Here is a 49,507-nt window from a genome sequence, read left to right on the forward strand (position 1 = left end):
ATGGGCTGCAACGCCTTATCGAGGGATCCGAGGTGTCCGGTAAGCGGGTGCTGGTCGTCGCGGACACCAGCACCACGAACGCGTCGATCGGACGGCCCGGCGCGTGCATGATGGCCGTGGCCACCGGGTCGGCGCCCAGGGTCAGCCCGCCGACCACCGCGTAGTCCCAGTCGCTGGTGAGGTCGCGCATCAGCGTGCCGATCAAGGCCGAGGCCCGGTGATGCAGGGTGGCGCGGCGCAGGTCGACGTAGTAGTCGGCCTCCTTGCCCGACGACAGCGTGACCCGGCCGTGTACCACCGACAGCCGGCGCACCAGCTCGGCCAGCTCCGCGCGCAACGACGACTCAGGTGCGGCCACGGCCACCGCCGATCCGCTTGATCACGGCCCGCATCAGCGCCCGCGGGACCACCCGCTCGGCGGCGATGATCGCCTTGTACTGCATGCCCGGGATGCTGATCACCTTGCCGCGGGCGACGTCGGCCAGGCCCTGGTTTACCACGTCGTCGACCTCGAGCCACATGAACGACGGCGACTTGGCCATGTCGATCCCGGCCCGGGCGTGAAATTCGGTGCGCACGTAGCCCGGACACACGGCGTGCACGCCCACGCCGGTGCCCTGCAGGCCGACGGACAGGCCCTCGCTGAACGAGATCACCCACGCCTTGGACGCCGAGTAGGTCGACCCGCGTCCCGGCACCAGCCCGGCGACGCTGGCGATGTTGATGACCGTGCCGGCGCCGGCGTCGAGCATGGCCGGCAGGGCCGCGCGGGTGAGGTGCATGACAGCGGTGACGTTGACGTCGAGCTGGGCTTGCAGCAGCGCGGGGTCGGTCGCCCAGAAGTCGCCCGAGGTGCCCACCCCGGCGTTGTTCACCAGGACGCGGACGCCCTGGGCCACGCGTTCGCAGACCTTGTCGCGGCCGGCGGGGTCGGCCAGGTCGGCGGGCAGCACCTCGACGCTGCCGGCCCGACCCTCCAACTCGCCCGCCAGTTCGTGCAGCCGGTCGACGTCGCGGGCGACCAGGACCAGGTCGTAGCCGTCGCTCGCATAGCGTCGCGCGAACCCGGCGCCGATCCCGGACGTGGGCCCGGTGATCAGCGCGACGGGACGAGGCATGAGCGACATCCTAATGACGGCGGCACCGCCGCCCACCCGGCGCCCGGCGCGCCGTCAGTGCTGATAGTTGGTGGCCTGGTGGCCGTTGCGGCCGGCCGGCGGCGGGCGCCGAACGGCGTCCGGCCCGCGCTGCTCCCGGCGGATCGGCTCGGCCGGCCGGCGCGGAGGCGCCTCACCCAGCAGCCCGGAGGCGTCCTGCTGCGCGCGCCGGGGCGGCAACTCCGCGCGGCCGGCGGGGGCCAGCGGTCGGCTCGGCGCCGCGTTGCGCGGCCCCGCGGGCGCGCCCGCCTCCTGCTGGGTTTCCTCGGGCAGCGGCGGCAGCACCCGCAACAGGTCGTTGAACTGCCGCACGGTGCGCAGGCCCTCGTCCCACTGGGTGCGGGTGCTGGTGATGGGCATGGCGACCAGCGTCCAGTTCTGCTCGTTCCACATGATCTCGGCGCAGTCCGGCGCGGTGTGCGCGAAGGTGACCATGCGGCGGTCGCAGGCGCGCCGCGCGGCGTCCAGGTTGGTGGAGTACACCATCCGCGGGCCGATCGCACCCAGCAGCCAGATGTCGCTCTCCCGTGGCTCTTTCAGCCCCTTGAGCCGCAGATCCACCACGACGTTGGTGCCCACCTTGCGGTGCAGCGCGATCACGGTGGCGACTTCCTCGAGGTCGAAGATGTACACCGCCTCGCCGCGGATCTGACCCAACACGACGTTCTCGGCGGCGATGTCGCCGACCGTCGAGATCACACCGCGCTTCCAGCGCTTGAGGATGTCGGCCGATTCACGCTCGTAGTCGAACCCGTGCGACCGCGCCCACGACCTGCGGCGCCTGCTGCGTCCGCGGCGTCGATCGAGATCGACGTACAGCAACACGCCCGCGCCGACGAAGCACAGCGCGGACAGCGTGAACCAGAGGGGGACCATCCCACACAGGGTATCTGCATTTCCGCCGGAATAAAGAAGTCCGGCTGGTCACAACCCAATTACAGGACGGAACACCCGCCCCTCGGGACGGTCCCCTTCAGGATCAGCGAGGATCAGCCCAGGATCAGCGAATCGCCGTCCGGGCTGACGTTGACCGGAACGGTGTCGCCGTCGTGCACGTCGCCGGCCAGCAGCTGCTTGGCCAGCTGGTCGCCGATGGCCTGCTGCACCAGCCGGCGCAACGGCCGCGCGCCGTAGACCGGGTCGAAGCCGCGCTGGGCCAGCCACTGCTTGGCCGGCAGCGACACCTCCAAGGTGAGGCGACGCTGCGCCAGCCGCTTCTGCAGCTGGGCCAGCTGGATGTCGACGATCGACACCAGCTCGCCGGGCTCGAGGCCATGGAAGATGATCACGTCGTCGAGCCGGTTGATGAACTCCGGCTTGAACGCCGACCGCACGGCGGCCATCACCTGCTCCTCGCTGCCGCCCGACCCGAGGTTGGACGTCAGGATCAGGATGGTGTTGCGGAAGTCGACCGTGCGGCCCTGCCCGTCGGTGAGCCGGCCCTCGTCGAGCACCTGCAGCAGCACGTCGAACACGTCCGGGTGCGCCTTCTCGATCTCGTCGAACAGGATCACCGTGTAGGGCCGCCGCCGCACCGCCTCGGTCAGCTGACCACCCTGGTCGTAACCGATGTACCCGGGCGGGGCGCCGACGAGCCGGGCGACCGAGTGCTTCTCGCCGTACTCGCTCATGTCGATGCGCACCATCGCGCGTTCGTCGTCGAACAGGAACTCCGCCAGCGCCTTGGCCAGCTCGGTCTTACCGACACCGGTCGGCCCGAGGAACATGAACGAACCCGTCGGCCGGTTGGGGTCGGCGACGCCGGCCCGCGAACGCCGCACCGCGTCGGACACCGCCGTCACCGCCTTCTTCTGGCCGATGACGCGCTTGCCCAGCTCGTCCTCCATGCGCAGCAGCTTGGCGGTCTCGCCCTCGAGCATCCGCCCGGCGGGGATGCCGGTCCACGCCGACACCACGTCGGCGATGTCGTCGGGTCCAACCTCCTCCTTGAGCATCACGTTCTCGCGGGCCTCCGCCTGGGGCAGCGCGGCATCGAGTTTCTTCTCGACCTCGGGGATGCGCCCGTACCGCAGCTCGGCGGCCTTGGCCAGGTCGCCGTCGCGCTCGGCGCGCTCGGACTCCCCGCGCAGCGCCTCCAGCTGTTCCTTGAGCTCGCGGACCACATCGATCGCGCTCTTCTCGTTCTGCCAGCGGGTGGTCAGCTCGGACAGCTTCTCCTTCTGGTCGGCCAGCTCGGAGCGCAGCTTCTCCAGCCGCTCCTTGGACGCCTCGTCCTCCTCCTTGGCCAGTGCCATCTCCTCGATCTCGAGGCGGCGCACCAGGCGCTCGACCTCGTCGATCTCGACGGGCCGGGAGTCGATCTCCATCTTCAGCCGGCTGGCGGCCTCGTCGACCAGGTCGATGGCCTTGTCCGGCAGGAAGCGGGCGGTGATGTAGCGGTCGGACAGCGTCGCCGCGGCGACCAACGCCGAGTCGGTGATGCGCACACCGTGGTGCACCTCGTAGCGGTCCTTCAGGCCGCGCAGGATGCCGACGGTGTCCTCCACCGACGGCTCGCCGACCAGCACCTGCTGGAAGCGCCGCTCCAGCGCGGCGTCCTTCTCGATGTACTTGCGGTATTCGTCGAGCGTGGTCGCGCCGACCAGCCGCAGCTCGCCACGGGCCAGCATCGGCTTGATCATGTTGCCGGCGTCCATGGCGCCCTCGCCGGTCGCGCCGGCGCCGACGATGGTGTGCAGCTCGTCGATGAACGTGATGATCTGCCCGGCGGAGTTCTTGATGTCGTCGAGGACGGCCTTCAGCCGCTCCTCGAACTCGCCGCGGTACTTGGCCCCGGCCACCATCGAGCCGAGGTCCAGGCTGATGACGGTCTTGTCGCGCAGGCTCTCCGGCACGTCGCCGGCCACGATCCGCTGGGCCAGGCCCTCCACGATCGCGGTCTTACCCACGCCGGGCTCACCGATCAGCACCGGGTTGTTCTTGGTGCGGCGCGACAGCACCTGCACGACGCGGCGGATCTCGTTGTCCCGACCGATGACCGGGTCGAGCTTGCCTTCCCGCGCACGGGCGGTCAGGTCGGTGGAGTACTTCTCCAGCGCCTGATAGGTGGCCTCCGGTTCGGGGCTGGTGACGCGGGCGCTGCCGCGGACCTTGACGAAGCCGTCGCGCAGGGCCTGCGGCGACGCGCCGTGGCCGGTCAGCAGCTTGGCGACGTCGGAATCGCCGGTGGCCAGGCCGACCAGCAGGTGCTCGGTCGAGACGTACTCGTCGTCCATCTCGGTGGCCAGTTGCTGGGCGGTGGTGATGGCGGCCAGCGATTCGCGCGACAGCTGCGGTTGCGAGCTGGCGCCGCTGGCCTGCGGCAGCCGTTCGACCAGACGCTCGGCTTCGGTGCGAATGGTCGCGGGCTGGACGCCGACAGCCTCCAGCAGCGGTCCCGCGATCCCGTCGGCCTGCGTGAGCAGGGCCATCAGCAGGTGCGCGGGCCGGATCTCGGGGTTACCGGCGGCCGAGGCCGCCTGGAGCGCCGAGGTCAGCGCCGCTTGCGTCTTGGTTGTCGGGTTGAAAGAGTCCACGACGCCTCCGTTCGCATAAGTAGGGAAAATGCTTGTCGCGTTGTTCAACGTCGTCAAGGTTGAGTGTGTTCCGCTCAACTCTAACGAGTTTTGGGCAATATGACGCACGGGGTACCCCCGGAGCGATGACGCAGACCGAACAGCACCAGGAGCGGGCCGACGGCCGCCGGGTCCCCGGCGCCTCCAGGCTGGCCATCGTGGTCGGCGGGGTGGCGCTGGCGGGACTCGCCGTCGCCGGATTCCGCGCCGACCTCGCCGGGGACGGCTCGTCGGCGACGGTCCCGGAATCGGGCACGTTGCAGGTCAACGGGACCGGCACGGCGAAGACGATAAGCTGTCATGGTGGGTACCTGTCGGTCAGCGGCCAGACGAACACCGTCACCGTCACCGGTCACTGCACCAGCGTGAGCGTCTCGGGCCAGGGCAACCGCGTCGCGGTCGACAGCACCGACGCGGTGAGCACCTCCGGGACCGGCAACACGGTCACCTTCCACTGGGGCTCACCGAACGTCGTCAACGCCGGAACGACCAACACCGTCAAGCAGGGCTGAGTGCCTAGAATCGGGCCCCGTGGGGCTCGAGGACCGAGAAGCGTTGCGGGTGCTGCGCGACGCCTTCGCGCAGGAGGATTCGGGCTCCGACAACGAACTCGTCCACCGGTTCTACACGCACTGGTTCGGCCTCGACGTGTCGGTACGCGACCTGTTCCCGCCCGAAATGGGCGGGCAGCGGACCGCTTTCGCCCATGCCCTGCACTGGGTGTACGGCGAACTCGTCGCCCAGCGCGCTCAGGAACCGGTCGCCTTTCTGGCTCAGCTCGGCCGGGACCACCGCAAATACGGTGTGCTGCCACAGCATTACGACACGTTGCGGCGCGCCTTGTTGTCGACGTTGCGGACGTACCTCGGCGATGCCTGGACCGACGCCGTCGACGAGGCGGCCAACCAGTCGCTCAACCTGATCGTCGGGGTGATGCGCGGCGCCGCGGACGCCGAGGAGGGGCCCGCCTGGTGGGACGGCACCGTCATCGAGCACATGCGGGTCTCCCGCGACATTGCGGTGGTCCGGCTGCAGCTCGACCGCCCGATGGACTATCACGCCGGCCAGTACGTCAATGTCCACGTCCCGCAATGCCCGCGCCGCTGGCGGTACCTGTCGCCCGCGATCCCCGCCGATCCCGGCGGGGGCATCGAGTTCCACGTCCGCGTCGTGCCCGGCGGCCTGGTCAGCACCGCCATCGTCAACGAGACCCGGCCCGGCGACCGGTGGCGGCTGTCCAGCCCGCACGGCGGCCTGCGGGTCGACCGGGACGGCGGCGACGTGCTGATGGTCGCCGGTAGCACCGGCCTGGCCCCGCTGCGGGCGCTGATCATGGACCTGAGCCGGTACGCGGTGAACCCACGGGTGCACCTGTTCTTCGGCGCCCGCTACCGCTGCGAGCTCTACGACCTGCCCACCCTGTGGCAGGTGGCGTCCCACAATCCGTGGCTGTCGGTCTCGCCGGTCTCGGAGTACAGCGCCAACCCGGCGTGGGCCGCCGACTATCCCGACGTCACGCCGCCGCGCGGCCTGCACGTGCGGCAGACCGGCAGGCTCCCCGAGGTGGTGACCAAATACGGCGGGTGGGGCGACCGGCAGATCCTGATCTGTGGCGGCCCGGCGATGGTGCGGGCCACCAAGGCCGCCCTGATCGCCAAAAGCGCTCCGCCGGAACATATTCAGCACGACCCACTGTGGAGGTAAGCATGCGCGTCGTCACCCTGCGCGACCCGGCATCGCCGGTATCCGCGGAGTTCGTGCCCGAGGCCGGCATGATCGGCACCTCGCTGAGCGATGCCGGCGTCGAGTTGCTCGGGCAACGGCGCGGGCTGGACGCCTATGTGACGGCGGGCAAGACGATGGGCATCCCGATCCTGTATCCCTGGGCGAATCGGTTGGGCGAGAACATCTATACCGCCGAAGGCGTGACGACGACGCTGACGCCGGGCGAAAACCGGGTCCGTGCCGATCCCAACGGGCTGCCGATTCACGGCGTGCTGGCGGGCTACCCCGGCTGGCGGGTGACCGCCGAGTCGGCCGACGAGTTGACCGCCGAGCTGGATTTCGCCGCCGACCCGCAGTTGCTGGCCGCGTTCCCGTATCCGCACGTGCTGACGGTGGCGGTGCGGCTGGCCGAGCGGACGCTGACGGTGCGCACCACGGTGACCGCCACCGGCGCTCGCGCCGTCCCGCTGTGCTTCGGCTTCCACCCCTACCTGCGCCTGCCGGACGCGCCCCGCGCCGACTGGGTCATCCACACACCGCCGCTGCGGCATCTGTTGCTCGACGACCGGGGGCTACCGACCGGCGCGTCCGAAGCGGCCCCGGCGCGCGAGGAGGCGTTGGGCGACAAGGCTTTCGACGACGCCTACGACCAGGTGCCCGAGGGGGCGGTGTTCGCGGTCTCGGGTGGCGGGCGCCGGCTCGAGGTGCACTTCGACCGGGGGTATCCCGTGACGCAGATCTTCGCCCCGACCGCCGAGGAAATCGTGTGCTTCGAGCCGATGACCGCGCCGACCGACGCCCTGCGCCGCGGCGGCTACCGGTTGGCGCGGCCGGGTGAGCCTGCGGTCGCGGAGTTTTCGATCCGGGTCTGATCTAGCTGCGCGTCCTGCGCGGCTGCCACACCACCACGGCGGTGCTCTTGGGCACCACCGCCAGATCGCGGCGCTGGCCGGCGCGCACCTGCGCGAGCTCCTCGGTGAGCTCCTGCACGCGCGCCTGCAACGCCTCGACGTGGTTGGTCAGCTCGATGATGCGCTTGATGCCGGCGAGGTTGACGCCCTCGTCCTGGGACAGCCGCTGCACCTCGCGCAGGAGGTCGACATCGCGCTCCGAATAACGCCGTCCCCCACCGGAAGTGCGGCGCGGGCTGACCAGGCCAAGGCGGTCGTAGGTGCGCAGCGTCTGGGCGTGCATGCCGGCCAGCTCGGCGGCTACCGAGATCAGGAACGTCCGGGATTCTTCCCGTGGAGTCTTCGCCATCAGCGATTACCTGCCCATCCTGCGCGTGGGTCGAACCCACTGGCCCGCTCGGCGGCCGCGTAGGCCTCGAGCGCCTCGGCCGCGGCGCCTTCCACGTTCGGCGGCACGGCAACCTTCACGGTGACCAGCAGGTCCCCGTTGCCGCCGCTGCGCTTGGGAACGCCCCGCCCGCGCACCCGCAGGATGCGGCCGTCGGAGGTCCCCTTGGGCACCCGGACGCCGACCTTGCCGTCCAGCGTGGGCACCGAAATCGTTGAGCCCAAGGCTAATTCGGTGAAGCTGACCGGTACGGTCACGGTGAGGTCGTCACCGTCGCGGCCGAACACCTTGTCCGGGCGCACATGCACGGTCACGTACAGGTCGCCCGACGGCGCCCCGCGCAGCCCGGCCTCGCCCTGCCCGGGCAGCCGGATGCGCTGCCCGTCCTCGACGCCGGGCGGGATGCGCACGTTGATGGTGCGGGTGCGGGTGGTGACCCCGGTGCCCTTGCACTCGTCGCAGGGGTGCTCGATGATCGAGCCGCTGCCCCGGCAATCGGTGCAGGGTTCGGAGAAGCCGAACGCGCCCTGGTTGCGGTTGATCACGCCGGAACCGTTGCAGGTGGGGCACACCTTCGGGCTGGTGCCCGGGCGTGCGCCGCTGCCATGGCAATTCGTGCACGGTGCCGGGCTGGTCAGCCTCAACGGCATCGCCACGCCCTTGGCGGCCTCGACGAAATCCAGCTGCGTCTCGGTCTCCAGGTCGTTGCCGCGGCGCGGCCGGCTGGGGCGGGCGCCGGCGCCGCGCCCGAACAAGCCGCCGAACAGGTCACCGATGTTGGCGCCGCCGCTTCGGCCGGCGGCGTCGAACAAGTCGTTGAGGTTGAACTCCGCGCCGTCACCGCCGGCACCGAAGCCGCCGAAACCACCGGTGTCGAAACGGCGCCCGCCGAACCCGCCGCCCGCGAACAGGCGGCGGGTTTCGTCGTACTCCTTGCGCTTCGCCGGATCCGACAACACGTTGTGCGCCTCTGACACCGCCTTGAATCGCTCACCGGCGGCGGGGTTGTCGGGATTGGCGTCCGGATGCAGGTCGCGCGCCAGCTTCCGGTAAGCGCGTTTGATCTCTTCGGGACTGGCGTCAGAGGAGACGCCCAGCTCCTTGTAGAAGTCCTTTTCGACCCATTCTCGCTGGGCCATGTCGCGTCACCCCCTCCCACCTTTCTGTTCTGTTGTTGCGCTGATTGTGTGGTCTATTCACCGGACGCGCCGGGGTTATCGTCCGATTCGGCCGGGTCCGCCGCGGCGGCGGCCTCGTCCGGGACGGTGTCGACGACACCGACCAAGGCGTGCCGCAGGACCTGCTCGCCCAGCTTGTAACCCTGCCGCATGACCGTGCCGATCACCGGCTTGGCGCCGTCACCATCGCCGCCCTCGTGCTGCACGGCTTCGTGCAGCACCGGGTCGAAGTCCTCGCCTTCCTCGCCGAACGCGACCAGACCGAGTCCGGTCAGGGCGCTGTCCAGCTTGTCGGCCACCGACTTCAGCGGGCCGGACTCCAGATCGCCGTGCTTGCGCGCCCGCTCGAGATCGTCGAGCACGCCCAGCAATTGGCTCACGACGGCGGCCTTGGCGCGGTCCGCCGCGGCCTGCTGGTCGCGCAACGCACGCTTGCGGTAGTTGGCGAAGTCGGCCTGGACGCGTTGCAGGTCGCCCAGCAATTCGGCGGCCTTGCCGGCCTCCTCGGGAGTTTCGCCCGCAAACTCTCCGGAGGACGTGCCCCCTCCCGGCGCCCCTTCTGGTTGGGGGCCGGGAGGGGCCTGCCGCACTTCACCCGTGTCGGGGTCGATCCGCCGTTTGTCGGTGACGGTCACCGGTTCCTGATTGCCGTCCGTCACTTGGACTCCCGGTCGTCGTCGACCACCTCCGCGTCCACGACGTCGTCAGCCGAGCCCGACGGTCCGCCGGCTGCACCGGCCTCCGCGCCACCTGCGGCCTGAGTGGCCTCGTAGATCGCCTGTCCGAGCGCCTGGGACTCCTGGCCCAGCTTCTCCATCGCCGACTTGATCGCGGTGATGTCGGTGCCGCCCAGGGCCGTCTTGGCCTCGGCGATGGCGCCGTCGACCTTGGACAGCGTCTCCTCGGGAACCTTCGATCCGCCCTCGGCTTCGCGCTGGTCCTTGACGAACTTCTCCGTCTGGTAGACCAGCGATTCGGCCTGGTTGCGAACGTCGGCCTCCTCGCGACGCTGGCGGTCCTCCTCGGCGTGCGCCTCGGCGTCCTTGATCATCCGGTCGATCTCCTCCTTGGACAGGCCGGAGCCCTCCTGGATCTTGATCGTGTTCTCCTTGCCGGTGCCCTTGTCCTTGGCCGTGACGTGCACGATGCCGTTGGCGTCGATGTCGAAGGTGACCTCGATCTGCGGGACACCGCGCGGAGCCGGCGGGATGCCGGTCAGCTCGAAGGAGCCGAGCAGCTTGTTGTGCGAAGCGATCTCGCGCTCACCCTGGTAGACCTGGATCTGCACCGACGGCTGGTTGTCGTCGGCCGTGGTGAAGGTCTCCGACCGCTTGGTGGGGATGGTGGTGTTGCGCTCGATGAGCTTGGTCATCACGCCACCCTTGGTCTCAATACCCAGGCTCAGCGGCGTAACGTCAAGCAGCAGAACATCTTTCACCTCACCTTTGAGGACACCCGCCTGCAGCGCGGCACCAACGGCCACTACCTCGTCGGGGTTGACGCCCTTGTTGGGCTCCTTGCCGCCGGTGAGCTCCTTGACCAGTTCGGTCACCGCGGGCATCCGGGTGGAACCACCCACGAGCACGACGTGGTCGATGTCGGAGACCGAGATGCCGGCGTCGGAGATCACCGACTTGAACGGCTGGCGGGTCCGGTCCAGCAGATCCTGTGTGATGCGCTGGAATTCGGCACGGGTCAGCTGCTCATCGAGGAACAGCGGGTTCTTGTCCGCGTCGACGGTGATGTAGGGCAGGTTGATCGAAGTGCTCTGCGAACTCGAGAGCTCGATCTTGGCCTTCTCGGCGGCCTCACGCAGCCGCTGCATCGCCATCTTGTCCTTGGTCAGGTCGATTCCGCTGGTGCCCTTGAACTTGTCGACGAGCCAATCGACGACCCGGTCGTCCCAGTCGTCGCCACCGAGGTGGTTGTCACCGCTGGTGGCACGGACCTCGACCACACCCTCGCCGATCTCGAGCAGCGAGACGTCGAACGTTCCGCCACCGAGGTCGAAGACCAGGATGGTCTGTTCCTTCTCGCCCTTGTCCAGGCCGTAGGCCAGCGCGGCCGCGGTCGGCTCGTTGACGATGCGCAGCACGTTCAGGCCGGCGATCTGGCCGGCCTCCTTGGTCGCCTGACGCTGGGCGTCGTTGAAGTACGCCGGCACGGTGATGACGGCGTCGGTGATGTCCTCACCCAGGTACGCCTCCGCGTCGCGCTTCAGCTTCATCAGCACCCGGGCGCTGATCTCCTGCGCGGTGTATTTCTTGTCATCGATCTCGATGGACCAGTCGGTGCCCATGTGCCGCTTTACCGAACGGATGGTGCGGTCGACGTTCGTCACCGCCTGGTTCTTGGCGGGCTGGCCGACGAGCACCTCGCCGTTGCGCGCGAACGCGACGATGGACGGGGTCGTCCGTGAGCCCTCGGAGTTTGCGACGACGACGGGGTCACCGCCCTCGAGAACTGCGACGACGGAGTTGGTGGTCCCGAGGTCGATACCGACCGCACGAGCCATAGTGATTCCTCCTGATTGAGTAGAGCCTTCTTTGGTGCCACTATGCTGAGTGAACCCCGCTCAAGACTGCTCTCGGCGGCACCGTGGTGTCAACCCAGGATTGAGTCTGGTTCGCTCAACTTGTCGATCATGCTAACGGCGCGCACCGCCGTCTTGTTCCCGGGGGGGCCGAACGAGTGCGGCATGACCGCACAGTGCAGCGGCTCGGCCCGTGGATGGGTTAGCCTGAGCTTTCCCTGGAGCCACCCCCGGCAGGAGCTTGATGGCACCGCTAGACAGCGCCGCCGCGCGGCTCGCCCGCGAAGACGCGGGCTATCACAAGGGGCTCACGAACCGCCAGGTACAGATGATCGGCCTGGGCGGGGCCATCGGAACGGGTCTCTTCCTCGGCGCCGGGGGAAGGCTCGCGTCGGCGGGACCGGGGCTCTTCCTGGTGTACGGGATCTGCGGCATCTTCGTGTTCTTGATCCTGCGCGCGCTCGGCGAACTCGTGCTGTACCGCCCGTCCTCGGGGTCCTTCGTGTCCTATGCCCGGGAATTCTTCGGCGAGAAGGCCGCTTTCGCCGCGGGCTGGCTGTACTTCGTCAACTGGGCGATGACGGGGATCGTGGACACCACCGCGATCGCGCACTACTGCCACTACTGGACGACGTTTCAGGCCGTCCCGCAGTGGACGCTGGCGCTGATCGCGTTGGTCATGGTGCTGGCGATGAACCTGATCTCCGTCAAGCTGTTCGGCGAGCTGGAATTCTGGGCCTCGCTGATCAAGGTGCTCGCGCTGGTGACGTTCCTCGTCGTGGGCACCGTCTTCCTGGTCGGCCGCTTCAAGGTCGACGGTCATGACCCCGGTGTGGCGCTCTGGGACAGCCATGGCGGACTCCTGCCCGCCGGCCTGCTGCCCCTGGTGCTCGTCACCTCCGGGGTCGTCTTCGCCTACGCCGCGGTCGAACTCGTCGGCATCGCGGCCGGCGAGACCGCGAATCCGCACAAGATCATGCCGCGGGCGATCAACTCCGTGGTGTTTCGCATCGCCATCTTCTATATCGGGTCGACGGTGCTGCTGGCGCTGCTGCTGCCGCACACCGCCTACCGGGACCACGTGAGCCCGTTCGTCACGTTCTTCTCCAAGGTCGGGTTCGGCGGGGCCGGCAGCGTGATGAACCTCGTCGTGCTCACCGCCGCGCTCTCCAGCCTGAATGCCGGCCTGTACTCCACCGGCCGCATCCTGCGGTCGATGGCGATGAACGGCAGCGGCCCGAAGTTCACCGCACCCATGACGAAGAACGGCGTGCCCTACGGCGGGATCCTGCTCACCGCCGTTGTCGGCCTCTTGGGCATCGTGCTCAACGCGGTCAAACCGAGCCAGGCGTTCGAAATCGTGCTCCACATCGCCGCCGTGGGCGTCGTGGTGGCCTGGGGCACGATCGTGGCGAGCCAGTTGCGGTTCTACCGGCTGGCCCGCGCCGGGACGTTGCAACGGCCGCACTTCCGGATGCCGCTGGCGCCCTACAGCGGCTACCTGACGCTGGCCTTCCTGGCCGGCGTCCTGGTCCTGATGTTGCTGGACAAGGTCCAGGGCCCGTGGTTGCTCGGCGCAATGGCCGTCGGCATCCCCGGTCTGATCGGCGGCTGGTATCTCGTCCGCCACCGGGTGCGGGCAGCCGCCGAAGACGCCGCGCTGCCGGCCGCGGACCCACCCGCTGCGGCCTAGGGCTCGTCGATGTCCTGACCGCCGGCGAGATCCGCGCAGTCGACGAGCTCGACGTCGTGCCGGGTGCGCAGGTACGCCCCGGCGCCGCGATCACCGGAGATGCTCGAGAGGACCTCGGGCCAGTGCCGGCGCGCGATCACCACCGGGTGGCCCGGGCGGCCGCCGAAGACAGCGCGCGAAAGGCCGCTGGACGACGCGACCGCGCGGCCGAGCACCCGCGCCACTACGGCCGGACCGACGTCGGGGGTGTCAATGACGTGCACCGCGGCGTAATCCGCGCCCATGCGGTCGGCCTGCTCGAGACCGGTGCGCACCGAGGCGCTCAGCCCGTCTTGCCACCGCGCCGCGGTGACCGCGACGGTCCCGGGCGGAGCGGGCACTTGGGCGGCGCCCAACACGACGACGACGTCGGCGCAGCCCCCGGTGCGCAGGGCGTCGACCGCGATGTCGAGCCAGCCCTCGACCAGCACCTTCGGCTTGCCGTAGCGCCTGCCTGCGCCCGCGGCCAGCAGGACTCCGACGCTGTGCGGTGGAGAGGTCGACTCCGGTAACCCCACTCTCCTATGATGACATTGCACTTCTCCCATAGCGATAACTTCGCTATGCACCGCCATCGGATGGAGCGAAATGAGTCAGGACGTACAAGGGCACGCCGTCACCCCGGCGCCCCGGTACGCCGGGACCCGCGTCCAGCGGGTGGAAGACGGCCGGCTGCTGACCGGCCGCGGCAGCTTCGTCGACGACATCTCGCGACCGGGCATGCTGCACGCCTGCTTCGTGCGCAGCCCGTTCGCGCGGGCACGCATCAACGGCATCGACGCCTCGGCCGCGCTGGCGCTGCCCGGCGTGCGTGCGGTGTTCACCGCCGCCGACCTCAACCCGGACGTCAAAGAGGCGTGGCACGCCGTCGCCGGCAAGGACATGCCGGACACCCCGCGACCGCCACTGGCCGAGGGCGAGGCCAAGTTCGTCGGCGACCCGGTCGCGCTCATCGTCGCCGAGAGCCGCTACATCGCCGAGGACGCGCTCGAACTCGTCGACGTCGACTACGAGCCGCTGCCGGCAGTGAGCGACTTCACCGGCGCCCAGGACTCCGATGTGCTGGTGCACGACGACTACCCGAACAACGTCGCCGGCGGGATGGGCGGGGCCCCGCCGGACGAAAGGCTGTTCGCCAACGCGCCGTGCGTCGTCAAGGAACACATCTATCAGCAGATCTACGCGCCGGTGCCGATCGAGACCCGCGGCCTGGTCGTCGAATGGACGGCAGCCACCGGAGAACTCACCATGTGGGCGTCCACCCAGACGCCGCACGAACTGCGGGCGTTCTGCGCGCGGCTGTTAGGCATTGCGGCCCAACGTGTTCGGGTCATCATGCGAGACACCGGCGGCGGTTTCGGCCAGAAGGTCGTCCCGATGCGCGAGGACATGTGCATCATGCTGGCCGCGCGAAAGGTGCCGGTGGCGCTGAAGTGGATCGAGGACCGGCGCGAGAACCTGATGTCGGCCGGGCAGGCCCGGCATGTGGACGGCAACGCGCGCATGGCGTTCGACGCCGAGGGCAACATCGCGGCGGCCGACATCGACTTCGTCCAGGACATCGGCGCCTACCCGACGCCCTACCCCGTGCTGACCACCGCGGCCATCGGGATGTTCTTCCCGGGGCCCTACCGGGTGCCCAAGGCCAGCTTCAACTACAAGACGGTGTTCTCCAACACCAGCGGCCTGGCCGCCTATCGCGGACCGTGGCAGTACGAGACGCTGGCGCGCGAGATCCTGCTCGACATCGCCGCCCGCAAGATGAACATCGACCCGGTGGAGCTGCGCCGCCGAAACCTGCTGCGCCGCGACGAGATGCCGTACGTCAACCCCAACGGCATGCCGTACGACCACGTCGCCCCGATCGACACGTTCGAGCAGGCGGTGAAAATCCTTGATCACGAAGGGTTTCGCAAAGAACAGGCGGAGGCGCTGGCGCGGGGCCGCTACCTGGGCCTCGGGTTCTCGGCCTACATCGAGCCGACCGGCGCGGCGACCGGGCACCTCGCGACCGAAGGCGCCACCATCCGCATGGAGCCGACCGGCAAGATCAACGTGTACGTCAACGGCGGCTCCAGCGGAAACAGCATCGAGACCACCGTCGTCCAGTTGACCGCCGACGCGCTAGGCGCCGACATCGACGACGTCGCCACCATCCAGGGCGACACCGCGGTCACCCCCTATGGGGCCGGGACCCAGGGCAGCCGCAGTGCACCGATGACCGCGGGGGCCGTCAACGAGGCGGGGGCCATCCTGCGCGAGAAGATCGTGGCGCTGGCCGCGCACCACCTCAAGGTCGCCGAATCCGAAGTGGAGCTGGCGTTTTCCGTGGCCAGCGTGCGCGGCGCCCCGGACAAGTCGGTGTCGTTCGGCGAGCTGGCCTACGTGGCGTACTACTCGCCGCAGCAGCTGCCGCCGGGACTGTCGGCCAACCTGGAGGCGACCGCCCGGTTCAACTCGACCAATCCCATCCATTGGTCAAACGCGACCCACGCCTGCACCTGTGAGGTGGATGTGGCGACCGGCAAGGTGACGCTGCTGCGCTACATCGTCAGCGAGGACGTCGGGCCGATGATCAACCCGTCGGTGGTGGAGGGCCAGATCGCCGGCGGAACGGTGCAGGGCATCGGCGGCGCACTGATGGAGGACATGGTCTACGACGACGACGGCAACCCGCTGGCAACAACTTTCGTCGACTACCTGCTGCCCACGGCCACCGAGGTGCCGCTGATCGAATTCGGCCACGTCGAGATACCCGGGCCGGGGCCCGGTGGCTACAAGGGCGCCGGCGAGGGCGGGGCCATCGGCTCGGTGCCGGCGGTGATCAACGCGATCAACGATGCCCTCGCACCGCTGGGCGTGACGATCACGCGGCTGCCGGCCAGCCCGGCGTCGATCGCCGCCCAGCTGGAACGGGGCGAACGGTGAAACCGGCCGCATTCGAATACCACCGCCCCGACACCATCGACGACGCCGTGGGCCTGCTGGCTGAGTTGGGCGACTTGGGAGACGGGGCGAAAATCCTTGCCGGCGGCCAGAGCCTGGTGCCGATGCTGGCGATGCGGCTGGCCTACTTCGCCCACCTGATCGACATCTCCCGGCTGCCCGAGCTGCGGGGCATCGAGCGCAGGGGCTCGGAATTGTGGATCGGCGCGGGGACCACCGAGGCCACCGTCGGCGCCGACGAGCAAGTGCGCCAAGCGGTTCCGCTGTTGACCCGGGCGACGCCGTTCGTCGGGCATTTCCAGATCCGCAACCGGGGCACCCTCGGCGGCTCGATCGCCCATGCCGACGCCGCCGGCGAATACCCGGCGGTCGCCCTGACCCTGGATGCGGTGATGGAGGTGGTCTCGCCACGCGGGCGCCGCGAGATCGCGGCCGCCGACTTCTTCGCCGGGGTGTGGGAGACGACGATGGATTCCGACGAGGTGCTGACCGGGGTGCGGTTCCCCGTGTGGGACGGCAGATCCGGGTTCGCCGTCGAGGAATTCTCGCGCCGGCACGGCGATTTCGCGATCGCCGGCGCGCTGGTCGCCGTCCAGCTCGACGAGCAGGATCGGGTGTCGCGCTGCGCGGTCGGGCTGCTGGGCATGGGGTCCACGGTTCGGCGCGCGACGGCGGCCGAGGTCGCGGCCGTGGGCAGGCCGGTCGGCGAGCTGGTGCCCGAGGAGATCGGCGAGGCCGCGATGAGCGGGCTCGATGACATTCCCAGCGACCTGCAAGGGTCGGCGTCCTACCGGTTGAAGGTCGGCGCCACCATGGCCACGCGCGCGTGGACACAAGCGATAGCCGAAGCCATGGGGGCAAGCAATGCGTGAACATTCAATCGAGCTGTCCGTCAACGGAACTCCGATCACGGCCGGGGTCGAACCGCGGATGACGCTGGCGGACTTCCTCCGGGACAAGTGTGGGCTGACCGGCACGCATCTGGGTTGTGAGCACGGGGCGTGCGGGGCGTGCACGGTGCTGCTGGACGGCGAGGCCGTGCGCTCGTGCCTGATGTTCGCGGTGCAGGCCGACGGGTCCGAGGTGACGACGGTTGAAGGCATCGCGGCGCCGGACGGCACCCTGTCGCCCGTGCAGTCGGCGCTGCGAGAGTGCCACGGGCTGCAATGCGGCTTCTGCACGCCGGGTTTCGTCATGTCGCTCACCGCGCTGCTGCGCGACAATCCCGACCCCAGCGACCACGAGATCCGGGAGGGCCTGTCGGGCAACTTCTGCCGGTGCACCGGCTACCAGGGCATCGTCGCGGCCGCCCGCCGCGCCGCCGAGACGCAATCGGTCACACAGCGGTAAAGCTTCACCATCGGGGCCGCATCGACAGGTGCGCGGTTACCGGGATTTTCGTTACTTCGCGCGTAATCTGATGTCCCGATATTGCTGATAATCGGGAGTTGCGCGTGCGGTTTTCCCAAAGGGCACGGTGGAGCCTTGCCGGTGGATCCCTGCTGATCGCGCCGGTGCTGATCAGTCCCGCGCTGATCGACGCCTGTTCGTCCACCATCGCGGGCCGGCCCGTCGCCGCGCCGGGCGCGGGTCCGGTCGAGCCCACGTTTCCCACGCCCCGGCCCAGCGTGTCGTCGCCGGCGCCCACCGCCAGCCCGGCCCCCGGCCTGCCGACGACACCGGCCAATCCGACCGCGCCGGCCGGCGCGATCCCGCTCCCGCCCGACCAGAACGGTTACGTGTTCATCGAAACCAAGTCGGGCACCACCCGCTGCCAGATCAACAAGACGACCGTCGGCTGCGAGGCACCATTCACCAACTCCCCCATGCAAGACGGCGAGCACGCCAACGGGGTCAGCGTCGACTCCGGCGGCAAGGTCCAGTGGGTGCTCGGAAACCTGGGTGCCATCCCGACCGTCCAGATCGACTACAAGACCTACAACGCCAATGGCTGGACCATCAACGCCACCGCAGACGGCACCCGCTTCACCAACGACCGCACCGGCCACGGCATGTTCGTCAGCGTCGACAAGGTCAACACGTTCTAAAGGCCAAAGCCCGGACCTCTGAGAGTCTCGTATGTCGTTTAATTCGAGACCGCGTTCAGCGCCTCGACCTGGTCTATTTGGTCGAATACGCATACAGCCGACGCAATCGCCAGGCGCCACCAGCTATTGCTGCCGCTCAATAAGGCAGCGTAGATTCATGGCCCGGGCGCCGGACCCTGAACCGTGCGACGCAGGAACGCAACTTGGTCTGCCTTCACCTGTGGATCGTGATAGACATCGAAATGACCGTAAGGGTAGCGGCGCAGTTCAGCGCGGTGAGCACGCTTGGCGGCGCTTAGGGCGGGCGCAATAGGGGTCGTCTGATCGGAGTCGCACACGCAGATCAGGACTGGCATCTTTAGCTTCCCAGCCTTGCGCCCCGGCCGGTAGAACGGGAAAGTCAGCATCATGCGGGCGGCAAATTCGTTTCGCCACTTCGAGTCGGAGGGGACAAGGGCCTCGAATCCCGGCTTGGCTTCTGGCGCGGTCATCGCTCCAAAGGCGCCGGGCTCGCCAACGGCGGGCACTAGAACCGGTGGGCGTCCCAGCCATGCGCCTGCTTGATCGAGCACTGCCGCGGCCACGAACCGGACCGTATTGCGGAGCGGCACCAGCATCAAAGTGGGAATAGCGTCGGTGAACGGTGCCTGCGAGATGACCGCCGCGATGCGGGCATCTGTGGCCGCGACAGCCAGCACATGGCCACCGCTGAACGACGTGCCGAACAGAACCACGCGATCGGGGTCCACCCCGCCAAGTCTGCGAGCCCATGCGACGACGGCGCGATAGTCGTCATGCTGACCGCGGATGTCCAGGAGTTGGCGCGGCTCGCCGGTCGAGGCGCCGAAGTGACGGTAGTCGAACAGGATCACGACGAAGCCGGCATCGCGAAATGCTTCCGCGTAGCCGGGAAGCGCATCATCGCGCGTGGCCGACCAACCGTGGGCCATCACGACACACGGAACGTTGCCCGTGTCTGAATCGGGCCGGTACACATACGCGGCGAGTTGCTCACCGTGCGAAGGTATCCGAACGTCTTCCCGCACAGTCATAGCCATGATTGTGGTCTTACCCCACGGTCGTATTGCGTGCTTTCGGGATAATCGCGGCGGCGCCATACTGGCGATATCGATCACGTCGCACGCAGCAGCACCGGGCCGGGCACGTTCTTGGGTGCGCGGAGGCGTGGCGTGGCCAGGGAACCAAGACGGGATTCAAGCATGACAAACTCAAACAACTCGGGTGACCAGAAACCACCGGAGTGGGCTCGCTCACTCTCGGCCACGGTGGCCCAGCGCTATTCGCAGTCCGCGCCGCCGCCACAACCGACGGTTGCGCCACGGCCGGCAGCCGTTTTGGTCCTGCTGACCGACGGACCCGACGGCGTGCAGGTGCTGCTGACCGAGCGTGCATCCGGCCTCCGCAACTATCCCGGGCGGCTGAGCTTTCCCGGCGGCGCGCAGGATGCCGCCGACGCTGATCCGGCGGGGACGGCCCTGCGGGAAGCGCACGAGGAGATCGGGCTGAATCCGGCCAGCGTGCGCATCCTCGGCTTACTGCCCACATTTGCCGACCCAAAAGGAAAGTTCATCGTGACCCCGGTCCTGGCCTGGTCTGCCTGCCCCGATTTCACCGGGCCGGTGAGCTCGGGTGAAGTCGCCGCGGTCCATCAGGTCGCTATTCGCGACCTCTCCACGACGAATGACACCGGCAAGCGTCCCGGTCAAGCACCGTCGTCCGGTAAACCGGCGGCGCCCGTGAGCCAACTCGGTCCAATGACCGCCGCGATCATCGACGTTGTGTCGGCACTACTAAGCGGTCAACGCCCGACGACGTGAAACGCGACCTAGCCATCGAACGGATGCGCCACTACCACTTCTGAATTCGTGGGGACGAGGCTGGCGCTGCGCGTCTCGCGATGTGTCGCCAGCGCCGCGGCGATAACGCATAAATCAGAGCCGCCGCGCGCTAATCTGTCGTTACAACCCGAGGGGGACCAAGTGGCTGACGTAGATCCTGCTGAGGCCGCATTTGATGCCTTGCTCGATGAGTTGACCTCATTAGAGGTGTCAAAGCTGACGTGGCTCGAGATTGCCGCTCGCCTGCTTACCTTCTGTCATAAATTCAGGCCCCTCGCGACCGCTTGGAGCGGACTTAGCATCGATCCCTGGCACACAGTTCTGGGCGTGGAACTGAGTGCGGGAGACGCCTTGGTCAATGTCGACCGCACTTTCTTTGTGCAGCGACCCGGCCTTGCCTCGAAGCTCGTCGCCTCATCATCCTTCGCCTCGCGCGAACACGTCCGGGCCTTGGTCGCGACGGCGAAGAGTGCGCTGAGTCCACGGCCCTTCGCGGACACACGCTTCTCACTGTCGGTAGTGGCGAGGGGCCTGGCGGGTGCGATCGACAACCTGGCCGGTTCTACGTACATGACCTGGTTCAAAAACCAAGGGGAGGTGACGATCGCGGAGGGCGAGCCGTATCCGGTTTGTAGCCATGACCCGCGGCCCTGGCTGGGCACACACGCGGCGAACACCAATCCCGCGAGCCGCCCGAATCGTGATCTCAGTTTCACCCCATCGCTCCGCATCGCGACGGGTCCACTCGGATTCACCTACACGCTCGACTTCACGTTCTGGGACCGGTTAAGTCCGCTCGGCTCCAGCCCCAATGGTCTGGTGATGGCAGCGGCGCAACCGAACCTTGGGCTGGCGGAATTCACCATGGACACGGATAACCCCCCAAACGATCCGGCGACCTGGTATGCGAATCATGGACCGGGAAACGCCGTCGAGCAGGTCGACAGGATCACGAGACTGATCGAGGCGGCGATGCGGCAGGGCGCCGAGCTGGTGCTCATGCCCGAATACGCCGCCTCTGAGATCACGCACACAGCGCTCGAAACAGCGCTGTCGGGTAAACCCGCTCCGATCGTTTTCTGCATCGGTATATCGCGCCCGGACAAAAACAAGTATGTACACAACGAGGCCTGGCTCCGAGTGAGCACACCCGGAGTGTCACAAAGCTATTCGGCGCACTTCCACGCAAAGACAAGTGGCGCCAAACTTTTTGGCGCTGCTGAGCGCATCCACACCGCCTCCGAGATCAGGGTTTTCGTCAGCCCGAACTGGTCGCTCAGCGTGCTGATCTGCGTTGAAGTGTTGGCCACCGAGATACCGGATCAGCTCGCAAAAATAGGCGCCAATCTGCTCCTCGTGCCGGCGATGAGCGAAAAAACGGGCTCCATGGCCCGCGACGCGGGCGGTCTGCGCGAAGGAAGCCAGGCCTTTGTCGTGATGGCCAACGGTCCCGCCTTCTGGTGGCCCATGCAGGACCCACCATGCGAAGCTTTCTTTGCCGGCCCCTACGCAAGCTCGCCTTCGAGCTGGGAGGCGCCCCTGCCTGGACAGGCGCGAAAGCTGAACAAGATCGCGGCGTGGATATTCCGGGCCTCGAGGAAGACCGTCTCCATACGGCAACTTCCCGCCTGACAATAGTTGACAATAGTTGTAAATCGCGCCTAGCCGGTCTACAATCGCTCTATGGCTGCCGCGGCGACACAACTCACTGCATTGCTCGACGACCTCGCCAAGCGCGCATCGGTCCGAGACGTGCGGGATTTCAGCGTCGTAGTCGGGCTGGTAAGCGACCTCGGCCGACTAGTCACCCGTGGTAGCGAATCGGATATCCGCCAGGCGCAGGCGGCCGTGTCGGCGGTGCGCGAACAGCTTCGTGACGACGAGCGCGCGCTCGGCAGCCCCACCCAGACGTTGGCGGGCCCGGAAAGCCGACCCTTCCTTGCGGGTGCCCTGTGGGCTATAAGCGAGATGATGACAACCCGGCTCGATGCAATGCCCTTCCCCACTACTCGTGGTCGTGTGACGCGCAGGGTTCGCATCCGGGAAATGGTGCTGGAGGCGCTGGCCTCTGGAGACGAACCCCAGTCGCCGACGGCGATTCTTGAGTCAATAGTCAAGCATGACGGTGCGACTCGGTTTGACGAAGTGTCGCGGGCCCTGACCGAAATGTTGGCCGCTGGGCTGGTTCATTCGCTACCGTCCGACACCGACCGAAGGATGAAGTACCTCGAGCTCACGCCCCAAGGTCGTTCGATTGCGGACAAGTACGAGCAGAAGGGCGTGATCAGGACGAAAATCCACGCTTGATCTCCGATTGCGCCACCTGCCGGCCAAACGTCGCCCGCGCGAATGTGATCCCGTACCGCTCGGCGATGCGCATGAATACATGTCATCCGCCTGGCCGCTGAACGCCCCCGTTCATTTCATCGCCTCGGCCCACGCGATATGCCCTTGGAAGCCAAGCGATTTCGCCATGTCGCGGTAGCGGTCCCGCAATTGCGCGTAAGCCGCGACGTCGCCGTGAGCATGCGCGAGCAGAGCCCGAGACCGCGCCAGCCAGACGTCGCGAAAAGCTAAGCCGGCTTCGGTCGGCGCCTGCGCCAGTCGGTCGATCGCCGCCTCGGCTTCGGTCAGGTCAGCGTCGGCCCCGCGACCAAGCAGTGTCTCCACCAGGACACCCGTCGCTGGGACGCCCCACGCCAGCAGCTGTCCCTCGCGGATCAGATCGTCTACGGCCGCGCGCATGGCCGGTATAGCGCCATCGATGTCTCCCCGCTTAGCCCTCTCACGCGCCAAGTACACATGGACGATCGGTAACTCGCCGAGGTTGTGTCCCCCGCGTGTGAACACGTCGATGGCCTCGGTCAGCAGCTTCTGTCCGTGATCACGCTCCGCGGCCGTTTCACGGTGCATCAGCGCAACGCCCAGCGAGACCCGAGCGAAGGCCAACGCCAGGTCATCGGCGGATCGTTCGGCAATCGCTACGGCAGCCTCGATCTCGCTCACCGTGGAATCATTAGACGCCAGAACGCCACCCATGACTCCCGGGAAGTACACGTAGCCCACCACGAGGGTGTAGGACAGGGGGTCGGCATCGCGGGCCATGGCCAGGCCGTGGCGTACATCGTCGCGCCATCCAGGAAGACCCAGGGCATAGCGAGCCATCGCCCGCAGTGTCAGGGCGACGGCCAACGGAGAGATCCCGAACATGAAATTGCCTTTGGCGGGGTCACCATCGGCCAACTCGATGACCCTCTGCGACCAGCGCAGCGCTTCGCACCACTCGCCGCTCTCGATCTTGGCGTAGATCAGTGGCACCGACAGCCCCACCGTCGAGGTCGGATCGTCCAGTGAGTCGATGAGGGCCATGGCTTCCGATGCCAGCGGCGAGGCCTTGCGCATTTCGGCCTGATAGGCGTAATCGAGCACCAGCCCCACCATGGCGATGGCCAGTGAAGCTTTGTCGCCGGCGGTGGTGCACAACTGGCGCAGATCGTCGAAGGGCGCTCCCGCCACATTGAGATGGACTCGCCAGGCGCTGCCGCACAACATGGTTCGAGGAGCAATGCGCATGGTTACCCGGTTCGGATCATCAGCGGGTACGGCGTCGGCGAGGTTTTCGGCACGCTGCCAGCTGAGCCGCGCCGCCGCGATGTCGCGGTTCATTGCCCACCCTGCGGCGCGCATTTGCCAGCCGTACGCGGCGTGGAGGTCACCGGCGGCCTCCAGATGTTCGGCGATCAAGGCAGCGTTTTCATCAGCTGCTGCCAGGTCACGTGATTCGATTGCGGCTGCGACGCGCCGGTGGCGCTCGGCGCGATCCGACTTGAGCTGTGATTCGTAGGCCACCGTGCGGATCAGCGGATGGCGGAAGACATACTCCGGTTCTCGGGTGAATCGGATCTGATCGATCAACTCGCCGCGCAGCAGGTCGTCCATGAAAGGATCGATGCCCAGCGTTTCCAGCAGGTCCCAGCTGAACTTCGAGCCGATGACCGCTGCTGCAGTTAAGGTTCGCTTGGCCGCCGGGGCAAGGCGGTCGATGCGGGCGGCAATAGTCGCTTGCACGGTGGCGGGGACGCTGACTTCGGCAGCGCCGGCTGTCGAAAAGTAGGCGGTACGGCTTCCGCCAAGAACACCACGGTCTGCCAATTCCCGCACTATCTCCTCCGCGAAAAATGGATTACCGGCAGCCCTCTCGGCGATCATGCTGGCCAACCCGCCAACCGAAGGATGCGGCCCGAGAAGCTGTGCGACCAATGCTGCGGTCTCCGGATCACTCAGCGGCGCAAGGGCGATGGTCTGAGCGCCGGGCACCCGGGCCAACGCGCCGCGGTATTCGGGGCGATAGGTGACAAGTACCAGCGCGGGCGTCTGCGGGATCACCGTGAGGAACGCGGCCAGCATCGACTCGCTGACCTCATCAATCCAGTGCGCGTCCTCGATGACATAGACTGCCGGGGTTTCGCGGGCGAGTGATGCGGCATTGACCAGCGCGGTCAACCGCCGCCGACGCGCATCCGGATCGATCTTCGGCAGCTCCACGTCGGGATCGGCGACGCCAAGCAGGTCATCGAAGAGCAGCAAGTCGTCCGGCTCCGCGTCGGGAGCCTGAGCCCGGATCTGGGCCCGGGCGGCCTCCGGGTCAAGACCCTTGACGCCGGTGGTTACTCGAAGCAGACCTGCGACGGCATGAAAGGGCACTTTGCTCGTGTGCGACTCGCAGAAGACTGTGAACACATCGATTTGACGAGCATCTGCCATCGCACAGACTTCACGCACCAGACGGCTTTTACCGATGCCCGGTGCCCCGAAGAAACCGACGACCACGCCGTATCCGTCGATGGCACGGTTCAACAAACCCTCGACGGCGGACATCTCCCATTGCCGACCAACCAGATTCGACTGAGCGCGCCCAGCAGACCGATGCCTGTCGCAAATATCCAGCAGCCGACGGGCGGGCACCGGCTCATCGGCACCCTTGATCTGGACCAGCTCAGCATCACCGAGGACCGCCGCACCCTCGACCAGCCGTGCCGTGGATTCGCTGAGCATCACCGCGCCCGGCGGTGCCACCGATTCCATCCGCTGAGCCATACCGACCTGCTCACCGACGGCGGTGTATCCGAAAGACGCCGAACCGATTTCACCGGCGATCACCTGACCGGAGTTCAACCCGACCCGCAGCAGCAGCTCTACACCATCGCGGTCTCGGACATCGGCACCGAGTTGGTTTGCTTCCTGTTGGATCGCCAAACCCGCGAGGCAGGCGCGAACAGCGTGGTCCTCTAGGGCGACCGGCGCTCCGAACACGGCCATGATGCCGTCGCCGGTGAACTTGTCCACCGTGCCGCCATAGCGCTTCACCATCGCCGCGCAGCGGTTAGCCAGGTTGGCCATGATTTCGCGCAGCCGCTCGGTCCCGACAGCCGCGGCCATCTCCATCGAATGGACAACATCGGCGAACAAGACGGTGACTTGCTTAAACTCGGCCGCTCGAGTCGCCTCGTTGAGAGCTGTACCGCATTCACTACAGAACTTGGCCACCGGACTGGATTGCGCGCCGCAGGAACCACATACCAACCCGGTCTGAGTCAGTTCACGGCCGTCATCCCGGTTGGGGTCCACGCCAACATCGTGTCACTGCTGGTCAACGCTGTCCGGCATATCGCCATGCCGGCTGTGAGCGACTGAGACGAAGTTTCGGGACTCTCGTATGCCGTCTATTTCGAGACCGGTTTCCGTACAGCCTGCAAGCAGCACAGGATGGGTCAAGCAGCTGGGCGAGCAGGCCCAGAACGTATGAAGCCGGCTTACCGGCGGACACCTCGGCGAAAGTCTGGGACACCTGCCGGAGTTGCCCGGCTACCTCACGCCTGTGCGACAAGTCCAAGGCCGCCAAAGTGGCGAGCAGGTCTCAATGGACACCTCCGGGTCCGACATGGATCTCTGCACTTTTCATGTGCGCGCCGGACGGTTTCTCTGTCAGCATGACGCACGCAGGGTAATGCCGACCTCATCTGGGCGACAGCCCACTGACGAGAATCTGGACGGGGAGTTGAAGGAGCTGTACTTCGCCCAACGACAGTTCACCATGTACGGCCCGTCGCACTGGGCGGTCATCGCTGTATTCGCGATTGGTAGCGTGCTTCTGGTCTGGACCGGGCGCAGGCAGAGTCCATCGCAAGCCCGGATCCTCGGCCGGATCCTCGGAACCCTGACGGCGGCGATATTCGGCATGGTGCTGGTGGATTCGCTTTTCCCACCCACCATCGGCAGGTCAGTACCGCTGAACCTGACCGACCTCGCCACCGCCGCTGCGGCCTATGCGTTGTGGTCACAGCGACACTGGGCGTTCGCCCTCACCTACTATTGGGGCCTCGTGCTGAGCACACAGGCGTTGATCTCCCCAGTGCTGACCGGCCCGGATTTCCCCGACTACCGGTTCCTCGGCTTCTGGTCGATTCATCTGCTCGTGGTCTGGGCGGCGATCTACCTGACCTGGGGCCGCAGAATCCGGCCCAGTTGGCGCAGCTATCGCATCGCGGTGACGGTCACCCTGATCTGGGCAGCCGCCACCTTCACGTTCAACTGCGTCGCTGGGGCTAACTACGGCTTCCTCAACGGAAAACCCCGCACCCCAAGCCTCTTAGATGTGTTAGGCCCGTGGCCGGTGTACCTGCTGACTGCGGCCACTCTCATCCTGACCGTGTGGGCCCTGATGACCCGGCCGTGGGTCCGTTCCACGGTATCCCGGCCGTCGACCATCCGATGACGGTCGACAGGCGCTGGACCGAACACCTGCTGAATCAAACTGCAGCATCGGTCAGGAGCCCTCATCGTCCTGTCTCCGCGGACCAGCCAGGAATGCCGATCATTCAGCAACGAGGTCGTCGGTGTTGACGAACACCAGATCGCCGGTGTCCAACTGCACCGCCCAACGGCGCGCCGGGTCGATGTGGCGACCACCGATGTCCACGGCTTGGCCTGCCAGGTCACCGAAATCCTCCACGATCACCCCGCCTGTCTCGGCTTCAGTGCCCGGGTAGACGCGCACCCGCATGTTCACCGCCAGCTGCGCGCGGGGGCCGTCACTGTTTCCCCTGCCACGTTTGACCACTGTCCACTCCTGCCAACCTCTACTAACTGCTGGTGCCAGTACATCACCGCTGCTGGACGATGAAAGGGAGCTTGCGCCAATTCCTTGCACCGTGTCCATGACCGGCAGCTTCGGCAAGGCCACTCTGCTACATCACCCCGTGCATGAGTGGTGTACCGACCGCCGCGCACCTCGGCCAAGGGTCTCGGCCACCTCGCCCAGCCCCTCGGCCACCCCGATCTAAGGCGACCAGCTCCTCGAGCGGCTTCGCAGGGGTCATCGGCGTTCACGGTAGTTCAGAGACAGATTTTTGACTGCCTCTCGGGCCTGGTCAATTCTGGTCATCGGTGTAGGCAGCCATCTCGGCGGTGGTCAAAACCTATTCCGCCAGATCAGTCCTTTGGCCGGGAGCCGGCTGCTACCTCATCGGGGTAGTCGTTGTAGAAGGGCACAAAGCCTTCTTCTCGGCCTTTCAGCACGTAGAGCGGATCCTTGACGTCGGGTCCGTAACCCTGCTTGCGAAGATCGCTCTTTTTGCTTTTGAACGTCGAGGTCTGATCCAGCGAATCGACCACCCGCACAAACAACGGCACCGCGTAGCGGGGCAGCCTTTCATAAACCGTGTTGGCCAACGCCTTACCGTCAAGCTGATGACCCTCCTTCAGGACAACGGCGGCCATGCCGGCGCGCCCGTCGGCACCGGTCACCTGCACCCCGAAGACCGTGGCCGCTTCGATGGCCAGGTCGGCCGATACGGCCGCCTCGACATCGGTCGTCGCGACGTTTTCGCCCTTCCACCGGAACGTGTCTCCGAGCCGGTCGACGAACGCCGCGTGCCGGAAGCCCTGTGGGCGCATCAGGTCGCCGGTGTTGATCCAGGCGTCGCCGTCGCGGAATGCGTTGCGCACCAGCTTCTTCTCACTCGCCTCCGCATCGGTGTAGCCCTCGAACGGCTGCTTGCTACTGACCTTGCTCAGTAACAGCCCCGGCTTGCCACCGCGCACCCGGCGCACCCGTCCCTTGTCGTCGCGAACGGGTTCGCCAGTTTCAGATTCGTACTCAACGAAAGCGACAGCGGTCGGGCAGATGCCGGCGCTCCGGGAGATGTTGAAGAGGTTGAGGAACCCGGTGTTGCCTTCGCTGGCCCCGTAGAACTCGGAGACCCGCGGGATGTTGAAGCGGTCGGTGAACGCGTCCCAGATGTCGGGCCGTAGCCCGTTGCCGGCGATCACGCGCACCCTATGTTGGCGGTCGGTATCCTTCTCAGGCTGATTGAGCAGGTAACGACAGATCTCACCGATGTAGAGAAAGGCAGTGGCGTCGTAGCGGATTACCTCGTCCCAAAAACGGGACGCCGAGAACGACCGGCCCAGCGCGAGGGTGGCGCCGGCGCCGAGCACCGCCGACACCCCCACGGTGAGAGCGCTGTTGTGGTAGAGCGGCAAGCAGCAGTACAGCGTGTCATGGCTTTTCAGCCGCATCCCGATTGCGCCGGACCCTCCAAGGGCTCGCAGCCACCGGTAATGCGTCATCACACTGGCCTTCGGAGCACCAGTGGTCCCGGAGGTGAAAATGTAGAAGGCGTTGTCGTCGGCAAGCACCGACGAAGTCGCCGCCGGATTCTCCGTGGGCGCGTCGGCCGCCAGCCGGTCCAGTTCGTCGATAGTGATCGGATGCGCGACCTGGGCGCCCGATTCGTTGACGGCCGCGAGCAGGTCGCCCTCGCCGACCAGAATCTTGGCCTTCAACAGCTCGACGCTGTGCGCAAGCACCTTGCCCCGGTGGTGGTGGTTGAGCAGGCCTGCGATTGCGCCCAGTTTGACCACCCCCAACATCAGCAGCAACATGCGCGTCGAGTTCGTCATCATGATGGCGACCACGTCGCCGCGCCCGACGCCCCGTGCGGCCAGCATCGCGGCATACCGGTTGGCAGTCTCGTTGGCCTGGCGATAGGTCACGGTTTCATCTTCAAACCTGACAAATACGCGGTCGCCATGGCGAGCCGCGCGGTTCTGTAGGACTCGACCGACCGAGGTCTTGGCCGACCGACGGGTCAGGCCCGCAATCACCGCGCCGCGTGCGATGACGGGCGCGTCCTTCAGCAGACCGGGCAACGCCGCGGCAATATCCTTGAGCCTGACGGAGTCATCAGCCGTCCGGGCAGCGGTCGCCATAGCTAGCCATCCCGCACAGGTTCAGCATCGGCGGAGCGCCGGTACATGAGCCGCGCCCCGCTCTCCAATACGGGGGCCAGTAGGACCGATGCGAGTTCACCCGGCAGCGTCCAGCGCGGCTGCACTTTGCGCGGCCGTTGAATTATCGCCTTCGCGACGACATCGGCAGCCTCGTCCGGCTGCATGCCGGGCATCCGACTCAGGCTCGCCGTGGGCTCGCTCATCCGGGTGTGGACCAACCCCATGTAAACCGACGTGATATCGATGCCGTCGGCGTGGAGTTCCGGTGCGACGCTGCGCAACCACATGTCGAATGCGCCTTTGGAAGCTAGGTACGTCCCCCACCGCGGAGTCGGAAACATCCGGACACCGATGGTCGAAACATTCACGATTAGTCCGGCCCCACGATCCCGCATTGCCGGAAGTAGGCCGAGCAGCAGCCGAATCGGACCGAGATAGTTGGTGTCGATCGTGCGCTGAAAGTCGTGTGGCCTGTCGTACTGAAGTCGCAGCGATCGCCGAATCGACTTGGCAGCATTACTGACGACGATGTCCGGGGGGCCGTGATTTTCACTCACTTGCTTTGTCAGCGACGCGATTCGCGCCTCGTCGGTCAGGTCGGCCGGATACGGGACCGCCCGCCCGCCGCCGGCACCGATCGACGCGGCAACCTCGTCGAGCCTATCCGCCGAGCGAGCAACGAGCAGGACGGTCGCCCCAGCGGCGGCCAGTTTGCCGGCAGTAGCCTCACCTATGCCGTAGGAGGCGCCGGTCAGCAGCACGGTCTTGCCGGACACCGCACTCCTCAGCCTCAGCGGATCCGCCAGTCGCGGCGGGTTCACGAGTATGTCGACCACCTTGGCCGTCGCGCTCATGGGCGCTGTCCGACGGCCCTCGGAGCCGGATGTGTGGGCGCTGGATGCACACGCTCTCCTAAACGTCGCAGCCCAACCGGTGCATTTCGTTTGAAGTAGGCAATTCAGTAGTACCCGTTTTGCTGATGACCAAGCCCATTCTCGAATTTGCCCGGTTACACCCGCGCCCTGCCGGCGCGGCCAATCCCTGCGACCGCGTACGCCACTGCGTGGCTATCGTCATGGCCTCCGTTCACGCGTAGTCAATTCCCTTCAGTACCGCGGGGGCTGAGGCGCTTGAGCAGCGACCGCTGCGGGTCCTTCTCGCGTTCTTCAAACAGGAAGTCCAGCCCACCCTCGATTGATGCGGCAGTGCGTGCCCTCAAGTCCCGTGCGTTGTCCTCGTCGGCGACGCCGCCATATTCGAGTGTGGAGATCGCTTCGCCGAACCAGAAGTACAGGCGCTCGGGTCGCGGTATGGGTGTCAGCCCGATGCCTCGCACGATCGGCAGTGCCTCAACATTGAACAACTTCTCGAAAAGTTTGCGCGTCGGAGCCATCAGCGGATTGTCGGTGTCTATGACAATATCCAGCGCGTCTTCGATACCCAGTGAGGCAAACGGGACGATGGGATAGCGGCCTTCGATCGCCATGAGCGCAAAGCCAAGGCGGTTCTTCCAAATCAGCTGGTAGCGTTCACCTTTGCGTTTGGCGACCTCGCGAGCACCACCGGGGAAGACCAGAATCAACTCGCCGCGTCGCATAAGTTCACGCATGTTGGCCCGGGTTCCCGGCACAATGCCGCAGGCTTTCAACAATTCGCGCGCAACAGGTGCTTTGAAGAGGACGTGCTCTCCGAGTCCACGCACCATGATGCCTCGCTCAATTAGCTCCGCAGTCCACAAAATCATGTCGAACACCGCGTACAAGGTGTGGTTGCCCACCAGCAACGCACCACTTTCAGGTACGTGTTCGATGCCGTAGACCTTGGGCTTGGCAATACGGCGCACCGGCGCCAGCGCCTTCACGACTGGCGCCAATGACTTGGCAGAAGGTGCCGGGGGCACGGCCTCACGAGGATTGGCGGCTTTCGCCACGCGTCGAGCTTACCGCTGAAATATGTCGACTACAGCGGGCAGCATCACGATTGCGCTGCCGCTCAGAGACATCGACTTCAACTGTGGTGCAGTCGTTTGCTTCGATACACGCCGAACTCATTGTCTTCTCGCTTGGCACCGGCGTTGCGGCCGCCCGGGAGCGAGCTGCACAATTGATTACCGCCGCATACCGGGTGTGCGGCCTGGCAAACGACCTCGGACCTACAGCTCGCCGCTCTGCAGGCGCATTGCTGACTTCGGCGGATTATCGCGACGGCTGTCCCCCGCGCTCCCAAGCGGCATGACTGACCTTATGTCGGGTGGTGTAATGATGGCATCGACTATCGCCGCCCGTTTGGCCTACCGCTTGTACCGCCCTGGCTATCCAGGATGTCAGGGCTGGCTCCGGTCGGGCATCTGCCGCCGGGCCGGGTCGTCGAGTTACCGGGCCGCGGCAGCACCTATGTGGTCGATTCCGGGCCGGTCGCTGACGCGCCGACGTTCCTGCTGCTGCACGGCGCCGCAACCACCGGGCTGATGATGTGGTATCCGGCTCTGGAGATGATGCGTGAGTTTGGGCGCGTGGTGGTATTTGACCAGCGCTGGCATGGGCAGGGCATCTCGTCGCCGCGGTTTTTGCTCGAGGACTGTGCCGACGACGTGGCCGCGTTGGCCGATGCACTGGGGGTGGATACGTTCGTCCCCGTGGGCTATTCGATGGGATCACTTGTGGCACAGCTGGTGTGGTACCGACACCGTGAGCGGCTCGACGGGCTGGTGCTGGGCGCGGCGGCGACCGGGTGGTGGAACGGGGTGGCCTGGGAGCGTCTGGGTGCGGGCGTGTTGGCGGCGCTGATTGAGGCGTTTAGCCCACGACCCGGTGTGTCGGCGGCAGCGGCGCCCAGCGCCGAAAGTTCTGTGGGGAACGACCTTCAGTGGATGCTGGGCCAGGTGCGAAGCACAAGCCTGGGCGGGATCGCCCGCGCGGTCGCTGAGATCACCCGCTTTGACTCGACATCTTGGGTCGGCACGATCGACGTGCCGACCGTTGTGCTGATTCCACTGCGCGACAGGACGATCCCGCCACGACAACAGTTCTGGCTGGCCAATCAGATACCCGAGGCGCAGGTCGTGACCGTCGATGGCGGTCACACGTGCTGCGCGTTGCAATACGACAAGTTCGTCGCGGCGCTGCACGAGGCAGTTGATTCGGTCCGGCGGCGAATCGCCCCAGAAGCCGGGAAGATAGCGACCCTATCACTGGGGGTTTCGCGCTGAGGGCGGCGAAGCCGGCGATGGTGGAGACCGGCTTTACCTTCCGAAGCATCGACCAACTCAGCCGTCCCATACCAGGTGGCCGTCGGGGCGGCGGCGGGCACCGTCGGCGGGGCGGTGTGGGCTGAGGCGGCCGTCCGGCATGAGGTGTTGCACCGGCACCGCGCGGCCGAGCAGTGCCACGTCGGCGATCAGGCGCCGGTGGCAGCGCCACCAGACGCTCTCGCTGCACATCACCGCCGTGGTGCGCCGGGCGGCGTCGGCCAGGACCTCGTCCAGCGCCGTGTCGAACTCCGGCGTGCGGGTGTATGCGGCGTACGCCCGGAATGCGGCCACCGTCCACCAGCTGTCCGGCTCCTGTTCTCCGGCCGCGACATGACGCCGCCCGCCCAGGCGCGGCTCCCACCGGTAGTCGATGCCGCGTTCGGGCAGCCAGCATTCCAGGGCCTCCCGCCGCACGTCCGGATTCGTCCGACTGGCCGGATAGCGCCGCACATCCACCACCAGCGCAACTCCGGCGCCGGCAAGCAACTCCGTTAGCCGCTCACGGCCGGCTGTCCCGTGCCCCACGGTCAGCAACGCCCGCTCCACCAGACCAGTCTGCCCGGCAGTCGACACATAGCCCGAGCCGATCAAGGATGGGTGCGGTGATCCTCGCCGTCGACTTGGGTAAGACGTCGTGCCGGGCTTCGGCATGCGGCCGCAGGGCTGAGGGGCCCGGCGCGCCGGGGCTCGCGGCGCCCGGCGGCGTGCGGGCCGCGGAGGCGGCGATCCTGACCGTGGCCAATCCATTGGCGCGCGAGCTCGGCGCGGTCGACGAGGTGATCGTGGGCGCCGCCGGAGCGCTGGCGGCGCCGGACGCGGCGCGGGCGCTGGGCGATGCGCTGCTGGCCTCGCTGCGGGCGGAGCGCATCGCGGTCACCAGCGACGCCGTGATCGCGCACGCCGGCGCGCTGGACGGGGAGCCGGGCGTCGTGCTGATAGCCGGCACCGGCGTCGTCGCGCTCGGGATCGACGCAAACGGCGCGCTGCGCACCGCCGATGGCTGGGGCCCGTGGCTGGGCGACGAGGGCGGCGGCGCGTGGATCGGCGCCGCCGGGCTGCGCGCGGCGCTGCGCGCGCACGACGGCCGCGGCCCGGCCACCACGCTGCTCGACGCCGCCCGCGCCCGCTTCGGCGCGCCGGAGCCCAGGCCCGCGCAGCTCACCGGTGCCGCCGCGCTCGCGTCCTTCGCACCCGACGTCCTCGCTGCGCAGGGCGACGCAGCCGCGCTGGCGATCGTCGGCGCGGCGGCTGAGGCGCTCGGCGCGACCGCCCGCGCGGCCGGGGATGGCCCGGTCGCGATGGCCGGCGGCCTGGCCGGGTTCGACGCGCTGCGTGAGCAGCTCGACCTCGTCCCCGCCGCCGGCGACGCGCTCGACGGGGCGATGCGGCTGGGGGCGATCCACGAGCCGCACGTGATCCGCGTGCGGGCGGCACCGAAAACCATTGCCGCTCAAGGGCTCGACGCGCTCGCCACCGAAGCCGTGCGCCCAGGTCTGCACGACCTCGACGCGCGGCCCATCGGGAAAGTCGTCGCGCTGCTCGTCGCCGCCGAAGGCGATGCACACGCCGCGGTGGCGGCGGCGGTCCCGCGGATCGCGGCGGCGGCCGAGGCGATCGCTGCGCGGCTCGAGCACGGCGGCCGCCTGATCTACGCCGGTGCCGGCACACCCGGGCGGCTCGGCGTGCTCGACGCGGCCGAGTGTGCGCCCACGTTCGGCACCGACCTCGTGCGCGGTGTGATCGCCGGCGGGCCGGCGGCGCTGACCGAGGCGATCGAGGGCGCCGAAGACGCGTTCGACCCCGCCGATCTCGCCGACCTGACCGCCGCCGACGCGCTCGTCGGGATCACCGCGTCGGGCCGCACGCCTTACGTGCTCGGGGCGCTCGAGCATGCGCGCGCGGCGGGTGCGCTGACGGTCGCGATCGTCAACAATTCCGGCAGCGAGGCATCGGCAGACGTGGTGATCGAGCTGTTGACCGGGCCCGAGGTGTTGGCCGGTTCGACACGGCTGACCGCGGGAACCGCCCAGAAGATAGTGCTCAACACGCTCTCGACGAGCGTGATGATCGCGCTCGGCAAGGCCTACGGACCGCGGATGGTTGACGTGCGGCCGACCAGCGCGAAGCTGCGCCGCCGTGCGGTGCGGATCGTCCGCGACGCGGCCGGCGTCGACGAGGAAACCGCGGCCGCCGCGCTCGCCGCCGCGGGTGGGCACGCCAAGACGGCGATCGTCGCGCTGCTCGCAGGCGTCGACGCCGCCGAGGCCGCCGTCAGGCTCGACCGGGCGCGGGGACGCGTGCGGGCCGCGCTCGGAGGGGAATGAGGCGCCCACCTTCCGCAGGCGCGCTCAGCAGGTTCGCAGGCGGGGTCAGTACCATCAGTGCCGTGGCACGCAACGGCCCATCGGACGACTTCCACGAACAGGCGACGCAGCACGCCGACTACGGCGTGCCCGAGCAGCCCACGTCGGGCGAACCCGTGCTGAACCCGCCCGACGGGTCCGAGCAGCCCGAGGCCTTCGACGGGCAGGAGAGCGAACCCACTCCGTGGTATCGCAAGCCCCCGCTGCTCATCGCCTGGCTGGTGTTCGTCGCGATCCTGATCGCGCTGATCGTTTACGGCGTCACCCAGCTGCTGCAGGGCGGCCAAGGCACCAGCCCGAGCCCGAGCACCAGCAGCACGACGGCTACGACGACCACCACCACGACCGCGCCGACTACCACCACCACGACGCCGACCACCAGCAGCGCCGTCGAGGCGCCGGCGCAGCAGCCGACGCAACAGCCCACGCGCCCGCCGAGTCAGCAGGAGCCAACGCATAAGCATCACCTGCCGCAGGTGCCGTCGGTGATTACGATTCCGGGGGTGCCTACGCCGATCACGGTCCCGCCGGGCCTGCGCTGACCCGGTCGGCCGCTATGGTGAGGACCACCGGGCGATCGGAAGTGGGGTGCGGGGGATGAGCGAGTCGCTCGGGCTGTCGATTGGGGCGGCCAACCTGGTAGCTGCCCGCGCGGGCAGGCCAGCGGTGGTCCGCAGCGCCGTGTTGACCCTCTTCGAAGGCAGGCCGACCGAAGTCGGCCTGCCTGAGGAAAACCCGAACCTGACCGAAAACGGGATGGTGCTGCGCGGATTCGTCGAGCGCGTCGGAGACCGGTCCCCCGTGGTGGCGGCCGACGGGACGAAGTACCTCGGGGAGGTGCTGACGGTCGAGGCGATCGAGGCCATGGCGCGCACCGTCGGGTACGGCTCCCCGATCACGATTGCCGTCCCCGCGTACTGGTCCGACGCCCAGTTCACCGCGCTGCGTGAGGAATTCTTCGCCCAGCCGGATCTCGCCCGCGGCGGTGTGGCGCCGGTGCTGGTGTCCGACGCCACCGCCGCGCTCGCGGCGCTGCGCGGCAGACCGGGGTTCCCGACCGCCGGCGTCGTCGCGCTGTGCGATTTCGGCGCCACCGGCACCAGCGTCACCCTGATGGACGCCGGGTCCAACTTCACCCGCGTCGGCCCGACGGTGCGATCCGCCGATTTCTCCGGCGATGCGATCGATCAGCTCGTGCTCGGCCGCATGCGGGCCTTTGACGACACCATGGCCGACCTGGGCAGCACCGTGCGGATCGGCTCACAGAGCCGCCTACTCGGCGAATGCCGGCGCGCCAAGGAGCAACTGTCGACCGCCGCGACGGCCTCCGTCGCGATGGCCCCGGGTGCGAACGCGCAGCTGTCGCGCGCCGACCTGGAGCAACTGATCTCCGAACCGCTGGACCGGTTCCTGGGCACCCTCGAGGAAGCTTTGCGCCGCAACGGGATTCCGAAGGGCAGGCTTGCCGCCGTGGCTGCGGTCGGCGGCGGTGCCGGCATCCCCCTACTCGCCGCGCGACTGTCGGAACGTTTTCAGGTGCCGGTCCACATCCCACCGCAGCCCGCGGTCAGCGCCGCCACCGGGGCGGCCGTGCTCGGTGAGCAGCAGACGTCGGGCGGCGCCCCCACCGCCGCGGGCGCTGTCGTGGAAACGCCGACCGAGATGGTCGGCACCGCCGGCATCGACATGACCCAAGCCGCGGCGGCCGCCCAGGCCACCGATGTCGACGGCGCCCTGGCCTGGTCCCAGGACGCCGACGGCGACGAGCCGGTGCCCTACACCGGGCGCGACGCCACGGGCGAGTACTCCCGGGAGGCAACGGATTCCGGCTACGGAGACGGCGATCGCTATGCCGCTGAAGAGGGCCCGCTGCCCTGGTACAAACGCACCGCGCTGGTCCTGTTGGTGGCGGGGGCGGCCGCGGCGGTGCTGCTAGCCATCGCCTTGGCCCTGACCCTCGGCCGCCCCAAGTCCCATCCGACCAACACCACACCGCCGAACACGCCGGCTCCGCCGCAAACATCGCAAACCGTGACCATCACCGAGCCGAACGGCAGCACCACCGAGACGGTCGTCCCGGCGCCCCCACCGCCGCCGTCGTCGTCGACACAACCGCCCGACACGACCACCAGCCAGGCCCCCACCACGACGCCGGCGCCGACCACCACCAGCGCCCCGCCCACCACCACGAGCGCCCCGCCCACCACCACGAGCGCCCCGCCGACCACATCTCAGGCGGCCACGACCGCGGCGCCGACGACAACGCGACAAAGACTGCTGCCGCTGCCGCTACCGCAACCGCCGTTCGGGGGTTGACGACGGGACTTTAAGACAGTCGTCCGGTTTCTCCGCCGGGCCGTGGGTACCCCGCTGACGTGAATGACGGGGGCTACGCCGAGTGAGTGGTTCGCTCGGCCTGTCGATCGGCGTTGCCAACCTGGTCGCGGCATGTGCGGGTGGCACGCCGTTGACCCGCAGCTCCGTACTGACAGTTTTTCCGCACCGGGCAGCCGAGGTCGGTGACCCGCAATCGGGCTCGACGGATTCCGGCCTAGTGCTCAGCGGATTTGTCGAGCGCGTGGGACACTCCTCTCCTCTGGTGGCGGCCGATGGGACAACCCACAGCGCCGAGACGCTGACGGCCGAAGCGCTCGATGCGATGGCACGCGCGGTCGGCTACGGCGCGCCCGTCACCGTTGCGGTCCCCGCGTACTGGTCGGCGGACCAAGTCAGTTTGCTGCGCGACGGGTTGTTCGCACAGCCGGGCCTCACACCGCCCGGCGGCGCGCCTCCGGTGACGATCCCGGATGCCACGGCCGCGCTCGCGGCTCTGCACTCGAAGCCGGGATTCCCGACCGACGGCATCGTCACGCTGTGTGACTTCGGTGCCGGCGGGACCAGCGTCACCTTGACCGATGCGGCGTCGAACTTTCAGCAGATCGGCCCCACGGTTCGATACGGCGAGTTCTCCGGCAACGGGATCGACCAGTTGATCCTGCGCAACCTGCATACGGGCGACAACGTTGCCGAAGACACCGACCGCGCGGGCACCAAACCGATGGGATCGTTGAGCCGTCGGTTCGACGAATGCCGGCGCGCCAAGGAGCAGTTGTCGGCGGCGACGGTGACCGTCGTTCCGGCCGAGATGCCCGGTTTCGGTCAAGACGTCCGGTTGTCCCGCAGCGAGTTCGAGGACATGATCTCCGAGCCGCTGGAGCAATTCGTCTCAGCTGTCGAGGACATATTGGACCGCAACGGAATTCCCAGGGGCCGCCTGGCCGCTGCCGCGACCGTGGGCGGCGGAGCCTGCATCCCACTGATCACCTCACGGCTGTCGGCGCGCCTGGATGTCCCGATCTTCACCACGCCGCAACCCGCGTTCACCGCGGCGATCGGCGCCGCAGAGCTGGGCCGGCAGCGATCCTCGCCGGGTGTCCCGACGGCCCAGGGTCCCGTGCCGGAGACACCGACCGACCTGGCGCCGGCCGGATGGGCGATTCAGGCCGCGAGTGAGGCCGCCGGAGAATCGGCCGCCGACGAGGACCCGGCGGCGACCTACCGCGCCCTGGCGTGGTCGCAAGCCGCCGACGCGGACGCCGACCCGATCCCCTATGTGGGCGACGACGCAGGCTATGAAGACGCTGCACCGGTTCCCTATGTCGCCGCGCGCAGGCGTTGGTATACCCGCCCGGGGTTCGTCGTGGGCGTGACCGCGGTCACCGCCGTCGCCTTGGTGGGGATGGTCGTGGCCGCGGTGTTCGGATTGACCTCTGTGAAAAGTCCGACCGGGACCCCCACGGGTGTCACCTCGCCGGTGGAATCGTCGGCAGTCCCGCAGGAGTCGGAGCTACCGTCCTCGACCATCCCGAGCCCCTCGGCGGCCCCACCGCCGCCGACCACCGTGACCACGGTGACCACGGTGACCAACGCGCCGACCACGACGGTCTGGGAAACCACCCGGCCGCCGTCGAGCACCACCACCCGGTCGACCCCGACCTCGCCGACGACGACCACCCCAAGTACCACGGCGCAGACCACTACTGGCTACCCGACGACGACTGCCTACCCGACGACGACGCCGCCCTGGCCGCTGACGACGTCGCCGCCATGGGGCTACTGACGCCGGTGCAGGCGCCGACTGTCAAGCCCGGCTCAACCGACGGCCAGCGCAAGCCCGAACCTCTAAGTTAGGGCAGCCTTTCTCGCGGCGAAAGCTGCGGAGATGCAACTATGAGCAGGGCTAAGCAGGCAAACAATTCGCAGGCTGAATCAAAGATGCATTGGGGAGACCTTCTGTGACCACGCAGATGCTGATCAGACTCATCGTGGGCATGGGCATGACGCTGGTTGTGGCCGCGCTCGCCGGACGTCGGGTGCTGTGGCTGTTCAAGCTGATCACGTCGGGAAAGCCCGCCCCCGGTCACACCAACGATCCCGGCCGGCGAATCTGGACTGAAGTCGCCGAGGTTTTCGGGCAGCGCCGCCTGCTCAAGTGGTCGATCCCCGGCCTGGCCCACTTCTTCACCATGTGGGGCTTCTTCATCCTGCTCACGGTCTACATCGAGGCCTACGGCCTGCTGTTCCAGGACAACTTCCACATCCCGATCATCGGGCGCTGGGACGCGCTGGGCTTCCTGCAGGACTTCTTCGCGACCGCCGTCTTCCTCGGCATCACTACCTTCGCCATCATTCGGCTGATGCGCAGCCCGCGCGAGATCGGCCGCTCGTCGCGGTTCTACGGCTCGCACACCGGCGGCGCGTGGCTGGTGCTGCTGATGATCTTCAACGTCATCTGGACCTACGTGCTGGTCCGCGGGTCGGCGGTCAACAACGGCACACTGCCCTACGGCAACGGCGCCTTCCTGTCCCAGCTCTTCGGCGCGATCCTGCGCCCGCTCGGCCAGCCCGCCAACCAGATCATCGAGACGACGGCCCTGCTGCTGCACATCGCCGTCATGCTGGCCTTCCTCATCATCGTGCTGCACTCCAAGCACCTGCATATCTTCACCGCGCCGATCAACGTCATCTTCAAGCGGCTGCCCGACGGGCTGGGCCCGCTGCTGCCGATCGAGGCCGACGGCAAGCCGATCGACTTCGAAAACCCGCCAGACGACGCCGAGTTCGGCCGCGGCAAGGTCGAGGACTTCAGCTGGAAGGCCATGCTGGACTTCGCCACCTGCACCGAATGCGGTCGCTGCCAGTCGCAGTGCCCGGCCTGGAACACCGGCAAGCCGCTGTCTCCCAAGCTCGTCATCATGGATCTGCGCGACCACTGGATGGCCAAGGCGCCCTACATCCTCGGCGATAAGGAATCGCCCGCCGAGAACACCCCGGAGGGCGGGATCGGCGAGGAACTGGCCGGCGAGAAGCACGCCGAGGCGCACCACGTCCCGGAGTCGGGCTTCGGCCGCGTCATGGGTTCGGGCCCGGAGCAGGCCAGCCGCCCGCTGGTCGGCACCGTCGAGCAGGGCGGCGTCATCGATCCCGACGTGCTGTGGTCCTGTGTCACCTGCGGCGCGTGCGTCGAGCAGTGCCCGGTGGACATCGAGCACGTCGACCACATCGTCGACATGCGCCGCTACCAGGTGATGATGGAATCCGAGTTCCCCTCGGAACTTTCGGTGCTGTTCAAGAACCTGGAGACCAAGGCCAACCCGTGGGGCCAGAACGCGTCCGACCGGACCAACTGGATCGACGAGGTGGACTTCGACGTTCCCGTCTACGGCGAGGACGTGGACAGCTTCGACGGCTTCGAGTACCTGTTCTGGGTCGGCTGCGCCGGCGCCTACGACGACAAGGCCAAGAAGACCACCAAGGCCGTCGCGGAATTGCTTGCCATCGCCGGGGTGAAGTACCTGGTGCTGGGCACCGGCGAAACCTGCAACGGCGACTCCGCGCGCCGCTCGGGCAACGAGTTCCTCTTCCAGCAGCTGGCGCAGCAGGCCGTCGAGACCCTGGACGGGGTGTTCGAGGGCGTGGAGACCGTCGACCGCAAGATCGTCGTCACCTGCCCGCACTGCTTCAACACGCTGGGCCGCGAATACCGCCAGCTGGGCTCGAACTACTCGGTGTTGCACCACACCCAGCTGCTCAACCGGCTGATCCGGGACAACAAGCTGGTGCCGGTGACGCCGGTCTCGCAAGACATCACCTACCACGACCCCTGCTACCTGGGCCGGCACAACAAGGTGTATGAGGCGCCGCGGGAGCTGATCGGGGCGGCGGGGGCCAATCTCACCGAGATGCCGCGCCACGCCGAGCGCAGCTTCTGCTGCGGTGCGGGCGGCGCGCGGATGTGGATGGAAGAGCACATCGGCAAGCGGATCAACCATGAACGCGTCGACGAGGCGCTGGCCACCAACGCCGCCACGATCGCCACCGGGTGCCCGTTCTGCCGGGTGATGATCACCGACGGCGTGAACGACCGGCAGGAGGAGGCCGGCCGCACCGGCGTGGAGGTGCTCGACGTCGCCCAGATACTGCTCGGGTCGCTCGAGTACGACAAGGCGACGCTGCCGGAGAAGGGCACGGCCGCTAAGGAGGCCGAGAAGCGGGCGGCTCAGGCGCCCAAGGCCACCGCGACGGTCGAGGCACCGGCCAAGGAGACCAAGGAGGCGCCCGCCGAGGCGGCCCCGAAGTCCGAGGCCGCGCCCGCCGCACCCGCCGCGCCGGCCGCGCCCGCCAAGGGGCTGGGCATCGCCGGAGGCGCCAAGAAGCCCGGCGCCAAGAAGGCGGCGCCCGCCCAGGCCGGGGCCAAGACGGAGGCACCGGCTCAGTCCACCGCGGCGCCCGCCGCCCCGGCCAAGGGATTGGGCCTGGCGGCGGGGGCGAAGCGACCCGGCGCCAAGAAGGCCGCGCCGGCCGCCGAAGCACCCAAGGCCGAGGCCGCGCCGAAGGCCGAACCGGCCGCCGACGAGGGCAAGGCCGAGGAGAAGCCCGCCGAGAAGGCGCCCGCCGCCCCGGTCAAGGGCCTGGGCATCGCCACGGGCGCGAAGCGACCCGGCGCGAAGAAGGCCGCACCGGCCGCCGAAGCACCCAAGGCCGAGGCCGCGCCGAAGTCCGAACCGGCGGCGGCCGAGCCCGAGCCGGCGCCCAAGGCCGAGCCGGCACAGGAGACCGACGGCGCCGACGCCCCGTCCGGCCCGCCGGCGAAGGGGCTGGGCATCGCGCGCGGAGCCCGTCCGCCGGGCAAGCGCTGACCTGTGATTTTGCCGCTTGACAGCAAATTTCGGTGGACACAGGTGGCACCATTGGTGACGTGACCACTCACCAGCTGCCACTGAACGCCTCCGCGCACCACCGGCAGCGCATCTTCGCGCAGTCGTCCAAGCTTCAGGGCGTCCTGTACGAGATCCGCGGCCCGGTGCACCAGCACGCCGCGCGGCTCGAGGCCGAAGGGCACCGCATCCTCAAGCTCAACATCGGCAACCCGGCGCCGTTCGGCTTCGAGGCGCCCGACGTGATCATGCGCGACATGATCCAGGCGCTGCCGTACGCGCAGGGTTACTCCGATTCGCAGGGCATCCTGCCCGCGCGCCGGGCGGTGGTCACCCGCTACGAGCTGGTCGAGGGCTTTCCGCGGTTCGACGTCGACGACGTCTACCTCGGCAACGGGTGCTCCGAGCTGATCACGATGACGCTGCAGGCCCTGCTCGACAACGGCGACGAGGTGTTGATCCCGTCGCCGGACTACCCGCTGTGGACGGCGTCGACATCCCTGGCCGGCGGCACGCCCGTGCACTACCTGTGCGACGAGACGCAGGCGTGGCAGCCCGACATCGCCGACCTCGAGTCCAAGATCACCGAGCGCACCAAGGCGCTGGTCGTCATCAACCCCAACAACCCGACCGGCGCCGTCTACAGCCGCGAGGTCCTCACCCAGATGGTGGAGCTGGCGCGCAAGCACGAACTGCTGCTGCTCGCCGACGAGATCTACGACAAGATCCTCTACGACGACGCCAAGCACATCAACGTGGCCACGTTGGCGCCGGACATGTTGTGCCTCACGTTCAACGGGCTGTCCAAGGCCTACCGGGTTGCCGGCTACCGCGCGGGCTGGCTGGCGATCACCGGCCCCAAGGACCACGCCGAGAGCTTCATCGAGGGCATCAACCTGCTGGCCAACATGCGGCTATGCCCCAACGTTCCGGCCCAGCACGGCATCCAGGTGGCCCTCGGTGGCCACCAGAGCATCGAGGACCTGGTGCTGCCCGGCGGGCGGCTGCTCGAGCAGCGCGACGTCGCCTGGGAGAAACTCAACGAGATTCCCGGGGTGTCCTGCGTCAAACCCGAGGGCGCGCTGTACGCCTTCCCACGGCTGGACCCCGAGGTCTACGACATCACCGACGACGAACAGCTCGTCCTCGACCTCCTGCTGCAGGAGAAGATCCTGGTCACCCAGGGCACCGGATTCAATTGGCCGGCACCGGATCACCTGCGCATCGTGACGCTGCCGTGGGCCCGCGACCTGGCCGCGGCGATCGAGCGGCTGGGCAACTTCCTGGTCAGCTATCGCCAGTAAGCACCTTCGCACCCGGCGCCTCTACGGTGGACCGGGTGACGCACTCGCACTCGCATTCACACAGCCTGTCCGGCCCGGCGCCGGTTGAGTCGCTGCCCGCCAGGATCGTCGTCGGGCTGCTGGTCGCGATCGGGGTGGCGGTCGTGGGTGGCGCCATCGCGCTGTGGCCCAGCCGGCAGCACGTCGCCATCCCGATGCCCTTCCAGAACGCGGCCGGCGGCGCCGTGAGCACGCAGGCAGGGCACGTGCTGTCCAGCGGCATGGGCGACTGCGGCAGCCCGTCGGTCAGTCAGGTGCTCACCACCGCGCCCCAGCCGGCACCGCCGGGCGCGGGGCGGTGCGTGCTGACCCAGGTGGCCATCGATTCCGGGCCCAACGCGGGTGCCAACACGTTGTTGGAGTCCTCCCCCGGCCCCGGTCAGCCGAAATTCGCTGTGGGAGACCATATTCGGCTTGTCCGGCAGGTCGACGAGCAAGGCGCCACCAGCTACGCGTTCTACGACTTCGAACGCGGCTGGTCGTTGGTCGCCCTGGCCATCGCGTTCGCGGTGGTGGTCGTCGCCGTGGCGCGCTGGCGGGGACTCCTCGCGCTGGTGGGCATCGGGGTCGCGTTCGTGGTCCTGGTGGCGTTCTTGTTGCCGGCGCTCCGCGACGGCGCACCCGCGGTTCCGGTGGCCCTGGTGGCCGCGGCGGCCATCCTCTACGCGGTCATCTATCTGGCGCACGGTGTGAGTCTGCGGACCAGCGCCGCGCTGCTGGGCACCTTGACCTCGCTGCTGCTAGCCGCGGGTTTGTCCTGGGCGGCAATACAATTGGCACATCTGACCGGGTTGTCGGATGACCAGAACGCCGCCGTCAGCGCGTACCTGGGCAACGTCTCGATCAGCGGCCTGCTGCTCGCCGGTTTCATCATCGGGTCGCTGGGTGTGCTCAACGATGTGACGGTGACGCAGGCGTCGACGGTGTTCGAGCTCGCCCACCTCGGTGGCTCGCGACGCGCGATCTTCTTGGGCGCCATCCGAGTTGGGCGTGATCACATCGCCAGCACGGTGTACACGCTGGTGCTGGCCTACGCCGGCAGCTCGCTGCCGCTACTGCTGCTGTTCAGCGTGGCCAACCGCTCGTTGACCGACGTGCTGACCAGCGAGAGCGTGGCCATCGAGATCGCGCGGTCGGCGGTGGGCGGCATCGCGCTGGCGCTCTCGGTGCCGCTGACGACGGCGATCGCCGCGGCGCTGGCAAAGCCTAGTGAAATCGGCTCCGCTCCAATAGATCCAGCAGATAGCCGCCGTACCCGGACTTGAGCAGGGTATGGGCCCGCTCGGCCAACTGCTCGTCGGTGATCCAGCCCCGCTGCCATGCCACTTCCTCGGGAACGCTGACCTTCAGGCCCTGCCGGCGTTCCAGCGTGCGCACGAAGTCGCTGGCGTCCAGCAGGGAGTCGAACGTGCCGGTGTCGAGCCACGCCGTTCCGCGGGCCATCACCTCGACCGAGAGCTGGCCTCGATTGAGATAGATCTGGTTGACCTCGGTGATCTCGTATTCGCCGCGCGCCGATTTCTTCAGGCCCCTGGCGATCTCGATCACGTCGTTGTCGTAGAAATACAGGCCGGGCACCGCGTAATTGGACTTGGGCGTCTTGGGTTTCTCCTCGAGCGACAGCGCCGTGCCGTCGTCACTGAACTCGACGACGCCGTACTCCGACGGGTTGGCCACCCAGTAGGCGAAAACCGCTCCGCCGCTGATGCTTTGGAAGCGGCTCAGGCTGGTGCCCAACCCTGGGCCGTAGAAGATGTTGTCGCCCAGCACCAATGCCACCGAGTCGTTGCCGATGTGGTCGGCGCCCAGAACGAAGGCCTGGGCCAGGCCGTCGGGGCTTTCCTGCGTCACGTAGCTGATGTTGATCCCGAACTGCGAGCCGTCGCCCAAAAGCCGCTGAAAGCCCGCCGCGTCGTGTGGGGTGGTGATCACCAGAATGTCTTGGATCCCGGCCATCATCAGGGTGGACAGCGGGTAGTAGATCATCGGTTTGTCGTAAACCGGCAGCAGCTGCTTGCTGATGCCCACGGTGATCGGATGCAGGCGAGTGCCCGAGCCGCCGGCCAAGATGATCCCGCGCATGACTGGCTCCCCCTATTCCACGCTTAGTTGACGAGGTCGGATTCGGTGAGTTCGGTGGCCGCCAGCGCCGACGCCAGGTCGTCGTGCCGGAAGACGGACGTGACGTGGTCGTGCACCACGCGGAATGCCGACGCGGCGGTTGTCACCGCCCCGGGACTGTCCGGGGCGGTGACCTTCTGTTCGACGACCACAACCCCGTCGTGCACGTACATCCGGCCGAGTTCGGCCGTCGCGTGGCGGGAGGCGGCCCACCCGCGCAGCGCCTCGTGGCCCTGCGCGGCCCCGTGCGCGTCGCCGATCTCGATGTCGTCGCTGGACAACGCGACCAGGGTCTCCAGGTCGGCAGCGTTCAGCGCGTCGTGCCATGCCAGGACGGTGGCGATCTCCGAAGTGGTCATGGGTTGCAAGTTACCGTGTGTGCCCCGCCGCCGTGGCTAGAGCGGGGTGCGGTCCAGCCAGTTCTGCCACACCGCCTCGTCGCCGAACAGTTGGATGCCCGTGTCGGCGAGCGGTACCCGGCGCAGCATGGCCAGCAGCAGCTCGGTCGCGCCGCCCCGCAACGCCGCGGTGCCCTTGCCGTGCTCGTGTGACCAGGCGATGCGGCCCTGATCGACACGGATGGTCCACTCGCCGGCTTCGCCGAGGCCGGGGTCGGTGGCATGCAGGTGCAGGGTGTCGCGGCCCTCGAGCGGAAGCGCCGCCCCCTGGTTGCCGGCCTGGATCGCGACCCGCTCGAGCCATTCGGTGATCGCGTCGGCGGCCACGTCGGCATCCAGCGTGAACTCGGCGCCCAGCGCGATGGCGGCGTCGGCCCGATGCACGGCCACCTCGTGCAGGCGGCGGCGGACCCACCAGTTCGCCGGGCGGGGGCCGAGAAAGGTCCACACGGGCGTCTCCACACCCGTCAGCTCGACGGCGTCGATGAGCCGCTGCGCACCGCCGTGCAACCAGGAGACGGCGTCGGCCGGATCGGGTGGCGGCTTGCCCCCCTCGACGGATCGGGGGTCGAGGAACTCCTGGAGCTGGTCGCGCACGATCTGCGCGGCCCACCGGTCGCCGCGGCCCACGTGGCGAAGGAGCTGGCCCAGACTCCAGCCCGGGCAGGTCGGCACCGGCCGGGAGTGGTCGGCATCGCGGAAAAGCTCCGAAAATGCGCGGTTTTCTGCAAGGAATGCGCCGGCATAGTCCACGCGGGTCACGCTACTCGCCGGCGTGTGCGACCAAGGACTCACCGGGCAGGGGACTTCGTCCCTATTCCGGCCTGCGTCGACGTGCTGCGATCAGACCATCACTGGTGGACACTGGAGACGACCATGGGCATGCCTGCCATCCGCACCGCGCACGAGCGCGAGAACCTCGCGATTGAGCGCGAACGGATCGCCGAGGAGCGGGAAGGCATCGCCCAAGAGCGCGAACACCTGGCGCACGAGCGTGAACTCATGGCCTCCCGGCGCGAGCGGCTGACCGAGGGTGTGGAGCGCTGGGCCCGCTACCTCGAGTCACGCACCATCCTCGCCAATCGCCGCGAAGCGCTGGCCGACGAGCGCGAACGGATCGCAGACGAGCGAGAAGCGCTGGCCGACGAGCGCGAACGGATAGCCGACCAACGCGAACTCACCGCCACCAGAGGCGAAACGCTGCCGGGGCTTCCCGCGGGTAACCACGCGAAGGGCGAACGACAACACGAGGCGGTGCTGCGCGAGCAGGCCAAGGTCGAACGGGAGCAGGCCGCCAGCGAACGCCAGCTCGTATGGCAGCAGTCTGAACACGAATATGAGCAGGCGGCACAGCGAGTTGGGGGAAAGCATCGTGCCGACTGAGCCCCGTACCGAAGAACGGTAGGACATGTCTGGCGCCGACGACCTCGCCGAAGCCGAGCGGGACCCGCAAGATCTCGCCGAGGCAGCAGTCCGCGCCCGTCAGAAGGCCCAGGAAGCGCGTGAGGCAGCGCAGGCAGCCCAGCGATCCGCGGCCGAAAGTGTGGCCGAATCCGCGGCCAGTCACGACCGAACGGCGACCTCATACGAAGAAGCGGCCGAACACAACGAGCGTCGCCGGGATGAATATCGGGAACACGCGGCGGCACACCGCCAGTTCGCGGAAGAGGATCGCGCCATGGCTCAGCAGCTGCGACGGATGGCGGAAGATGACTCGACAGGCCCATTCGCCCCCGCCGTCGGACGGTAGCCAGCGGCCCACTACGGCCGCGGCGCGCCCAGCCTGAACACCCGCCAGCCCGCCTGCTTCCAGCGGGCGGCATCGAGGCAGTTGCGGCCGTCGACGATGACCCGGGCCCGCACGCGGTCGGCCAGGTCGCCGGGGTCGAGGTCGATGAATTGGCGCCACTCGGTGAGGACGAGCACCGCGTCGGCGCGCTCGCAGGCCTCCTCGACCGAGACCGCGTAATTCAACGTCGGGAACAGCCGCTGCGCGTTGTCGAGCGCCTTAGGGTCGTACACGTTGACCGCGGCGCCGTTGAGCTGCAGCTGGCCCGCAACGTTGAGCGCGGGCGAGTCGCGCACGTCGTCGGATTCGGGCTTGAACGCCGCGCCGAGCACGGCGATGTTCGCGCCGAGCAGCGACCCCCCACAGGCCGCGCTCGCGAGCTCCACCATCCGGGTGCGCCGGCGCATGTTGATGCTGTCGACCTCGCGCAGGAAGGTCAGCGCCTGGTCGGCTCCCAGTTCGCCGGCGCGGGCCATGAAGGCGCGGATGTCTTTGGGCAGGCAGCCGCCGCCGAAACCCAAACCGGCGTTGAGGAATTGACGGCCGATCCGTGGGTCGTAGCCGAGCGCGTCGGCCAGCAGGCTGACGTCGGCGCCCGCGGCCTCGCATACCTCGGAGATGGCGTTGATGAACGAGATCTTGGTCGCCAGAAAGGCATTGGCGGAAACCTTGACCAGCTCCGCGGTCTGCACGTCGGTCACCAGGAACGGCACACCCTCGGCGAGCAGGGGGCCGTAGAGTTCGCGGACCGCCGCCTCGGCCCGCGTCGAATCCTGTTGAACGCCAAGGACGATGCGGTCCGGATGCAGGGTGTCTTGCACCGCGTAGCCCTCGCGCAGGAACTCGGGGTTCCAGGCGATCTCGACGTCGATCGCGCGTGGCGCCAGCGCGGCCGCCCGCCGGTTCAGCTCGGCCGCGGTTCCCACCGGAACGGTTGACTTGCCCACCAACACCGACGATCTCGTCAGCCGCGGCACCAGCGCGTCGATGACGGCGTACACGTGGCGCAGGTCTGCGCCATACTCGCCCTTCTTCTGTGGCGTGCCGACCCCGAGGAAATGCACGTCGGCGAACTCGGCCGCCATGTCGTAGTCGGTGGTGAACCGCAGCCGCCCCGTTGCCAGGTTCTTCGTCAGCAGTTTGCGCAGGCCGGGTTCGTAGAAGGGAATGTCACCGCCGGCGAGCTTGGCGACCTTACCCGGGTCGATATCGACCCCGACGACCTCGTGTCCCAGTTCCGCCATTCCGACCGCGTGAGTGGCACCCAGGTAGCCGGTGCCGAAGACGGTGCATCGCATATAACCGGTGTAGGTCGCCGCGATGAGCTAACCGCATCGCCCCGCTAAGCGGGAGGCAAACGTCAGGTGACAGCTGGCCCGGGAGCGATTAAAAGTGGCCGAAGCCGCCGTGACCACCGCCGAAACCGCCGTGGCCGCCGCCGAAGCCCGGAATGCCCGGGAACCCGCCGCCACCGCCGCCGTGCCCTTCGTCACCGCCGCCATGACCGCCGCCGGGCGGCCCACCGATGATCGGTCCACCGATGCCCGGGATCGGCAGCGGGATCGGTACCGGAACGGGCGCCACCGGGGGTGGCGGTGCGGGAGCCGGCGCGGCCGGTGCCGGGGCAGGCGCGGGCGCCTCGGGAACCGGAGCGGGAGCGGGCGCCGCCGGGGCCGGGGC

General features: G+C 67.9%; 42 protein-coding genes and 1 pseudogene. 22 read left to right on the plus strand and 21 right to left on the minus strand.

The genetic code is table 11. The features are described 5' to 3' along the window. The 4 genes and pseudogenes from A5678_RS21375 to clpB all read right to left on the minus strand — a co-directional run. Positions 1-358 (minus strand): annotated as a pseudogene (locus tag A5678_RS21375) (orotate phosphoribosyltransferase); the annotation flags it as partial. Further along, entirely contained in the window at positions 345-1,118 is a 774-nt protein-coding gene (locus A5678_RS21380) for an SDR family oxidoreductase (RefSeq protein WP_068046512.1), read from the minus strand. The pseudogene A5678_RS21375 and the gene A5678_RS21380, both read right to left, overlap by 14 nt. Positions 1,119-1,172: 54 nt before the next feature. Next, on the minus strand, positions 1,173-2,033 hold the full coding sequence (gene ttfA, locus A5678_RS21385) for a trehalose monomycolate transport factor TtfA (protein ID WP_068046404.1): 861 nt from the start codon (positions 2,031-2,033) through the stop codon (positions 1,173-1,175). A 113-nt stretch (positions 2,034-2,146) separates the two neighbouring features. Beyond that, positions 2,147-4,693, minus strand: coding sequence for an ATP-dependent chaperone ClpB (gene clpB, locus A5678_RS21390; RefSeq protein ID WP_068046407.1), 2,547 nt, complete (start codon positions 4,691-4,693; stop codon positions 2,147-2,149). A 125-nt stretch (positions 4,694-4,818) separates the two neighbouring features. Between clpB and A5678_RS21395 the strand changes: the two genes are divergently transcribed. Genes A5678_RS21395 through A5678_RS21405 form a run of 3 tightly spaced genes read left to right on the plus strand, consistent with a single transcriptional unit; the run spans position 4,819 to position 7,329 of the window. Then, positions 4,819-5,244 (plus strand): DUF3060 domain-containing protein, encoded by a 426-nt coding sequence (locus tag A5678_RS21395; protein WP_082945664.1) that lies wholly within the window; start codon positions 4,819-4,821, stop codon positions 5,242-5,244. Positions 5,245-5,263: 19 nt separating this feature from the next. Further along, entirely contained in the window at positions 5,264-6,436 is a 1,173-nt protein-coding gene (locus tag A5678_RS21400; RefSeq protein ID WP_068046415.1) for an FAD-binding oxidoreductase, read from the plus strand. A 2-nt stretch (positions 6,437-6,438) separates the two neighbouring features. Then, positions 6,439-7,329 carry an aldose 1-epimerase gene (locus A5678_RS21405; RefSeq protein WP_068046418.1) on the plus strand — a complete coding sequence of 297 codons (891 nt, stop codon included), beginning with the start codon at positions 6,439-6,441 and terminating at the stop codon, positions 7,327-7,329. A gap of 1 nt (position 7,330) precedes the next feature. Here the strand turns inward: A5678_RS21405 and A5678_RS21410 are convergent, their stop codons facing one another. Genes A5678_RS21410 through dnaK form a run of 4 tightly spaced genes read right to left on the minus strand, consistent with a single transcriptional unit; the run spans position 7,331 to position 11,449 of the window. Further along, positions 7,331-7,717, minus strand: a complete 387-nt coding sequence (locus tag A5678_RS21410; RefSeq protein WP_068046421.1) for a heat shock protein transcriptional repressor HspR — start codon at positions 7,715-7,717, stop codon at positions 7,331-7,333. After that, the gene (dnaJ, locus tag A5678_RS21415; RefSeq protein WP_068046424.1) at positions 7,717-8,895 is read right to left on the minus strand and encodes a molecular chaperone DnaJ; all 1,179 of its coding nucleotides are present in this window, start codon (positions 8,893-8,895) and stop codon (positions 7,717-7,719) included. Before dnaJ ends, A5678_RS21410 begins: the two co-directional genes overlap by 1 nt. A 53-nt stretch (positions 8,896-8,948) precedes the next feature. Beyond that, complete coding sequence (gene grpE, locus A5678_RS21420; protein ID WP_068046426.1) at positions 8,949-9,593, minus strand: nucleotide exchange factor GrpE; 645 nt, start codon at positions 9,591-9,593, stop codon at positions 8,949-8,951. Further along, on the minus strand, positions 9,590-11,449 hold the full coding sequence (gene dnaK / locus A5678_RS21425) for a molecular chaperone DnaK (RefSeq protein ID WP_068046429.1): 1,860 nt from the start codon (positions 11,447-11,449) through the stop codon (positions 9,590-9,592). The genes grpE and dnaK overlap by 4 nt, the downstream gene beginning before the upstream one ends. A 262-nt stretch (positions 11,450-11,711) precedes the next feature. Here dnaK and A5678_RS21430 point away from each other — a divergent pair, with 262 nt between their 5' ends. Continuing rightward, complete coding sequence (locus tag A5678_RS21430) at positions 11,712-13,160, plus strand: amino acid permease (RefSeq protein WP_068046433.1); 1,449 nt, start codon at positions 11,712-11,714, stop codon at positions 13,158-13,160. Here the strand turns inward: A5678_RS21430 and A5678_RS21435 are convergent. After that, the gene (locus A5678_RS21435; protein WP_068046436.1) at positions 13,157-13,717 is read right to left on the minus strand and encodes an NTP transferase domain-containing protein; all 561 of its coding nucleotides are present in this window, start codon (positions 13,715-13,717) and stop codon (positions 13,157-13,159) included. The two genes, A5678_RS21430 and A5678_RS21435, sit on opposite strands and share 4 nt — an antisense overlap. Positions 13,718-13,787: 70 nt before the next feature. Between A5678_RS21435 and A5678_RS21440 the strand changes: the two genes are divergently transcribed. The 4 genes from A5678_RS21440 (at position 13,788) to A5678_RS21455 (ending at position 18,193) form a co-directional block, all read left to right on the plus strand. Then, positions 13,788-16,127 (plus strand): xanthine dehydrogenase family protein molybdopterin-binding subunit, encoded by a 2,340-nt coding sequence (locus tag A5678_RS21440; protein WP_068046439.1) that lies wholly within the window; start codon positions 13,788-13,790, stop codon positions 16,125-16,127. Then, positions 16,124-17,017 (plus strand): xanthine dehydrogenase family protein subunit M, encoded by an 894-nt coding sequence (locus A5678_RS21445; protein ID WP_068046442.1) that lies wholly within the window; start codon positions 16,124-16,126, stop codon positions 17,015-17,017. The genes A5678_RS21440 and A5678_RS21445 overlap by 4 nt, the downstream gene beginning before the upstream one ends. Continuing rightward, complete coding sequence (locus A5678_RS21450; protein WP_068046445.1) at positions 17,010-17,495, plus strand: (2Fe-2S)-binding protein; 486 nt, start codon at positions 17,010-17,012, stop codon at positions 17,493-17,495. Before A5678_RS21445 ends, A5678_RS21450 begins: the two co-directional genes overlap by 8 nt. A 104-nt stretch (positions 17,496-17,599) precedes the next feature. Continuing rightward, on the plus strand, positions 17,600-18,193 hold the full coding sequence (locus tag A5678_RS21455) for a hypothetical protein (protein ID WP_068046448.1): 594 nt from the start codon (positions 17,600-17,602) through the stop codon (positions 18,191-18,193). A gap of 155 nt (positions 18,194-18,348) precedes the next feature. Here the strand turns inward: A5678_RS21455 and A5678_RS21460 are convergent, their stop codons facing one another. Next, positions 18,349-19,245: an alpha/beta hydrolase gene (locus tag A5678_RS21460; protein WP_068046451.1), complete on the minus strand. Its 897-nt coding sequence runs from the start codon at positions 19,243-19,245 to the stop codon at positions 18,349-18,351. Between the two features lie 168 nt (positions 19,246-19,413). Between A5678_RS21460 and A5678_RS21465 the strand changes: the two genes are divergently transcribed. From A5678_RS21465 to A5678_RS21475, 3 genes are all read left to right on the plus strand, one after another. After that, complete coding sequence (locus A5678_RS21465; protein ID WP_082945666.1) at positions 19,414-20,031, plus strand: CoA pyrophosphatase; 618 nt, start codon at positions 19,414-19,416, stop codon at positions 20,029-20,031. A 162-nt stretch (positions 20,032-20,193) separates the two neighbouring features. Continuing rightward, complete coding sequence (locus A5678_RS21470; protein WP_156747022.1) at positions 20,194-21,684, plus strand: hypothetical protein; 1,491 nt, start codon at positions 20,194-20,196, stop codon at positions 21,682-21,684. 51 nt (positions 21,685-21,735) lie between these two features. Further along, positions 21,736-22,359 (plus strand): hypothetical protein, encoded by a 624-nt coding sequence (locus A5678_RS21475; RefSeq protein WP_068046459.1) that lies wholly within the window; start codon positions 21,736-21,738, stop codon positions 22,357-22,359. Between the two features lie 111 nt (positions 22,360-22,470). On the opposite strand, the gene A5678_RS21480 is transcribed toward A5678_RS21475, so the two are convergent. Then, on the minus strand, positions 22,471-25,680 hold the full coding sequence (locus tag A5678_RS21480) for an adenylate/guanylate cyclase domain-containing protein (RefSeq protein ID WP_255396932.1): 3,210 nt from the start codon (positions 25,678-25,680) through the stop codon (positions 22,471-22,473). Positions 25,681-26,119: 439 nt separating this feature from the next. Here A5678_RS21480 and A5678_RS21485 point away from each other — a divergent pair, with 439 nt between their 5' ends. Continuing rightward, positions 26,120-26,827, plus strand: a complete 708-nt coding sequence (locus A5678_RS21485; RefSeq protein ID WP_156747024.1) for a TIGR02206 family membrane protein — start codon at positions 26,120-26,122, stop codon at positions 26,825-26,827. A gap of 99 nt (positions 26,828-26,926) precedes the next feature. Here A5678_RS21485 and A5678_RS21490 read toward each other — a convergent pair whose 3' ends face one another. The 4 genes from A5678_RS21490 to A5678_RS21505 form a co-directional block, all read right to left on the minus strand. Beyond that, positions 26,927-27,172 carry a hypothetical protein gene (locus A5678_RS21490; RefSeq protein WP_068046462.1) on the minus strand — a complete coding sequence of 82 codons (246 nt, stop codon included), beginning with the start codon at positions 27,170-27,172 and terminating at the stop codon, positions 26,927-26,929. A gap of 371 nt (positions 27,173-27,543) precedes the next feature. Next, positions 27,544-29,325 carry a long-chain-acyl-CoA synthetase FadD6 gene (gene fadD6 / locus A5678_RS21495; RefSeq protein WP_068046465.1) on the minus strand — a complete coding sequence of 594 codons (1,782 nt, stop codon included), beginning with the start codon at positions 29,323-29,325 and terminating at the stop codon, positions 27,544-27,546. 2 nt (positions 29,326-29,327) lie between these two features. After that, positions 29,328-30,200 carry an SDR family NAD(P)-dependent oxidoreductase gene (locus tag A5678_RS21500; protein WP_068046468.1) on the minus strand — a complete coding sequence of 291 codons (873 nt, stop codon included), beginning with the start codon at positions 30,198-30,200 and terminating at the stop codon, positions 29,328-29,330. Positions 30,201-30,442: 242 nt separating this feature from the next. Next, the gene (locus A5678_RS21505; RefSeq protein ID WP_068046470.1) at positions 30,443-31,276 is read right to left on the minus strand and encodes a lysophospholipid acyltransferase family protein; all 834 of its coding nucleotides are present in this window, start codon (positions 31,274-31,276) and stop codon (positions 30,443-30,445) included. A gap of 390 nt (positions 31,277-31,666) precedes the next feature. On the opposite strand from A5678_RS21505, the gene A5678_RS21510 reads away from it, so the two are divergent. Then, positions 31,667-32,554 (plus strand): alpha/beta fold hydrolase, encoded by an 888-nt coding sequence (locus A5678_RS21510; RefSeq protein ID WP_068046473.1) that lies wholly within the window; start codon positions 31,667-31,669, stop codon positions 32,552-32,554. 57 nt (positions 32,555-32,611) lie between these two features. Here the strand turns inward: A5678_RS21510 and A5678_RS21515 are convergent, their stop codons facing one another. After that, complete coding sequence (locus tag A5678_RS21515) at positions 32,612-33,142, minus strand: DUF488 family protein (protein ID WP_082945671.1); 531 nt, start codon at positions 33,140-33,142, stop codon at positions 32,612-32,614. A gap of 56 nt (positions 33,143-33,198) precedes the next feature. Between A5678_RS21515 and A5678_RS28050 the strand changes: the two genes are divergently transcribed. The 7 genes from A5678_RS28050 to A5678_RS21550 all read left to right on the plus strand — a co-directional run bounded on the left by A5678_RS28050 (position 33,199) and on the right by A5678_RS21550 (position 44,784). After that, complete coding sequence (locus A5678_RS28050; RefSeq protein ID WP_231983733.1) at positions 33,199-34,920, plus strand: N-acetylmuramic acid 6-phosphate etherase; 1,722 nt, start codon at positions 33,199-33,201, stop codon at positions 34,918-34,920. A 62-nt stretch (positions 34,921-34,982) separates the two neighbouring features. Beyond that, positions 34,983-35,501: a hypothetical protein gene (locus tag A5678_RS21525; protein WP_068046476.1), complete on the plus strand. Its 519-nt coding sequence runs from the start codon at positions 34,983-34,985 to the stop codon at positions 35,499-35,501. Positions 35,502-35,556: 55 nt separating this feature from the next. Then, on the plus strand, positions 35,557-37,275 hold the full coding sequence (locus A5678_RS21530; protein WP_068046479.1) for an Hsp70 family protein: 1,719 nt from the start codon (positions 35,557-35,559) through the stop codon (positions 37,273-37,275). Between the two features lie 82 nt (positions 37,276-37,357). Continuing rightward, positions 37,358-39,079 carry an Hsp70 family protein gene (locus A5678_RS21535; RefSeq protein ID WP_068046483.1) on the plus strand — a complete coding sequence of 574 codons (1,722 nt, stop codon included), beginning with the start codon at positions 37,358-37,360 and terminating at the stop codon, positions 39,077-39,079. 175 nt (positions 39,080-39,254) lie between these two features. Continuing rightward, complete coding sequence (locus A5678_RS21540; protein ID WP_082945669.1) at positions 39,255-42,158, plus strand: (Fe-S)-binding protein; 2,904 nt, start codon at positions 39,255-39,257, stop codon at positions 42,156-42,158. 32 nt (positions 42,159-42,190) lie between these two features. Further along, on the plus strand, positions 42,191-43,480 hold the full coding sequence (locus A5678_RS21545; RefSeq protein ID WP_068046487.1) for a pyridoxal phosphate-dependent aminotransferase: 1,290 nt from the start codon (positions 42,191-42,193) through the stop codon (positions 43,478-43,480). Positions 43,481-43,506: 26 nt separating this feature from the next. Next, positions 43,507-44,784, plus strand: coding sequence for a YibE/F family protein (locus A5678_RS21550; RefSeq protein WP_068046489.1), 1,278 nt, complete (start codon positions 43,507-43,509; stop codon positions 44,782-44,784). Here the strand turns inward: A5678_RS21550 and rfbA are convergent. The 3 genes from rfbA to A5678_RS21565 are packed head-to-tail and all read right to left on the minus strand — an operon-like array spanning position 44,726 to position 46,791. Next, a complete protein-coding gene (rfbA, locus tag A5678_RS21555) occupies positions 44,726-45,601 on the minus strand; it encodes a glucose-1-phosphate thymidylyltransferase RfbA (RefSeq protein WP_068046492.1) in 876 nt (291 codons plus the stop codon). The two genes, A5678_RS21550 and rfbA, sit on opposite strands and share 59 nt — an antisense overlap. Positions 45,602-45,624: 23 nt before the next feature. Continuing rightward, positions 45,625-45,999 (minus strand): nuclear transport factor 2 family protein, encoded by a 375-nt coding sequence (locus A5678_RS21560; RefSeq protein ID WP_068046496.1) that lies wholly within the window; start codon positions 45,997-45,999, stop codon positions 45,625-45,627. Positions 46,000-46,035: 36 nt separating this feature from the next. Further along, positions 46,036-46,791 (minus strand): maleylpyruvate isomerase family mycothiol-dependent enzyme, encoded by a 756-nt coding sequence (locus A5678_RS21565; protein ID WP_068046528.1) that lies wholly within the window; start codon positions 46,789-46,791, stop codon positions 46,036-46,038. A gap of 123 nt (positions 46,792-46,914) precedes the next feature. Between A5678_RS21565 and A5678_RS21570 the strand changes: the two genes are divergently transcribed. Together A5678_RS21570 and A5678_RS21575 are read left to right on the plus strand one after the other, a co-directional pair. After that, the gene (locus tag A5678_RS21570; RefSeq protein ID WP_156747023.1) at positions 46,915-47,421 is read left to right on the plus strand and encodes a hypothetical protein; all 507 of its coding nucleotides are present in this window, start codon (positions 46,915-46,917) and stop codon (positions 47,419-47,421) included. A 25-nt stretch (positions 47,422-47,446) separates the two neighbouring features. After that, positions 47,447-47,788: a hypothetical protein gene (locus tag A5678_RS21575; protein ID WP_068046502.1), complete on the plus strand. Its 342-nt coding sequence runs from the start codon at positions 47,447-47,449 to the stop codon at positions 47,786-47,788. A gap of 11 nt (positions 47,789-47,799) precedes the next feature. Here the strand turns inward: A5678_RS21575 and A5678_RS21580 are convergent, their stop codons facing one another. Further along, positions 47,800-49,125 carry a UDP-glucose/GDP-mannose dehydrogenase family protein gene (locus A5678_RS21580; protein ID WP_068046505.1) on the minus strand — a complete coding sequence of 442 codons (1,326 nt, stop codon included), beginning with the start codon at positions 49,123-49,125 and terminating at the stop codon, positions 47,800-47,802. An 88-nt stretch (positions 49,126-49,213) separates the two neighbouring features. Beyond that, positions 49,214-49,507: hypothetical protein (locus tag A5678_RS21585; RefSeq protein ID WP_197502216.1), on the minus strand; the 294-nt coding region annotated here is incomplete at its 5' end.

Origin of the sequence: Mycobacterium sp. E2733, assembly GCF_001667585.1 — a bacterium.
Classification (GTDB): domain Bacteria; phylum Actinomycetota; class Actinomycetes; order Mycobacteriales; family Mycobacteriaceae; genus Mycobacterium.

Bases quoted from the DNA above. Each gene is read 5' to 3' on its own strand.
- A5678_RS21380 (WP_068046512.1), bottom strand. From the start codon at position 1,118: ATGCCTCGTCCCGTCGCGCTGATCACCGGGCCCACGTCCGGGATCGGC.
- ttfA (WP_068046404.1), bottom strand. From the start codon at position 2,033: ATGGTCCCCCTCTGGTTCACGCTGTCCGCGCTGTGCTTCGTCGGCGCG.
- A5678_RS21395 (WP_082945664.1), top strand. From the start codon at position 4,819: ATGACGCAGACCGAACAGCACCAGGAGCGGGCCGACGGCCGCCGGGTC.
- A5678_RS21405 (WP_068046418.1), top strand. From the start codon at position 6,439: ATGCGCGTCGTCACCCTGCGCGACCCGGCATCGCCGGTATCCGCGGAG.
- A5678_RS21410 (WP_068046421.1), bottom strand. From the start codon at position 7,717: ATGGCGAAGACTCCACGGGAAGAATCCCGGACGTTCCTGATCTCGGTA.
- dnaJ (WP_068046424.1), bottom strand. From the start codon at position 8,895: ATGGCCCAGCGAGAATGGGTCGAAAAGGACTTCTACAAGGAGCTGGGC.
- dnaK (WP_068046429.1), bottom strand. From the start codon at position 11,449: ATGGCTCGTGCGGTCGGTATCGACCTCGGGACCACCAACTCCGTCGTC.
- A5678_RS21430 (WP_068046433.1), top strand. From the start codon at position 11,712: ATGGCACCGCTAGACAGCGCCGCCGCGCGGCTCGCCCGCGAAGACGCG.
- A5678_RS21440 (WP_068046439.1), top strand. From the start codon at position 13,788: ATGAGTCAGGACGTACAAGGGCACGCCGTCACCCCGGCGCCCCGGTAC.
- A5678_RS21450 (WP_068046445.1), top strand. From the start codon at position 17,010: ATGCGTGAACATTCAATCGAGCTGTCCGTCAACGGAACTCCGATCACG.
- A5678_RS21460 (WP_068046451.1), bottom strand. From the start codon at position 19,245: ATGACTGTGCGGGAAGACGTTCGGATACCTTCGCACGGTGAGCAACTC.
- A5678_RS21465 (WP_082945666.1), top strand. From the start codon at position 19,414: ATGACAAACTCAAACAACTCGGGTGACCAGAAACCACCGGAGTGGGCT.
- A5678_RS21475 (WP_068046459.1), top strand. From the start codon at position 21,736: ATGGCTGCCGCGGCGACACAACTCACTGCATTGCTCGACGACCTCGCC.
- fadD6 (WP_068046465.1), bottom strand. From the start codon at position 29,325: ATGGCGACCGCTGCCCGGACGGCTGATGACTCCGTCAGGCTCAAGGAT.
- A5678_RS21500 (WP_068046468.1), bottom strand. From the start codon at position 30,200: ATGAGCGCGACGGCCAAGGTGGTCGACATACTCGTGAACCCGCCGCGA.
- A5678_RS21510 (WP_068046473.1), top strand. From the start codon at position 31,667: ATGTCAGGGCTGGCTCCGGTCGGGCATCTGCCGCCGGGCCGGGTCGTC.
- A5678_RS21530 (WP_068046479.1), top strand. From the start codon at position 35,557: ATGAGCGAGTCGCTCGGGCTGTCGATTGGGGCGGCCAACCTGGTAGCT.
- rfbA (WP_068046492.1), bottom strand. From the start codon at position 45,601: ATGCGCGGGATCATCTTGGCCGGCGGCTCGGGCACTCGCCTGCATCCG.
- A5678_RS21560 (WP_068046496.1), bottom strand. From the start codon at position 45,999: ATGACCACTTCGGAGATCGCCACCGTCCTGGCATGGCACGACGCGCTG.
- A5678_RS21570 (WP_156747023.1), top strand. From the start codon at position 46,915: ATGGGCATGCCTGCCATCCGCACCGCGCACGAGCGCGAGAACCTCGCG.
- A5678_RS21575 (WP_068046502.1), top strand. From the start codon at position 47,447: ATGTCTGGCGCCGACGACCTCGCCGAAGCCGAGCGGGACCCGCAAGAT.
- A5678_RS21580 (WP_068046505.1), bottom strand. From the start codon at position 49,125: ATGCGATGCACCGTCTTCGGCACCGGCTACCTGGGTGCCACTCACGCG.